The following is a 57671-nucleotide window of genomic DNA, read 5'->3' as shown; positions in this document are numbered from 1 at the left end:
GCCGGTTATCTCAACCCGCGCAAACTGGTGAACCTCGCCGTGGAAACTGGTTGCGATGCCCTGCATCCCGGCTACGGTTTCCTCTCGGAAAACGCCGAACTGGCTGATATCTGTGCCGAACGCGGGATCAAGTTCATTGGCCCGTCGGCAGAAGTCATTCGCCGCATGGGCGACAAGACCGAAGCGCGCCGCAGCATGATCAAGGCCGGCGTACCGGTCACGCCGGGCACTGAAGGCAACGTCGCCGACATCGAAGAAGCTTTGGTCGAGGGCGACCGCATCGGTTATCCGGTGATGCTCAAGGCCACCTCCGGTGGTGGCGGCCGTGGTATCCGTCGCTGCAACAGCCGTGAAGAACTCGAACAGAATTTCCCTCGGGTGATTTCCGAAGCGACCAAGGCGTTCGGTTCTGCCGAAGTGTTCCTGGAAAAATGCATCGTCAATCCCAAGCACATCGAAGCGCAGATCCTCGGCGACAGCTTCGGTAACGTCGTGCACCTGTTCGAGCGTGACTGCTCGATCCAGCGTCGCAACCAGAAGCTCATCGAAATCGCCCCGAGCCCGCAACTGACCCCGGAGCAGCGCGCCTACATCGGCGACCTGTCGGTGCGTGCGGCCAAGGCAGTGGGTTACGAGAACGCCGGCACCGTGGAGTTCCTGCTCGCCGAGGGCGAGGTGTACTTCATGGAGATGAACACCCGGGTGCAGGTGGAACACACCATCACCGAAGAAATCACCGGGATCGACATCGTCCGCGAACAGATTCGCATCGCTTCCGGCCTGCCGCTGTCGGTGAAGCAGGAAGACATTCAGCACCGTGGTTTCGCGTTGCAGTTCCGTATCAACGCCGAAGACCCGAAAAACAACTTTCTGCCGAGCTTCGGCAAGATCACCCGTTACTACGCCCCCGGTGGCCCGGGCGTGCGCACCGACACAGCGATCTACACCGGCTACACCATCCCGCCGTTCTACGACTCGATGTGCCTGAAACTGGTGGTCTGGGCACTGACCTGGGAAGAGGCGATGGATCGTGGCCTGCGTGCGCTGGACGACATGCGTCTGCAAGGCGTGAAGACCACCGCCGCGTACTACCAGGAAATCCTGCGCAACCCGGAATTCCGTAGCGGCCAGTTCAATACCAGCTTCGTTGAAAGCCACCCTGAACTGACCAACTACTCGATCAAGCGCAAACCCGAAGAGCTGGCCCTGGCCATCGCCGCCGCCATCGCCGCCCACGCAGGCCTATGAATGAAACAGCTGCGAGCTTTTAGCTGCAAGCGGCAAGTAAAAGCAGATTGGCTTTTTCTTGCAGCTTTTAGCTTGAAGCTTGCCGCTATGAGGAGATACCAATGACTAAGAAGATCTTCGTTACCGACACCATCCTGCGCGACGCTCACCAATCGCTGCTCGCCACCCGCATGCGCACCGAAGACATGCTGCCGATCTGCGACAAGCTCGACAAAGTCGGCTACTGGTCGCTGGAGTGCTGGGGCGGCGCGACGTTCGACGCCTGCGTCCGCTTTCTGAAAGAAGACCCGTGGGAGCGTCTGCGCCAACTGCGCGCGGCACTGCCTAACACGCGCCTGCAAATGCTCCTGCGCGGCCAGAACCTGTTGGGCTACCGTCACTACAGCGACGACGTGGTCAAAGCCTTCGTCGCCAAAGCTGCCGTCAATGGCATCGACGTGTTCCGCATCTTCGACGCGATGAACGACGTGCGTAACCTGCGCGTGGCCATCGAAGCGGTGAAAGCGGCCGGCAAACATGCCCAAGGCACCATCGCTTACACCACCAGCCCGGTGCACACCATCGACGCGTTCGTCACCCAGGCCAAGCAGATGGAAGCCATGGGTTGCGACTCGGTGGCGATCAAGGACATGGCCGGTCTGCTGACCCCGTACGCCACAGGCGAACTGGTTCGCGCACTGAAAGCCGAGCAGTCGCTGCCGGTGTTCATCCACTCGCACGACACGGCCGGTCTGGCGACCATGTGCCAGCTCAAGGCAATCGAAAACGGCGCCGACCACATCGACACCGCGATCTCCAGCTTCGCTTCGGGCACCAGCCACCCGGGCACCGAGTCGATGGTCGCTGCGCTCAAGGGCACCGAGTTCGACACCGGCCTGAACCTCGAACTGCTGCAAGAGATCGGTCTGTACTTCTACGCCGTGCGCAAGAAGTACCACCAGTTTGAAAGCGAATTCACCGCCGTCGACACCCGCGTGCAAGTCAACCAGGTGCCGGGCGGGATGATCTCCAACCTCGCGAACCAGTTGAAAGAGCAGGGCGCCCTCAACCGCATGGGCGAAGTCCTCGCGGAAATCCCGCGTGTGCGTGAAGACCTCGGCTTTCCGCCGCTGGTGACCCCGACCTCGCAGATCGTCGGCACCCAAGCGTTTTTCAACGTGCTGGCCGGCGAGCGCTACAAGACCATCACCAACGAAGTGAAGCTCTACTTGCAAGGCGGCTATGGCAAGGCGCCGGGCGTGGTCAACGAGAAGCTGCGTCGTCAGGCGATCGGCAGCGAAGAAGTCATCGACGTGCGTCCGGCCGATCTGCTCAAGCCGGAAATGACCAAGCTGCGTGCCGATATCGGTGCACTGGCCAAGTCGGAAGAAGACGTGCTGACCTTCGCCATGTTCCCGGACATCGGCCGCAAGTTCCTCGAAGAGCGTGCCGCCGGCACCCTGACCCCGGAAGTGCTGCTGCCGATTCCTGAAGCGGGCGGTGTGACAAAAGCGGGCGGCGAAGGCGTACCGACCGAGTTCGTCATCGACGTCCACGGCGAAACCTACCGCGTCGACATCACCGGTGTCGGTGTGAAGGCCGAAGGCAAACGTCACTTCTACCTGTCCATCGACGGCATGCCGGAAGAAGTGGTGTTCGAACCGCTCAACGAATTCGTCGGCGGTGGCAGCAGCAAGCGCAAGCAAGCTTCGGCACCGGGCCACGTCAGCACCACCATGCCGGGCAACATCGTCGATGTGCTGGTCAAGGAAGGCGACACCGTCAAGGCTGGCCAGGCTGTGCTGATCACCGAAGCGATGAAGATGGAAACCGAAGTCCAGGCAGCGATTGCCGGCAAGGTCACCGCGATTCATGTGGTCAAGGGTGATCGGGTCAATCCGGGCGAAATCCTGATCGAGATCGAAGGCTGAGATAACCGCCGCGATCCAACGCTTTAAACCTCGGGGGGGCATGTGCTCCCCTTTTTTTTGCTTTTTTTCTCTGTAGGAGCTGCCGCAGGCTGCGATCTTTTGATTTTGTTGTTTAAGGGCAAGATCAAAAGATCGCAGCCTGCGGCAGCTCCTACAGGGGATTTGTGGGTGGCGCAGAACCCTGTGGGAGGCTGCGATCTTTTGATGTTGTTTTTTAAGGGCAAGATCAAAAGATCGCAGCCTGCGGCAGCTCCTACAGGGGATTTGTGGGTGGCGCAGAACCCTGTGGGAGGCTGCGATCTTTTGATGTTGTTTTTTAAGGGCAAGATCAAAAGATCGCAGCCTGCGGCAGCTCCTACAGGGGGATTTGCGGGTGGCGCAGAACCTTGTAGGAGCAGAGCTTGCTCGCGAAAGCGGTGTGTCAGTTGCAGCAAAAACTGGCTGACATTCCCTCTTCGCTGGCAAGCCCGCCCCCACAACAGCCCATCAGGTCGTTAGAACGCCATGCGCCATTGGCCCATCAAGCCGGTGTTGCGGCTGTCGGAGGCGATGTCGCCGGTGACGCCCATGCCCAACGTGTGACTGGCTGATAGCGCCAGATCGAGGCCGGCATCCAGCGACAAACTGTTGCGATCCAGTTGCGCCCCAGCGATTTCAAAGCCGATCCCGCCGTTCAGCAACTGCTGGCGCGTGTGCATGTCGAGTTCGCCGTAGGTATGTTTCCAACCCGCACTCAGACGTGGCGTCAGTTGCATGCCGTTGTCGAGGTTGTTGGTTTTTGCCACGCGTAGACCAAAGGTGCTGCTCAGGTTTTTCTGCGACTGACCGTGAACCTTCAACGCCGCGTCGCCACCTTTTTCGCTGTAACTGTCACGCTGGTAGCGCTGGTAACCGAGATTGGCGAAGGGCTCAAGCGTGAAATCGCCTTGGCCGAAGTCGTAACCCAGTTCGGCAAAGGCTTGCTGGGTGCTCGCGTCGTAGCTGCCTTTGAGGCGATCGCTAAAACCGTTGAACGCGACCCGACGTTTGCTGCTGCCGTCGTGACTGGCATAGGTGGCGCCAAGGCGCAGTGCCAGCGGGCCGTCCTGACGCACCGCGTAGGCACCGACATGCCAGCTGTCGAGATCGCCATCGGCATGGCGCGCATCGAGTTTGGTCTGCGAGTTACCGCCGATGATCCCGACATGCCATTGCTCATCGAGACGCCAGTCAGCACCTGCGACGAGACCTTGGGTGGAGTGTTTCAGGGTGCTGTCGGTGTCGCGATCGATTTTTCCGCCATTGCCCAATGCCTGAACCCAGACTCGACCGTTGCCGTTACTGGCGCTGCTCGAAGTCGAGTCACCGTCTAATTGGCGCATGGCCGACAGCATGCTGTCGCTGACCGGTGAAACGGCGCTGAGTGTGGCTTTGGCAAGGTTGGCGTTGCTGCCGGCAGCGAGTTGATCGAGCGCCAAAGCAGCGGTGGTTCTGTTGCTGCCGAGCAGGGCGACGAGGGCTCGGTTCGCAGGTGCGATCGGTGCAGAAACACTGGCCGGGACGACGCTTGCAGTTGGTGCAGTTGGTGCAGTCGTTGCAGTCGTTGCAGTCGTTGCAGTCGCCGCAGGAACAGCTTGAGTCGCGGCCGACGCGGAAGCCAGGACAGAGGCCGCATTTTCAGCTGGCATGGTAACCGCAACGGCAACAGGTGTTTCAGCTGTCGGGGAAGTATCAACGGGATCAGCCGTTACAGCCGAAGTAACCGCCTCGGCGGAGACGACATTTCCGATTGAAGCGGCGGCCTCACCAGAAACAACCGAAACAGCAGTGTCCGCTGGCTCCGTAACCACCTCAGAAACCGTCGCTATCGCTGGAGCAGAAGACTCCGAAATCGCCGTTTCGATTACTGGCGTTTCCACCTGCGCTCCCGTCGTCTCAGCCACCACCGGCACTACTTCTGGCGGCGCGACCGGAGTGGTGGAAGCATCAAGCATCTGATCGATTTGTTTACCAATTTCGCCAGAATTTTCCGATGAGGCGGCGTTTTCAACCTTCTCTGCATTTCGGCTAAACGTCAGCCCGACCTGTTTCTCGTCGTATTTCAGCGTTGGTGTCATGAACGCCAGATCGTTTTCAATACGGCCAAATTCCCCAACGACTTTTCCCGCTGTCAGAACCGTGTGCTGACTGCTTTTCGGGTAGTCGCCCGCCGTTGTGAGTTGCAACGTCGAATTCCCCAGATCGGCCGTCCCGGCGACCACGATGGTCTTGCTAACTCCTTTCGCTTTAACCTCGTAAGCCAACGTCGCACTGGGCTTCAGGTTCAAATCGCCATTCACGGAAGGTGCGCCGAGCGCCTGATTAACCTTCAGCAGTCCATGAACATTCAATGTGCCAGTTGCGCCTTCACCGGCGAATTGACCCTTTTCATAGATGTGGACGGCGCCGCCAATGATTCCTCGGTTGTTGAGGTTACCGCCGGCCGCTACAAAAGCGCCTTCCTCGATCCCGCCTTTATTGATCAGCGTGCCTTCGACCACGGCATGTCCAGCAATCGCACCTTCATTGGTGAAGGTAGCTTCAGGGCGCACCACAACTCCTGCGGTGAAGTCCGAGGGCGTATTTTTGACTCGAGTCCAGACACCTTGTTTGACCTCAAGGCCATGGAAGTTCCGCGTGTCACCCAGCGAACCCTTGGCCGCATCAAGTTGCAGGACATTCACACCGCCGGCGCCATTCACCGGGCCTGCAAAGCTGCCTTTACCGGTGACGATGAGCAGATCACTGCGCTCACCAAAAGGCTCGGCATAACCCTTCTTGTCGATCGGTGTTTTAACGGTATCGGGGTCGTTGATGAAGGTGTCGAGTAGCGCCGTCAGCGCGCCAGCGGTTGGCACGTTTGCAGGCACTTCTTCGGCCTGTGTGAATTGAGCGCAGCTCACCGCGAGGGTGATGGCCAGCGCCAATTTTTTCGGTTGGTAAAAGTGTTGAACGGGCATCAAGTAAGGCCTCTTTTGACTGGAGACCAAACTCTAAGTTGAAGGCCTGTGGGGCCGATGTCAGCTGCTTCCCACAGGCTTGCGGCTTCCTTCAGTTTCCTCTGTGGAAAATCGCCGAGGCTGAGGAAACGGCCGGTTTTACCCAGCCATACCGACGTGTTTTCCTACAATGTTTACAGATGTAACCCGCTGGCACTCTCAGAAACTCATCTGCCATTGCCCGATCAGCCCGTGATTGCGGCTGTTGCTGCCGATCTCGCCGCTGTACCCGACACCCAGCGTATGCCGCGCCGAGATGCCGACATCCAGACCCGCTTCCAGCACCAGGCTGTCACGATCCAGCGAGCTGCCATCGACACTGAACGCGGTGCCACCGGTGACGAAAGCCTGACGCGTCGAATTGCTCACATCGCCATAGGTATGCTTCCAACCAGCCGTCATGCGCGGCGTCAGGCTCATACCGTTATCCAACGTATTCAGGTGGGCCAGACGCAAGCCGAAGGTGCTGCTGAAGTTGTCCTGGGTTTCGCTGTCGACTTGCAGCGCGGCGGCACCACCCTTTTCCTGATAGCTATCGCGGTGGTAGCGCTGGTAGCCGAGGCTGGCGAAGGGTTCGGCGTTGAGTCGACCGCTGCCCATGGCGTAGCCGAGTTCGGCGAAGGCTTGCTGACTGTCGGCGTCGTAATCGCCTTTCGGGCGATCGCTGAAACCGTTGAAGGCGACGGTGCGTTTACTGTCCCCCTGATGGCCGCTGTACGCCGCGCCGAGACGCACTGAAATCGGGCCATTCTGATGCAGCGCATAAACGCCGGCGTGCCAGCTCTCGACGTTGCCGTCGACACCGCTGGCGTCGAGATCGGTTTTCGAATAACCGCCGAGCACACCCACGCGCCACGCCGAGTTCAACGACCAGTCGGCGCCGAGCACGCTGCCCTTGGTGCGTTGTTCCAGACCGCTGCTGCCATGTTCGCCGTCGAGCTTGCCGTAGCCGCCGATGCCTTGCAGCCACAGACGGCCACGGGCGTTCGGGTCATTCAGATTGCGCGCCTCGGAAGGCACGCCGTTCGCCGCCAGCACCGGTGTATCGCGCTGATCGAGGCCAACGGCCAGGCCCGGGCTGCCGCCGATTTGTTGCATCGCCGAGAGCATGCTGTTGCCGACCTGACTGCTGGCGGCGAGGGTGGCGCTGGTCAGGTTGGCATTGCTTGAACCGGCCAGTTGTTCGATTGCGGCGCCCGCCGTGCTTTGCGAGGTATTCAGCAGCGCGTTGTACAGCGCGTTGTTGCTGCCCATCGAAGCGATGCTGTTGGCGGCGTTGCGGCCGTTGTCGGTGCTGGCGAACTCGTTGAACGCGACGTCGTTGCGGTTGTAACTCAGATCAACCTGCGTCGGCGTGTAGGCGAGGGTCGGCGTGAGGAACGCGTAGTCGCTGGTGACGCTGCCGAAGGTGCCGTTGACTTGCCCGGCCTGCAACACGGTGTACTGGCTTTGCCACGGATACGTGCCGGGGACCGGATTAACCGCCAGCGTCGCGCCGTTAAGGTTGGCGGTGCCGCCGACTTGCACCGGGGCGCTGCTGCCGTCGGCGTTAACGCCGTAGGCGAGGGTCGAGCCGCTGCCCATATTCAAATCATGCACGACGGTTGTGCGACCGAGGCTGGTGTCGGTGCGCAAGGTACCGTTGACGTCGAGGCTGCCCACCGAGCCGCCGCCGGCATACACGCCGCCCGCATCGACGGTCAGGTCGCCAGCGATGCTGCCCTGGTTGATCAACGTCGCGCCATTGCGCACCGCGCCACCGTCGCTGAAATCGCCGTTGCCGGTCAGCGTCCACGCGCCTTGTTTGACTTCCAGCCATTCGAAGTTGCGACTGTCGCCGAAGCTGCCGCCCGCGGCGTCGTCCATCACCACTTGGTCATCACCGCTGCCGCCATGGACCACGCCGCCAAAGCGGCTGCCGTTGCGCAAGGTCAGGCTGTCGTTGCCGCCACCGAGATCCAGCGCCAGGCCATTGCTGCCGCTGATGGTGCCGCCGTTGACCACGTTGTCATCGAACTCGCCGACGAATTTCACGCCGAAACCGTTGAGGCCCTGAATGGTGCCGAAGTTCTCCAGCGTGGTCGCTGCCAGCCCTGAATTGCCGCTGCCGTCGTCGACCAGAATCGCGCTGTCGGCGCCGCTGATCAGTGCGTTTTTTGCGTTGAGAATATAACCGCCACCCAGCGCAATCCCCTCGCTGCCATTGGCGAAACCACCCTTGTCCACGCCGCCCGCGCCGACGCCTTGAATGGTGCCGTAGTTTTCGATGTGGGCGATGTTGTCGATGTCCACGCCGTCGCCGTCACCGTTCGCTTGCAAACCGGAGTAGGCGCCAGTGATGGTGCCGTGGTTGATCACCGTGCCGTCACCGTCGGAACCGAACCCGGAGCCGTTGCGCCCGGTGATCTGTCCATAGTTAACCAACGTCGCGCCGAGGTCGGTGGTGATGCCGTGACGACCACCGGAAATCACTCCGTAGTTGGTCACGCTGACGCCGCTGGCCGAGTCGATATCGATGCCGTCGAACTTCTCGTCGGCGTTGTGCGAATCGCCGGTAGAAATCTCGCCGTAGTTAGTGATCGTGGCGTTGGCGCCGGTCTTCATGCCGTCGCTGGCGTCGCTGCGAATCAGCCCGCCCGCGCGATTGATGATGGTGGTTTTCACCCCGTCGCTGCGCAGCGCATCGAGATCCAGACCTTGGCCGGTGCTAGAGCGAATCACGCCACTGTTGTCGATCAACAGACTGCCGCTGACGAAGTTGCTGTCGATGCGCACAGCGTCGTTGGCACCAAGAATCTGCCCGCCGCTGCGGTTATAGATCGCGTAGTCGCGCGCCTTACTTTCGTCGCCACTGCTATCAATCGCGCGGCCACCGGTGGAAACGATTTTGCCGGCGTTATCGATCACCACACCGGTGCCGCTGGTCTTGTCTTTCAGGCTGACGGTCTTGCCGCTATTGGTGATGCTGCCCGGCGCTGAAATCGTCAACGTGTCATTCCCGCCCAAGGTTTGCGCGGCGGTGGTGGCGGTGTCGATCTGAATGGTTTTGCCGTGGGCCGCCGTGGCGGAAATCAGCAAAGTGATGGCGAGGGAGAGACGCTGCGGCGGGAGGGACATGGGTGGAAGGCCTTTTTGTTATAAGCGGGCCGTCCTGTATAGCGAAGGGTTTTTACAGAATGATGTCGGTGGGTGATCTGCATTGTTTTGCAATCTGACTCAGTTGATTGAGACAAATCTGCATTTTGTTGCAGATTTAAGCGCTCTTTATCTTCATGAAATGCACTATATTGCATCTATTGTCGAAATGATCTTTGTTGAAGTGCATTTAAATGCAGGTGGAAACGCATGTACAACCTGACATTACAGATTTTCACGGCCGGAAAATGGCAAGACGCCATGGTTTTGAGTTTCGATGACCCTGAAAAAGGCTTCGAAAGTCGCTGTAGTTTTGGCTACGAAACTCCGTACCTGGCCGACAACATTGAAGCTATAAATTCACCATTTTCCAAAGCCGTGAGTGCGCTGTACCCGTTGGATTGGGAAGGCCGGCGTTCGAAAACTCCTGCATTTGTACACGACATTGCCCCCGCAGGAGCGGCAAAGCGGTTTCTGCTTGCACGTCTTGGACAAGACAAGCCAGCGGACATCAGTGCCGATTTATATCTGCTGGGTCGGAGTACGCCTGCCCCCATCGGTAACATGCGGATAAAAGAGTCGGCCGAGGCTGTCGATGAGCGTCAGCCAATCGGATTCAAGCGTGAGGATGTCATCCACCGTGACAGCCGTTTTCTTGAGTACGCCTACGAACTTGGCGCGGCGATTGGTGGCGCTACCGGGGCGGGTGGTGAAGCACCGAAGCTATTGTTGACCGAGAACAGGGAAGGGCTCTTGTTCCCCGACGCAGTGTTGGCCGACGAAGATGCCAAGCAGCATTGGTTCGTGAAATTTGCCAGAAACAGAGGCGGTCAAACCGATCAAGACATCCTTCGAAGTGAATTCCATTACTACAAGGCGCTTCAGACACTCGGCATCGATACGGTCGCGGCAGAAGGCTTGGCATTGGAAGAAGCTAATAAGCCAAGTTTGTGGATGCATCGCTTTGATCGCGAAGTATCGAACGGTGAGGTAAGGCGTTTTGCTGTCGAGTCGATTTACTCGCTGGCCGAGGTGACAACGCCGGGAAGTGCGATGAACCATCTGGACGTGATCCGCATGCTTGCCGGGCTTTGGCGCAAAGCGGGGCAGGCCACCCAGATCCCGGCGCTTGTGTCGGACTACTTACGTCGGGATCTGATCAACAAAATCCTTGGCAACTCGGATAACCATGGTCGCAACACCGCGATCATCCGGCAGGAAAACTCGTTTCGTCTGGCGCCGATCTATGACTTGGCCCCCATGGTTATGGATGACGAGGGTGTGACCCGGACAACCAAATGGCCGAAAGATCTGGAGAGGGCGGGAGATGTCGATTGGCGGGGCGTTTGCCGCGCATTGGCTGATATCGCTGATCCGAATGACCCTTTGGCAGGGTTATCGGATGCTTTGGCTCCTTTCGAACGCTTGCGCGAAGATGCACAACGCCTTGCCGCGCTCCCCGACATTTTGACAGCCAGCGGTTTACCGGACAGAACGATGAACCATCCTGGCATCCACCTGAAAAATCTGGAGCAACGCTTGAAAGAGTGGGATTTGAAATGAGCATGACGGTTGCGGAGCGCACGGTGCTCATCGAAAGCATTCAAGAGGCAATGGCCCAAGGGACAATGGAAATCAGCGAAGCCGTTCGCCGTTTGCGCGTGGAAGTGACCGGTCTGCATCAAGCCCAGTTTGCGAAGATGTGCAAAATCTCGGTTCGTACGTTGGTGCATATCGAGCACGGCGAGGGCAATCAGACATTGAAGTCGTTGAATGCTGTGTTTCGTCCGTTTGGTTTGAAAATGGGCGTGGTGCGCATCCGTAGGGACGTGGTTTAAAGATCAAAAGATCGCAGCCTGCGGCAGCTCCTACACGGATCAATGTAGGAGCTGCCGCAGGCTGCGATCTTTTGCTTTGTGCCTCAGCTACGGCACTCAACCAAGCCTTTCAGCTGTCCATCCGGCGTCTGGTTTTCATCGCTCAACCAACGCTCGAACCCGGCGCCAATCGCCGGCCATTCCGAATCCACAATCGAGTACCACGCGGTGTCGCGGTTCTGGCCTTTGACCACCATGTGCTGGCGGAACACGCCCTCGAAGCTGAAGCCCAGGCGTTCGGCGGCGTATTTGGAGCGGGCGTTGCCGTTGTTGCATTTCCATTCGAGGCGGCGGTAGCCGAGGTCGAAGGAATGTTTGGCCAGCAGGTATACCGCCTCGGTGCTTTTCGGCGAGCGCTGCATTGGCGCGCCGAAGGTGACGTGGCCGATCTCGATGCGGCCCTGCGCCGGGACGATCGACATCAGGCTGAGGATGCCTTGCACCTGGTTGTTCGCACGGTCGATGACCGCGAAGAAATACGGGTCGCTGGCGGCGGCATGGTTGTTCAGCCAGGCGTCGAAAACGCTGCGTTCCGGGAACGGGCCGTAGGGCAAATAATCCCAGAGTTTCGGGTCGGCGCCGGGGCCTTCGAGGGCGGCGAACAGTTGTTCGCCATGGCGCGCCGGGTCGAGGCGTTCGAGGCGAATAAAACGCCCTTCAAGCAATGTGGCGGTAGGGGCGGGGACGCCTTTCCAGTCAGCCGGTGAAATGATCATGGGTGCCTCTCCTTAAATGGCTTTGCGAAACTGGATGAAGCCCGGGCGCTCGGCGATGCGCTCGTAGAGCTGGATCGCGGTGGCGTTGGATTCGTGGGTCAGCCAGTGCACTTTGCAGCAACCGTCAGCCTTGGCGGTGGCGTAAACGTGTTCGATCAGCAGGCGGCCGACGCCGGTGCCGCGTGTTTCCTCGGTCACCAGCAAATCCTGCAGGTAGCAGGAATTTTCGATGCTCCAGTTCGAGCGATGATAGATGTAATGCACCATGCCCACCGCTTTGCCATCGGCCCAGGCCAACGCTGCGTGGGTCGGTTCGCTCGGATCGAGGAAACGCTGCCATGTGCTGTCGGTGACGGCGTCCGGCAGTTCGGTGTTGTAGAAGCGCAGGTAGGCCTGCCACAACGGCAGCCACGCGGCGCGGTCGGCGGCGCTGACCTGGCGAATGTCGATCTGACTCATGGTGATTTCCTTAGCGCATCAATTGGGCGAGGGTTTGATCGTTGACTTCGGGGCTGGCGGCCAGGCCTGCGCGCACGCCGGCAATGTCTTCGGCGCTGCGGTTCTGACTGAGCTTGCGCTTGCCCTCGAGACGGTCGATGGGAATGGCAAAACCGACAATCGCCTTGAGCATGCCGTCGATGTAGTCAGCGGGCGCATCGGCGACGGACCATGGCTGGGCGCGGCCGGCTTCATGACGGTCGGTGAGGGTGCTGACGATGTCGAGCAGGCGTCCGCCATCGCTGAAGGTTTCGGCGTGGCCATAGGCGTGCACGGCGATGTAGTTCCAGGTCGGCACGACTTTGCCGTGCTCGGCCTTGCTTGGGTAAAAGCCCGGGCTGACGTAGGCGTCGGGGCCGGCAAAAATCAGCATGGCTTCGGCGCCGTCGCGCAGGTCTTTCCATTGTGGATTGGCGCGGGCCAGGTGCCCGTACAGCGTGCCGTACTCGCCTTGTTCACAATGCAGCAGTACCGGCACATGGCTGGCTTGCAGGCCGTTTTCGCCATGAGTCACCAGAATGGCGAGGCGGGTGGCGAGGATCAGTTCGTGCAGTTGGGACAGTTCTTCGATGGCAAAGGCGCGCGGCGTGTACATGGACAGATTTTCCTTGGCGAATGCCTGCATCCTAGGCAGGCTATTGGTCCGTTGTAAGAGCCATTGATGACCAATTTCATAGGTCCATTACCATGCCTGATTCGTTAACGCTGTCCATGCCCTTCAATCCCGCCGGTATCGAGCTTGATCGCCGGCAGGGCCTGAGCCGCCAGCTCTATCAGGCATTGCGTCTGCGCGTACTCGATGGCCGCTTGGCCAGTGGCACGCGGCTGCCGGCCAGTCGCGATCTGGCGGCGGCGTTGGCGATTTCGCGTAACAGCGTGGTGCGCGCCTACGATCAGTTGTATGCCGAAGGGTTTATCGAAGGGCGGGTCGGAGACGGCACTTACGTCGCGCAATTGTCGGCACCACCGCCCTCAGCGAAAAAACTATCCACAAAAGTATCCACAGGGTTTTCAACAGGCTTATCCACAGACTTATCCACAAATTGGCTGGATTTACCTGTGATTCCATCCAGTAAAGTTATCCACAGCGATAGTTTTTCACGCATCGAAAACAACCATTTGGCCAAGCCGCCGAGTGGTCCACCGCGTGCTTTTCGCGTCGGTGTGCCGGCCTTCGATCTGTTCCCTTTTGAGGTCTGGGCCAAGCTGAACGCGGCTTTCTGGCGCAAGCCGGATTTGCAGCAGCTGTGTTACGGCGACCCGGCCGGTGATGCGCGTTTGCGCGCGATGATCGCCGCCTATCTGCGCAGTTCGCGCGGCATGCAGTGCAGCGCTGAGCAAATTGTGATCACCAGTGGCGCGCAGCAGGGCATTAGCCTTTGTGCACAGTTGCTGGTGGAGCCGGGCGATGGGGTTGGAATTGAAAATCCGGGGTATCGCGCCGCTGGTCACGCGTTCGCCGTTGCGGGTGCGCGATTGCGCGGTATTGCGGTGGACGAGGAGGGCATTGATTGCGCGGCGTTGGCAGCGGCAACGGATTGTCGCGTCGCCTACGTGACGCCGTCTCATCAATACCCGACCGGCGTGGTGATGAGTCTGGCGCGACGTCTGGAATTGCTGGCGTGGGCCGAGCGCACGCAAGGCTGGATCGTCGAGGACGATTACGACGGCGAGTACCGTTACACCGGCGCACCGCTGGCGCCATTGGCGGCGCTCGATCGGCAGGGCCGCGTGTTGTACGTCGGCACCTTCGGCAAAGTCGCATTCCCGGCGCTGCGCCTGGGTTATCTGGTGTTGCCGCCAGCGCTGGTGGACGCCTTTTCCCAGCGCCGCGCGGTGGACGTGCGCCACTCGGAAGTGAGCACCCAAGCGGTGATGGCCGAGTTCATGGCGGCCGGGCATTTTCAGCGACACATTCGGCGGATGCGCCGTGCAGCATTGAGCCGGCGCAACACCTTGTTGGCCGGTTGGCCGAGTGATATTCCCGGCGTCGGCAGCCTGCCGAGTGTGGCGGCCGGTCTGCATTTGACCATTCCCGTGGACACACTGGCCCGCGAGCAACAGTTGATCGGTCTGGCCGCCAGCGCCGATGTCGAGATCAACGGTTTAAGCAGTTATTGGCTGCCGGATTCAACCTTGCCGGCGGATCAACGCGCCGGCCTGGTGCTGGGTTTTGCCGCCGTGCCCGAGGCAGCGATCAGCGCTGCGCTCGGGCGATTGAAGAAAGCCTGGCGCGACTGAAATCAGTTTTTCCCGGAAGCACCGGCCACTGGTTTCTCCGGTATGGGCAGATCAAGAAACAATTTGCGCAGGTCTGGATCGCTCAACTTGCGCAACACGCCATTGATCGGCTCGAAAGCGTTCAAGGTTTTTTGCTGATCCGGTGTAAGGGTCGCAAGGTAACTGTCGGCGACTTTCAGGTGGGCGGTGGTCGGTTGATCCGCCGGGGTTTTCAGGGTTTTGTAGTGAAAGTGCGCGACCCACAGGGGTTGGTCGTTGTTTGCCTTGTCGAGAATCCGGAACTCCTGAAAATAATCGCCGAACTGTTTCGTCGGGATACGTCCACGCTCGTCGCGAGCGAGGCTGAGTTGAGCATTCTCGTGCATCCATTTGAAGTTGGTTTGAGTCGGTTTGCGCAGTTTGTACATGCTCGCGCGGATGTCCACGCCTTCGCGCCTGACCCGCGTGGCCGCTTCACGCATTTCGGTACTCAGACTGGCAATAGGGGGAAAGCTTTTTTTTGCCGCACGCAAGTTGCTCAAGGCTTGTTCGACGTCTGTTGCGCTTTGCTCCAGTTTCCGCGCGTACTGTTCGTGGATCTCTTGCATATCGGCGGGGATCCGTGAAGGACGTTGAGCGTCTTTGCGGGAATTTTTGAGGAAGTTGGAGCAATCGAGATTGAGTTCCAGTGCGTCGCTGATGATATCGATATCGCTGCGAGCCGGGCTCAATGCCGGGCGTGAGTCGGGCACGATCTTGTTAATCGGATCTGCAGTGCTTTTCTCTGGCTTGTCGGGCGCTGATTCGCGCGGGCGGGTTTTGTAAACTTTCACCATTGCGCGTGAAGGGCCGGGTTGTTCAGACGTGGCCGCTTCCTGTTGCCTCAGCGTGGGATCATTCAGCAACAGGGAATCGATCCTGGCCTGGGCCAGTTGGCGAAACTCTTCGATCAGTGTCCGCAGGTGCATCACTCGGGGGCGTTTGACGTGTTGCGGGTAATTTTCGACTACCTCCTGCAAACGCTGGTCGGCATTGTTGAAGGTATCGACGAATCGGCTTATTTGTTCCAGCGTGTCCGCCGTTTCGAGCGTCGCTGTTTTCGTCTTGATCAGCGCTGTCAGATCATGAGCGGCATCAGCCGCGTCAGTAATAATGCGGCCCACTTGGTAACGCGCCTGATTCATTGAGGGCTCGTTGGTTTCTACCATGCAGGGCTCATGAGACATGCCAATCTCGTTGGCTTTGAAATCCAGAACGGTGGACTGAGGCAGCATGGCTCGCAGTTTCGCCGCATTGGTAACGCCTGCTTTGCCGAGGGGTTTCAGGTGCTCCAGCGAAGTCTCGGCAAGGCTCAGTTTATCCCCCAACTGCTGCCCGAGTTCGATGGCCTGAGTGATGGTCGCAACATAATCCCGGTGCAGTGTCGGAGGATCCTGGGGGCGGCCGTTTCGCAGCGGCTCAGTGATCCTGATGTAGGCGTGCACCTTCATGAGGTACCACTGATCAATATTTTTATGCAGTTCGGTGGTCAGGCGTACCGTGTCGTAGACGTAACCGACCGAGCCTCCTTTGGTACGCCAATCGCGAATATGTTCCAAAGCTTTCTGGTATTCACCAATCGCTTCTTCGAGTTTTAACGCGTATGCATAAGAAGTGGCTTCGCGAGTTTTCTCGGTGGCCTTGAACTTCTCATCGAATGCAGTCATCAGTTCGGTCTTGAGGGTTTTTTCGCGCTCCTTGAACGCTCGCAATTCGCTTTCCAGTTCCTGTTTGCGAAGTTCGTTGGCATGCCTGAACTGCTGAATCCGGCTTTTGCGTCCGCCACCACGCAAGCGCAGGCGCGTGTCGATGTACCACAGACCTTTCAGACCCGTTAGCAGCGGGCCGCTACGGGTTGAGTCGTGAGGGTCGCAGATCGTGACTTGTCCGTTGATATCCAGGCGAACCTCGAACCAGCGTTCGCGAACTTGCGCGTAACTCTTGTCCGCCAGTTGATAGAGGTAGGGAGGGTGTTCATTGAGGCGGGTCAAGTCCTCATGGCTCAGGTCGGGCGCCTTGACCTTGAGCCCGTCCAGATAACGCCCCAACTCCGGCGGATTTCGTCGAGGAACCGATCCGCCAATCTCGACCGAGGAACAATGCTGGCTTGGTAGTTCATCGAGTAAGGGCTGCTTCTCAAAGCGCGAGCCAACCGGAACGATTTCGGTTTTAGGCAGATATTCAGCCATGTGCTTTTGAGGCTTCAACTCCCCCGCAACCCGTTGGCGGTGCCGAGTAGCGTGATGGGTAAGGATTATCCCCAGCGTCAGCAAAATATCGCCCAGTGAACTCCACTCACCGAGCCGATCCCCGCGCTCATGGGCGTCGAGTGCTTGCTGAATTTCCTCGATGCTTTGCCACACCCATACGGCGGCGCCGAGTGCGCCACTGAGGAAGTTCGAAGTGACATTGAACAGTGTCCAGCTGCATTCCCGCAGCAGTAACCAGCGCTGTTCAGCGTTGGACATGGATTGACGATCCGCCAGTTCCACGAGGGCTTGGGCGTTGCTCTCGAACAGTGTCTGGAAGAGGTCGCCTTTGACCTCATCAATGCCAAAATCGACATGGCCAAGCCCGTTCATGTGCAGGGTCGGGTCGGACAATTGCTGAATAACCAGCCAAGGCGAAGGTAAACCCACCGGGAACACGTATTGAGCATATTCGAAACTCAAATTGCGATCCGCCAGCCATGCCAGCACAGAATCCCTGAGCTCTCCCGGTTGATGCAGGGCATACAGCAGATTCTGCCGTGAAGGGAACTGCAGCAAAGCAGGCTCGAACAGCGGTCGATACAGGATGCAAGGCCCGCTATCGGGATCACGTGCTCCGATGATGAACATATTGGTGACTGTGTCCGTACTGCTGAGCAGACGATGCTGCGGGATCAGCGTGAGCGGACAGATCGAAATCTGGTGCGAAGAGGCAAAGCGTTCGCCCGCGACTTGGCGAATGTAGCCGTAACCGGTTTCATCGAGGCCGTTCTGCGACCGGACTTTGCTTTCGAGTGCCGCCAATGGCAGCAACAAACGTAATTGTTGACGATACAGCGTGGCGTGGCGCTTCGATTCCTGCGAATCGTCAAGCAGTCTGCGCTTGATCAATTGCGGATAAACGCTACCGATATCGACTTTTTGGGCCAGGCTTGTCAGTAGCTCCACCGTCAACCAGGCCGGGACGATTTCACCGGTTTTGAATCGCAGGCTGGCCCTGTAGGGTGGTGTGTTTTCCAAAGCATATTCGCCCAGGGTTCGCGTATAGGTATCAAGCAAATCAGGCAGTGTCAGATCGCCGGCGGTAAAGCTGTTGGTGATGGTAATTTCCAACTCATCCAGCGGCAGGATTGCAGCACCTTCGGCGTGTTTGTCATGGATGAGCGCTTCGCACATCAGCCGTTGGGCAAAGCGATCGATGGGCTCAATCAAATCCTTGCTTTGCTTGAACGCCGGGTCGCGGTAGAGCTTGCCCAGCTCGGTGATGTATTTGCTGTAGGCGGCCAAATCGTCGGCCGAGGCGTTGTGCAGCCAGTCAGGGATCGACGATTCAAGTTTGTCGAGCTGCACCTGCTCCTCCGCAGGCACCACCGGCGCGGTTAAAGTGGCCGGAGCTGACTGGCTCGAGCTGTCTCCTATCGCGGCAATGGAGTCGAGTTGCGAGGCAATCAGCGCCCAGGCCATATGGTCAAAAATATTCCCTTCAGGCTCGAATAGCCGCCACTGCATCGGGCGCCCATCCAGTTGTTCCGAAATACGTGAAGGCAGCGAGGCTCCGAGTTCGTCCATCGACGCGAAAGATTCGTAGCCACTCTCAATGGTGTACATCAACACCAGTTCGCGTTGCTCAAGCTGCGCACATATGACCAAAGCACCACCGAGCAGCAAGTGAGTCTCTTTGGTGTTTTCCAGCGTATCGATATCGATCAGGCCGGCCTGAATCCTGCTGAACCCGCCTTGTTGCATTGGCCGGGCATTCTTGTCCGCAGAGGTGAAGATCAGTCTGGCCAAGGCACACTCTTGAACGCTCCAGCCCTGTACCTCGTTGACATCCAGGGCTTTGCGCAAGGTATCCGCGAGCTCTTGCCAGCGCGGCAGACTGCGGTTCTCGCTGTTCCAGAAATTCAATTGGCGTTCCTGATACTCGACGAACAATAACGGTGAGTAGTCGTTGAGCAGGCGGCCGATCTCCTCAATGTCGACAGCCAGATGCCGCGGATTGAGGGCATCCGGTTCCAGGGTGAGGAAATGTTCAGCGGTAATGAAGTTGGCCGAGGCGTTGTATAGATTCAGGCGAACCAGCGTGTGGCTCAGTGATTCGAATCGAGTGAGGCCAGCGACAACCAGATCGTTTTCCTCGTGCCATTGCGGCGTGCCGATCATGCATGCATCCGGATCGAGAGCCAGATCGGGGTATAGCGAGCGCAATGCTTCACTGAGCATTTGCGCGGCGACATCGCCCAGCGTGGGGCCGTGACTGGTCAGGTTCACCAGTCTGCTTTTGTCGAGCAGAGGGGTAGAGTTTTCGAAGGACAGCGTGACCGGGGGGCTCATGTTCAATACTCCAAGAGTCGAGGAAGCTGTGTTGCCTCCTGCGTAAACCCCGAAAGTAGTGAATAGCCGCCGGGTGTTGGCGGTATATAAATATTGTTCGGTAAAAAAACTGTGGCGAGCGAGCAAACTCGCCTGCCACAGTCACAGCATCAAAAACCTTTGACGTTCAGGTCACCGACGCCGTGGGTGGCGTGATCGGAAAAAACAGCGTTTTCGCCAGTGGCACGCCGATTTCACTGCGGTAAATCGCGATGACTTCCTGTGTGCTTGACGCGTTTTCCAGGGAGTAGCCGCTGCCGAGTAATCTTTGCTCTTTGGTTTTCAAGTGGGCGGCGCTGAACAATTCATCGACGGTGTCGGCTCGCAAATAATGAAAGTGTGCGTACCACAATACCGCTTTGGTTTTGCGGTCACGAATTTCGTATTCCTGCAGGAAGTCTTTCTTCGATCCCTTGAGTTGGCGGCGACCGGGGATCCTGTCGATCATCAATTCTTGCTGAGCGAACAGCCACGCCACGCGCGGCGCGGTGGGCAGTTGGCGCTTGGTCATGTTGACCCGTAACGTATGGCCAACGTTCTTGAGCTGAATGACGGCGGTTTCGATGTTCTGTTTGAGCAGCGCTGCTGCAGTCGCTTGCGCATGGGACGAGGGGCCAGACGTCAGCGCCTGGTCAATGGCATTGGCAGCGTCGTTCAGTTGCGTGGCATGCCGGGTCAGAGCCTCTTCGATTTCTACGGGCAGTCGATTCGGTTCGCGAGCATTGTTCTTCTGCTGCTGAATGAGACCTTGCACAGCATCGAGCAGTGTCTGCCCCGAACTTATCGTTTTGCTCAAACTTTTGGCTGGCAGGGTTTGCGCCGGTTTGCTGCGCACACGCTGTAACCATAGATCGGGTTCCTTCTCGTGAAAGGTCGCCAATACATTGCCGGTCAGGCTGGCTTTGACATCCGCCAGCGGCGTATGACCCTGGGCCTCTTTGCGCGGCTCTACAAGTTGCATGCCTTTGAAGCGCGTTTTGATGACTCGCTTTGCCGGTGCTCGCGATGGGCCGGGCTGCGGAAGCCGGGGGCCGCGTTCAAGCAACATTTGCGACAGTTGCCGGCTGCTCTGCTGACCAAACTCATCAATATTCAGCTGCAGTTGTGCGAGCTGATCCGTCAACATCTGTTCGGCAAACTGCTGAGGCAGATCCTGCAGGCGGGAGTTGATACTGGCGTATTGTTCGACCAGGGTGTTGAGCGCTTCGATGCGTTGCGGGTCGCTGAACTCATGGCCTTCGCGCTGCAGGTCGAGCGAATTCTGGATCGCCAGATTGGCCTCGTTGACCAGACGTATGACCTGCTCCCGAGCGTCCTCCCATGCGGCGCCATTGCCTTCCCTGACGCAAAAAGCGCGCGCCAGAGAAATCCGGAATGCTTTCAAATCCTGCACGTCATATACCGGGAGCTTCTCTCTGAAATGGCTGGCCATTTGCGCAGCTTCTTTTCCGAGAACGCCGAGTTCGGAAAAACTCGCCTGAGCCATTTCGATGCGCTGAACCATCAGCGTGGCCAGCCTGTGCATCTCTTGGTAGGGCGCGTTATCGGCAGGCCTGACTCCGCCGTCTTCTTCCGCCAGCAGAGTGTTAGTCAGATCCATTGACGATTTGAACGCGGGTTTGATCTGGTCGATCCACGACTGGTTGAAAAAAAGCAGGGAGCTGAGCATTTCGATCATCGAAGCCCGATACCCCGGCATCGCTTCAATCCGATTCAATTCCTTGAGGTGGCCAACGGTCGCTTCGTAGGTGCGGATTTGCGCTTCGAGCTTTTCCAGGAATACCGATTCGTGCGCTTTGTACGTCTCAGCCGTTGCCGATAGCAGTGCTTTGCGTGCGCCGACCAATGCAGTTTTGCTGGCGCCGAGATTATCGTTGAAGTCCCTGAGGTGCTGGTGCAGTTCGTCGATTCGTTGTGCGTTTTTGCGTAGCAGTTCGGCCTTTCGGCTTTTGAGGCCTCCGCCGCGCAAACGCAGGCGCGTGTCGATGAACCAACGACCCTGACGGTTATGAATCAGCAATGGCCCGGAGCGTGGCGGTTGTTGACGGGAGTCGATGATTTGCACGTCTTGCTGTTCATTGAGATGCACTTCGAACCAGCGCGCACCTACTTTGGCATAGCGCTTTCCAGCTATGGCGTAAAGGTGCTGTTGTGCGCCCTCACCGATAGGCTGGCCGAGCCCTGTCGGTGGGTCGATAGCGAATCGCTCAAGCGTCTGGCCAAGGCTTGTCGCTTCGCGATTGAGCGCGCCGAGGCTGTGGATGGCCGACTGATGGTTGCCTGGCAGTTCGGTGAGCGTGGTGTCCGCAAGCTGTTTCAACTGGACAGGATCGGGTCGCGTCGGGTTTTCGATGAATTGGGTCTTGGTCGTTGCGGGTAATTCATTTGAACGTCGTGCCGGTTTGCCGCGGGTCGCCGCGCGGTGGGCAAGCACCATGGCCAGTGACAGAAGCAAATCGGTGAGCGCGCTGGTGGCCAGCTCGCTGTTGCCATCGTGTGTCGCTTCGAGGGTTTGTTGCAGGTCATTGAAAAGCTGCCAAATCCACACCGCCGCGCCTACGGTCGGATCGAGAAACGGCAGGACGGCGTTGAACAGTTTCCACGCGCCTTCCTTGAGCGTCGCCCAATGGCTTTCGGCATTCGATACCGATTCACGGTCGGCGAGCTCGATCAGCGCAGCAGTATTGGCGGCGAACAAACTGCGCAGGTAATCACCTTCGAGCACTTTGCTGCCCAGCCGCACGGGGGTGTTGAGGTTAATGTTCAGCAGGGGATTGGTCAGCAATTCGGCGAGTACTGCGAGGTCGGGCAAGTCTCCGTGGAAAATGAAGTTCGAATAGTTGGCGCGAACGCTGTCCGGTAGCCAGGCGAGCACTGATTCACGGATCTTTTTCGAGTGTTTGATCGCGTAGATCAGGCTCGACGGTGTCGGGTACTGAGTCAGCGGGTTTTCCAGCAGCGGACGGTATAGCAAGCACGGCCCTTTGCTTTGATCACGCGGGCCGATCACGAACATGTTGGTGACGATGTCGGCGCTGTCGTCGGTCTGTTGATCGAGCACAAACGATAACGGACGGATGACGATTTCCTGATCATCGACCCGCCGCGCTTCACCCGCCGCACTCATCACGGCCACGATGTAGCGGTAGCCCTGCTCATCGATAGCACCTTCTTTGCGGATCTTGCATTGCAGGGCCAGCAACGGCAGCTGTACCTGCAAGTGCGCGCGGTACAGCCTCGACAACTCTAAAGATTTGATCGGGTCATCAACCAGTCGCTCCTTGATCAGTGCCGGGTAGGTTTTGCCGATATTGACCGTGGTTACCAACCCTTCGACGTAAGTCGGGGTCAGCCATTCCGGCACCGCTTCGCCGGTGGTGAACCAGAGCACTTTATCGCCCAGCGGAACCGCAATCAGGTTTTCCAGGGCCAGCTCTGCCAGGCTCAGCGTGAGGGTTTCGCTGGTGCCCGTGGCCTGAGTGCCCCAGACCACCGGACGGGTGATGCTGATGCGCAGGTTCTTCAGTTTCAGCTGTCTGGCCTGTGGGTGTTTCTTTTCCATCTGCAGCCTGAGGCTGTTCAGAGCAAAGCGCTCGATGGGTGGGATTGCGTCTTCGAAAGACGTGGCGCTGCTCTGCCGCACGGCGGCCAGATCCATCAGATGTCGGCCGAAAGCACTGAGGTCATTGGGGTGCGCGCGGGTCAGCCAGTCTGGCAGCAGCGGATCGATGCGATTGAAGCGCGCATCGTTCTTGTGAACGTGGTGGGCGTTGGCTTGGGTGACAGTTGCAGGCGTCGGGTTACTGAAGTCGAGCTCGCCCAGCGCCTGCGCTTGCAGAGCAATCAGCGTGCAGGCCTGGGTATCGAAAAAATCGCCCTCGGGTTCAACCAGCCGCCACTCAAGCTGGCTGTCGGCGGATAAGCTCCCGGTGAATGTTCGAAGGTAGTGACCAAGTGCTTCGAACGAAGGATGAGCGCGGAAACCCATGATGATCGAGTGCGTGAGTATCAAGGTGCGCTCACCCAGTACGCCAGTAATTACGGCGATATCAAGCATGTTCAGGTGCGTGGGCGTTTCGCCGCCGCTGTCCAGATCGATCAGGCAGGCGCGCGTCTGATAGGGGTCGTGAGGTTTGCGCGTGGCACGGTCAGGGTAGTTGAATACCAGATGCGCGAGGGCAAGCTGATCAGCATCCCAGTGTTTGGCCTGCTTGAGGTTCCAGCGCACGCGCAAGGCCAGAGAAAGCTCCTGCCAGCGAGGCGCATTAAGGGTCACCGGTTGATTCCAGTAGTCGAGTTGCTGTTCCTGATAGGCAGTAAACAGCATTGACGCGAGGAGGTTGAGCAGGCGCCCGACCGCGTCGATGTTGACCGGCAACTGGATGGAAGGGCTGGCGCTCGGCTGCCCGGTCAGGAAGTGTTCACCGTCGATAAACATGACCGGTTGGCGCGCGATTGCATGACGCAACAGCGAGTCGGTCAAGGATTCGAATCGAGTGTCGCCGGCAACGATCTGTCCATCCCGTTTGATCCAGGAAGGCGTGCCGACCATGACCAGATCGGGGTTGAGTTCGAGTGCCGGATACAGCGCGTTCAGTTCTGCGCGCAGCACCGTGGTGGCGACTTCTCGCAGCGACGGGCCGGTGACCAGTTGCGTCAGCAGATCGGTGGCCGGAACAGACAAGATTGGCGAGTCGGGTTCTAAGGGGGGCATGTGCAGATCCTTCTGACGTTGAGTCGGGAAAGCACATGACGGTAGCGAGGCATTTGCGGGGCGTGGTGGTATCTATATATCGCATGTGAAAAAAATGACCCGCACAGTGGCGGGTCAGAATGGAGTTTTCATGGTGACTCGGTTTACTGCTCGAAACCTTCCAGTACGTTCACTGCGTTGATGCCGATTTCTTCGACCGCGTAACCGCCTTCCATGACGAACAGCGTCGGCTTGCCGAGGGCGGCGATGCGCTTGCCCATCGCCAGGTAATCCGGGCTGTCGAGTTTGAATTGCGAGATCGGATCATCCTTGAACGTATCGACACCGAGCGACACGACAATGACGTCGGCGCCGTAGCTTTCGATCTCGTCGCAGCACTGCTCCAGCGCCGCGCTCCAAACGTCGTAGGCGGAACCGGCGGGCAGCGGATAGTTGAAGTTAAAGCCTTCACCGGCGCCTTCACCGCGCTCGTCGTCATAGCCAAGGAAGAACGGAAATTCCGCTTCCGGGTGGCCGTGGATCGAAGTGAACAGCACGTCGCTGCGCTCGTAGAAAATCGACTGCGTGCCGTTGCCGTGGTGGTAGTCGACGTCGAGGATCGCGACTTTCTTGTGGCCTGCATCGAGGAAGGCTTGCGCGGCGATGGCGGCGTTGTTGAGGTAGCAATAACCGCCCATCAAATCGCTGGCAGCGTGGTGTCCCGGTGGGCGGCACAAAGCGAAAGCAGCGCGTGCGCCACGCTGGATTTCTGCTTGTGCGGTGAGGGCAACCTGCGCCGCGCTGTAGGCCGCTTGCCAGGTACCGGCGGTGATCGGGGCACCGCCGTCGAAGCTGTAATAACCGAGTTGGCCGTGCAGGCTGGTCGGTTTTATCGCACGCAGGGTGCGCGCCGGCCAGGTATAGGGCAGCAAGTCGCCGTCGGTGTTGAATTCAGTCCAGCGATCCCACGCACCTTTGAAGAAATCGAGGTAGTCGCGGCTGTGGATGCGGGCGATCGGTTCGAGGCCGAAATCTTTTGGTGCTTCGACCGGGCCGAGGTTCTGGTTTTGTACGCGTTGCAACACATGGTCGGCGCGCGAGGGCATTTCGAAGCACGGCTTGAGCTGGCCATCGATCAGTTCGCAGCGGCCATGGTGCAGGTGGTGATCGTCTGAGTAGATCGTCAGCATTTGTTGTTCTCCGCAAGGCTGGTTCGGTTGCGTCCAGTGTTGCGGCGCGAGACGAATCGGAGAACGGCAGGAAAGGCCAAAAGGGGATTGATCTGGCCAAAACCTCTGACCGCAATTCGCCCCCTGAGGATCAAAAGATCGCAGCCTGCGGCAGCTCCTACACCTATCCCTGTAGGAGCTGCCGAAGGCTGCGATCTTTAGATTCTCAAGCCCTGAATTGGCTGGGGGCCACGCCGCTCCAGCGCACGAAGGCGTGGCGGAAGCTGGCGGTCTCGCTGAAACCGAGGGATTCGGCAATGCGATAGATCGGCAACTGATCCTCACACAACATCTGCTTGGCCCGCTCGAAACGCAGTTCATCGAGCAGTTCCTGATAGCTGCTGCCCATGTCCTTCAGATGGCGGCGCAAGGTGCGTGGTGAGCACTTCATCTGCTGCGCCAATCCTTCCAGCCCCGGCGCGGCATTCAATTGCGCACTGAGCAACTGGCGAATCCGCCCCAGCCACGCCTGACGCCCGGTGAATTCGAGGTTCTGCTTGCGGCAACGCTCGGCCATGGCTTGATGCGTAATGGCATCCGCCAAGGGCAACGGTTGATCGAGCCAGTGGCGGTCGAAGGCGAACGCGTTGTCCTTGGTGGCGAAGTGCAGCGGCGAGTTGAAGTGTTCGGCATAGCTGTCGCGGTAATCCGGCGCGGCGTGTTCGAACCGCGTGGCGAGCAAGGGCAGAGGATGCCCCAGCAGGTCATCGCAAATCACCTTCAGCGAGACCAGGCAGAACTCGGCATTAAACACTGCCATCGCCGGGCTTTCGCGATAGTCCGCCGCAACGAACCAGACGCGCTCGCCATCGTCTTCCAGGCTCAGTTCGAAAAGTGTTCCCAACAGCGCCGGATAACGGATCGCCAAACGCAAAGCGTCACCGAAGGTGGCACAGGTCAGCAGCGCATAACCGAGGATACCGTAGCAGGAAACGTGCATGCGCCGGCCCAGTTCCAGACCGATATCGTGCTTGAGCGCGACCGCGTTGGCGCAGACCTGCATCTCTTGGTTGGTGGTGATGCGTGTGTCGGCACGGTTTAAATCCGCCGCACTGATGCCGCTGCCGTTGAGCAGCGCCTCGCTCGACAGGCCTTCGGCTTTGAAGGTGTTGAGGATCAGCGAGACCGCGTTGAGGGTGGTGAGGTGGGAGTGGAGCATGGGATCTTCCAGCCTTGAGATAGCTGGAATGCAGCAAGTTGCATGCCGTACGCGATCCTTGTAGGAGCAAGGCTTGCGCGCGAAGAACGATGACACGGTGTATCTGTGTCATCGAGGTGGGCCATTCGCGGGCAAGCCTTGCTCCTACAAGGGCGGGGTGGTGTCAGAGGAGTTCGCCGCAGAGGTCGAGTTCGATCAGTCGGCGCACTTCTTGAGTTTCAAGCCCAGCACCGAGCAACCCGTGCAACTTGCCAAACGCCGCCTCACGGGTCATGCCGCCACCGGACGTCACGCCAACCCCGCGCAAGCGGCTGCCCGCTTCATACACATCCAGCTCAACCCCACCTTCATGGCATTGCGTCACGGCAACGACTACCACGCCGTTGTCCCGCGCGCGGCCGAGGCTCGCCAGAAACTCCGGGTTGTCGCTCGGCCCGGTGCCGCTGCCGTAGCATTCCAGCACCAGACCCTGAATGCCGCTGTCGAGCAGGCCATCAAGAACTCCAGCGCTAATGCCGGGGAACAATGGCAGCACGGCAACTTTGGCCAGTTGCTTCGGATGGTTATAGCTCAACGACGCCGGAATCGAAGGCGCTTTCACACCGCCGCCCTGACGCTCCAGACGCTTGAACGGATGACGGCCAAAGCTGCGCACTTTTGCGCAACGGGTCGGCGCCAGCAGTTCGCCGTGGAAGTACAGGTGCACGCCCGGCGCCAGGCCTTGGCCGAGTGCGACCAGTGCGCCGCCAAGGTTTTCCCAGGCATCGCTGTCGGTCACGCCCTCCGGCAGCATCGAACCGGTGAAGCACACGCGCGCATGCAGGCCGAGCAACTGGAAGCTCATCGCCGCCGCGCTGTACGCCAGCGTGTCGGTGCCGTGCAGGATCAGCACGCTGTCGCAGCCTTGCACGTCCACGGCATCGACCACCGCTTCACGCAGTTGCTGCCAATAGGTCGGGGTCATGTTGGCGCTGTCGATCAGCGGCGACATCTCGCGAAAGCGCCACTGCGGCACGACGAGTTCAGGCTGGCTGTGCAGGTAATCGCGCATCCGCGCTTCAAAACCGGACGCCGGGGCCAGGCCGTTGGCACTGGCTTGCATGCCGATGGTGCCACCGGTGTAGAGCACCATGACGTGTTGAGCGGCGGGATAAGTCGACGAATTCATAGGATTCTCCGAAACGATGAATACCTTGTGGGAGCGAGCTTGCTCGCGAAGGCGTCGTGTCAGTCGACATCTACTCAATTGACACACCGCCTTCGCGAGCAAGCTCGCTCCCACAGGTCATGCATTGCACTTTAACTGACGGGCGCAGGGGATGCGCCCGTCATTCACCTGTCAGCGTTGCGCTGCAGGTACGCCTTGCGGCTCGGCTTCGGTCTTGCCCGCTGTTGCCGGCGGGTTGGTTGGCCAGGCTTTCAGGTCCAGATCCAGGTCAGTGAATTTGCTGGAATCGAACACCGGCTGTTTGACGCCGGCGCGACGCTGCTCGTCGTAGTCGCGCATTACGCGCATGCCGACCTTGAACAGCATGGCCAAAGCCACCAGGTTGACGAAGGCCAGGCAGGTCATGGTGATGTCGGCGAAGGCGAACACGGTCGACAGATCCTGCATCGAACCCCAGACCACCAGCGCCAGCACCAGGCCACGGAAAATCATCAGCGCAGCGCGGTTGCGGGTGAGGAACTGCAAGCTGTTCTCGCCCAGGTAGTAGTTGTAGAGGATGCAGGTGAAGACGAACAGCGACAGCGCAACGCTGACGAACATGCGGCCCCAGTCACCGACTACGGCGGCCAGCGAGTTCTGGGTCAGGACGATGCCGTCACCTTCAAAGCCCGGCGTGTAGAAGCCCGACAGCAGGATCAGCAGCGCGGTGCAGGTGCAGATCACGAAGGTGTCGAGGAACACGCTGAAAGCCTGAACCACGCCTTGCGCGCCCGGGTGTTTCACCGCAGCCACGGCGGCGACGTTCGGCGCACTGCCCAGACCCGCTTCGTTGGCGAACACGCCACGCTTCACGCCCATGACGATGGCGCTGCCGAGCAGACCACCAAAGGCCGGGTCGAGACCGAAGGCGCTCTTGATGATGGTTTCCAGCATGGCGGGCACGTGTTCGATCTGGGTGCCGATCACGTACAGGGTCACGCCGATATAGGCCAGGGTCTTGATCGGTACCAACAGGTCGGACACCGAAGCGATGCGCTTGATGCCGCCGAGGAAGGTGATGGCCAGCAGCACCGCCAGGACGATACCGGTGTGGCGCGGGTCGAATTCAAAGGCGTTCTGCAGCGAGTGGGTCACGGTGTAGGACTGCAGGCCGATGAAGGCGAAGCCGTAGGTGACCAGCAGCAGAACGGAGAACACCACTGCCATGCCTTTGAGCTTCAGGCCGTGCTGAATGTAGTAGGCCGGGCCGCCACGGTAAAGACCGTCACCATCGGCGCGTTTGTAGACTTGGGCCAGAGTACATTCGAAGAAGCTGCTGGACATGCCGACCAGTGCGGTCACCCACATCCAGAACACCGCACCCGGACCGCCGAGGGTCACGGCAATGCCGACACCGGCGATGTTGCCTGCACCCACTCGGCCGGCAAGGCTGAGCATCAGGGCCTGGAACGAGCTGAGTTGGCCGGCGCTGCCTTTGAGGCTGTCGCGGAACACCGCGAACATGTGGAAGAAGTGCCGCAGTTGAACGAAACGCGAGCGAATCGTGAAGTAGCTACCGAGCCCGACAATGAGCACGATCAGTACTTTGCCTGAGAGGAAGTCGTTAATGACTTCGAGCATGGATTTTTCCTCGCTGTTTTTTGTGTAAGCAAATGCTGGATCGGAGAAACATCGTGTTACACCGGTTTGCGCGCGGCACAACAGGTGAGGCGAAGGTTTCGTCCCGGTTCCAAATCGCGGGTTTGTTATTAGTTCGGGTTTCACATGGGTGATGGCCTCGTTACCGACGACCGCTCATGCGAAGAGGGGCGGCACTATACCGATCAGTGCGGCGCCCGTCTGCACAGTCGTGGTGCAAGCGACGAAACGAGGATGCTGCAAGATCAAAAGATCGCAGCCTTCGGCAGCTCCTACAGGTGTACATCCATCATGTAGGAGCTGCCGAAGGCTGCGATCTTGGCGGTATCAAATACACAAAACATTTAACGTCCTGCCCGCAAAGAAGTTAAAAAAAAGGGCCTGGGGACTAAATCCCCAAGCCCTCAAAAGGTGAGAGGTGTCTAGTCCCTCGACCTGGTGAGCGGTGCTACAAGTAACGCGTCGATTCAGCCTTTGAGCGGAACCAGGCGCGGAGCAATCATGTTTTCCGGGCGCAGGATGTCGGCGAGCATGGCTTCGTCGAGCAGACCTTCTTCGCGCACCAGTTCCAGCACGCCGCGGCCGCTTTCAAGGGCGAGGCCGGCGATGCGGGTGGCGTTTTTGTAGCCGATGTACGGGTTCAGTGCGGTGACCAGACCGATCGAGTGCTCGACCAGTTCACGGCAGCGCGCTTCGTTGGCGGTGATGCCGACGATGCAGTGCTCGCGCAGCATGTCCATGGCGCGTTGCAGCAGGCGGATCGAGTCGAAGATCTTGAACGCGATCAGCGGCTCCATCACGTTCAGCTGCAGTTGGCCGCCTTCGGCTGCCATCGTCAGCGCCAGGTCGTTACCGATGACCTGGAAAGCAACTTGGTTAACGGCTTCCGGGATTACCGGGTTGACCTTGCCAGGCATGATCGAGCTGCCTGGCTGACGCGCTGGCAGGTTGATTTCGTTGATGCCGGTGCGTGGGCCGCTGGACAGCAGACGCAAGTCGTTGCAGATCTTCGACAGCTTGACCGCGGTGCGCTTGAGCATGCCGGAGAACAGTACAAAGGCGCCCATGTCGGAAGTCGCTTCGATCAGGTCGGCCGCCGGAACCAGCGGTTGACCGCTGATCAGGGCCAGACGCTGAACCGCCAGCGCTTGATAACGCGGGTCAGCGTTGATGCCGGTGCCGATCGCGGTGCCGCCCAGGTTCACTTCAGTCAGCAGTTCCGGGGCCAGCGTCTTCAGACGGGCCAGGTCTTCGCCCATGGTGGTGGCGAAAGCACGGAATTCCTGGCCGAGGGTCATCGGCACGGCGTCTTGCAATTGAGTACGGCCCATTTTCAGGACGTGATCGAATTCTTTGCCCTTGGCCGCGAACGCCTGAATCAGGCTGTCGAGGCTGGCCAGCAGGGTGTCGTGACCGAGCAGCAGGCCCAGGCGGATTGCCGTCGGGTAAGCGTCGTTGGTCGACTGCGCCATGTTGACGTCGTCGTTCGGGTGCAGGTACTGGTACTCGCCTTTCTGGTGACCCATTGCTTCGAGGGCAATGTTGGCGATCACTTCGTTGGCGTTCATGTTGGTGGACGTACCGGCGCCACCTTGAATCATGTCGACCACGAACTCTTCGTGATAATCACCGCGGATCAATCGGGCACAGGCTTCGCTGATGGCAGCGTGCTTGGCTTCGCTCAGGTGACCCAACTCGCGGTTGGCGTCAGCAGCGGCCTGTTTGACCATTGCCAGACCGACAACCAGTTTCGGGTAATGCGAAATCGGAACGCCGGAGAGACGGAAGTTGTTCACCGCTCGCAGGGTCTGGATGCCGTAATACGCTTGAGCCGGTACTTCGAGGGCGCCAAGCAGGTCGTTTTCTGTGCGGAAAGATGCAGCGGAGGACATGATAGAAATCATCTCGATATGGACCCGGTCTGTGCCGGAACGCTGCGAATGCTAGGCTTGTGGGGAATTTTGGGCCAATGCTGTTAAGCACTGCCCTATGCACATTCGGCATAATGCCCATGTGACGCCGCGTGCGCGGCAGACGTGTGACCTGTTTTGGTGCGTGTCCGGGAGGACGTGATGAATCTGGAAAGCAAATGGCTCGAGGACTTCAGTGCTCTGGCCGCCACCCGCAGCTTCTCGCAAGCGGCCGAACGACGCTTCGTGACGCAGCCGGCATTCAGTCGGCGGATCCGCAGCCTTGAAGCGGCGCTGGGGCTGACCCTGGTCAATCGCTCGCGCACGCCGATCGAACTGACGGCGGCGGGGCAGTTGTTTCTGGTGACCGCGCGCACGGTGGTCGAACAACTCGGTGAAGTGCTGCGCCATCTGCATCATCTGGAGGGCGGGCAGGGCGAAGTGATGCAAGTCGCTGCCGCTCACTCGCTGGCACTGGGTTTCTTTCCGCGCTGGATCGCGCAACTGCGCAATGAAGGTTTGAACATTGCCACGCGACTGGTCGCGACCAACGTCGGCGACGCGGTGCATGCGCTGCGTGAAGGTGGCTGCGATCTGATGCTGGCGTTCTACGACCCGGACGCGGCGATGCAGATGGACCCGGAAATTTTCCCCTCGCTGCATTTGGGCCAGACCGAGATGCTGCCGGTGTGCGCGGCGGATGCTGACGGCAAACCGCTGTTCGATCTGGAAGGGGAAGCGAGTGTGCCGCTGCTCGCGTATAGCGCCGGGGCATTTCTCGGGCGCTCGGTGAATGGCTTGCTGCGTCAGCGCCAAGTGCGCTTTACCACTATTTATGAAACCGCGATGGCGGACAGTTTGAAGAGCATGGCGCTGGAAGGGTTGGGCATTGCCTGGGTGCCGCAACTCAGCGTGCGTGCGGAATTGGCGCGTGGCGAACTGGTGGTCTGCGGCGGCCCGCAATGGCATGTGCCGCTGGAGATTCGTCTCTACCGCTGCGCCTTGGTGCGCAAAGCCAACGTCCGCCTGCTGTGGCGCAAGCTCGAAGGCGGCGCTGCCCAAGCTTCCTGAAAAGATCGCAGCCTTCGGCAGCTCCTACATTGCAATGCATGTCCCTGTAGGAGCTGCCGAAGGCTGCGATCTTTTGATCTTTTTGGCTGACCTTCAAGTCAATAAAACCGGGCATTTGCGGCAGATGACAGATGGTCGCGCAGGGGGCTGTTTATTGCTTTCTTTGCGGTATACTGCGCGGCCTTCGGCCGGCACGACCGGCCATTTTTCGTACAATCAAGCCACGCAACCTGCGTGGCTTGTTGTTTTATGACGCGCCTGCGGGCGCTCCAGAGAGAAGAGGCGCGACGATGAGTGCACTGGTTGGCGTGATCATGGGCTCCAAGTCCGATTGGTCCACCCTTAGCCACACCGCCGATATGCTGGAAAAGCTCGGCATCCCGTACGAGGTCAAAGTGGTCTCTGCCCACCGTACCCCGGATCTGCTGTTCCAGTACGCCGAAGAGGCTGAAAGCCGCGGCATCGAGGTGATTATCGCCGGTGCCGGTGGCGCAGCCCACTTGCCAGGCATGTGTGCGGCCAAGACCCACCTGCCGGTGCTCGGTGTGCCGGTGCAGTCGGCCATGCTCTCGGGCGTCGACTCGCTGCTGTCCATCGTGCAGATGCCAGCGGGCATTCCGGTCGCCACTCTGGCTATCGGCAAGGCCGGCGCGATCAACGCCGCGCTGCTCTCGGCGAGCATCCTCGGCGCCAAGCATCCGCAGTTCCACGCGGTACTGAAAACCTTCCGTGCCGAGCAGACAGACAGCGTCCTGGACAATCCAGACCCACGTATTGCCTGAGGTTGTTGAGATGAAGATCGGTGTAATCGGTGGCGGCCAGTTGGGTCGCATGTTGGCCCTGGCGGGCACTCCGCTGGGCATGAACTTCGCTTTCCTCGACCCTGCGCCGGACGCTTGCGCCGCGGCGCTGGGCGAACACCTGCGGGCCGATTACGGCGATCAGGATCATCTGCGCCAACTGGCCGATGAAGTCGATCTGGTGACCTTCGAGTTCGAAAGTGTTCCAGCGGAAACCGTGGCCTTCCTGTCGCAATTCGTTCCGGTTTATCCGAGCGCCGACGCGCTGCGCATCGCTCGTGATCGCTGGTTCGAAAAGAGCATGTTCAAGGAGCTGGGCATCCCGACTCCGGCCTTCGCCGACATTCAATCGCAAGCCGATCTGGATGCCGCCGTGGCTTCGATCGGTCTGCCAGCCGTGCTGAAAACCCGCACTCTGGGTTATGACGGCAAGGGCCAGAAAGTCCTGCGCAAGCCGGAAGACGTGGTCGACACCTTCGCCGAACTGGGCAGCGTCTCCTGCCTGCTGGAAGGCTTTGTGCCGTTCACCGGTGAAGTCTCGTTGATCGCCGTGCGCGCTCGTGATGGCGAAACCAAGTTCTATCCGCTGGTACACAACACCCACGACAGCGGCATCCTCAAGCTGTCCGTTGCCAGCACCGATCACCCGTTGCAGGCGTTGGCCGAGGACTACTCGAGCCGTGTGCTCAAGCAGCTCGACTACGTCGGCGTGATGGCGTTCGAGTTCTTTGAAGTCGACGGTGGCTTGAAAGCCAACGAAATCGCCCCTCGCGTGCACAACTCCGGGCACTGGACCACCGAAGGCGCCGAGTGCAGCCAGTTCGAAAACCATCTGCGCGCCGTTGCCGGCCTGCCGTTGGGTTCGACGGCCAAGGTCGGCGAGAGCGCAATGCTCAACTTCATCGGCGTTGTGCCGCCGGTTGAGAAGGTCATCGCCATCGAAGATTGTCATCTGCATCACTACGGCAAAGCCTTCAAGGCCGGGCGCAAGGTCGGTCACGCCAACCTGCGCTGCGCCGACATGGCCACGCTGCAGGCGCAGATCGTCAAGGTCGAAGCGCTGATCGCCGAGTAATTCAGTTTCATGTGTCTGCGGCGGAACCATTCAGGGGCCGCCGTTCTCTCATGGCAGGATGCCAAAGTCTGACTAGGCTTCGCATATCTACTACTGAGAGGGAATTGCCATGGGAATTATCGGAACCATCTTTATCGGCTTGATCGTCGGCCTGCTGGCTCGGTTCCTGAAACCGGGCGATGACAGCATGGGCTGGATCATGACCATCCTGCTCGGTATCGGCGGTTCGCTGGCGGCCACTTATGGCGGCCAGGCTCTGGGCATTTATCAGGCGGGCGAGGGCGCAGGCTTCCTCGGCGCACTGGTCGGTGCAGTCGTGTTGCTGGTGATCTACGGCCTGATCAAAAAGAACTGATCCAAAGCGACAAAGTCCTCTCTGCCAACGCGGCAGGGAGGGCTAGAATGCTCGGCGATTCAACGTTCCTTCCTTTTTATACCGAGCACCTTCATGCGCCGTCTTCTGTTGACTCTCCTTTTCCTGGGCAGCGGTTTGGCCCACGCCGGCGAACTGCCGGAAACCGACTGGCTCGAACTGATGCCAAAGTCGGATCAAAAGGCCCTTGAGGCCATGCCTGAAATCGACCACAACTCCCCGGAAGCCACCGGCACCTTCACCGAGAAGGGCGGGATGAAGCAGGCCAAAGGTCTGCCGGCAGTGATGTATTCGACCAAAACCGTGGCGTCGATGAACGACAAACACATCCGCATCGGTGGTTACCCGGTGCCGCTGGAGTCTGACGCCAAGGGCCGCAGCACGTTGTTCTTCCTCGTGCCGTATCCGGGCGCCTGCATCCACGTGCCGCCACCGCCACCGAATCAACTGGTGCTGGTGCGTTATCCGAAGGGGTTGAAGCTGGACGATATCTACACGCCGCTGTGGGTGACCGGCACGCTGAAAGTCGAGAAGGTCAGCAATGACCTGGCTGACGCAGCGTATGCGCTGGAAGCGGACAAAGTGCGGGTGGTGCAGGAATCTGATCTCTAAAGCAAAAGATCGCAGCCTCCGGCAGCTCCTACAGGGATATGCATTCCAATGCAGGAGCTGCCGAAGGCTGCGATCTTTTGATCTTAAAGCGGTTTGCTGGCGACACTGACGCCCATGGTATGGCTCGCACCCGGCGCGAGCGTGACGATGTCATCCATCACATTCGCCGTCTCGATGCATAGCATGCGCTGCCAGCCATCGTTATCCATATCCGCCAACGCCGCCGCGCGATCGATCCACGGGTTCCAGATCACTGCCGTGCGCGAGCCGGTGGCGGTCAGGACAATGCGTCGTTCCCAGGCCGCGTCGACGATGCTCAGCTGCGGTGGAGCGTCGAGGTAGATGCGGTCGGTTTCTCCGGCAAACTGCAGGTCACCTTGCTGGCTGTTGGTTTTCCAGTCATCCAGCGTCTCGATGTACTTCAAGCCATCGACGCCGTCGACGTGCACATTGCGCACATCACTGACCGCGAAATAGGTGTGCAGCGCCTGGCTCAGGCTGACGGTGTCACTGCCACGGTTGTGGCTGGTCAGGCTGAAACTCAGTTGCTCGGACAAGTGCAGAGTCAGGGTCAGATCGACCTGATGCGGCCAGTCCGGCAGGCCGCCTTCGGGGTAGGGCAGTTTGAACTCGACCTTGACGCCGTCAGCCTCTGATTCGATGCCACCCAACTCCCAATCCATCGCCCGCACCAGACCGTGTGCGGGTGCCGGTTGCTCACCGGTGTACATGGCCTGCACGCTCTGCGGGTTGCGTTCGAACTTGCCGAACCACGGCCAGCACACCGGCACGCCGGCGCGGATGCTCTTACCGGTCTTGAACACTGCCTTGTCGTTGAGCCAGATGATCGGCGGCTGGCCATCGATCTGATAACTGAGGATGTGCGCGCCTTGCTGGGCCACCAGCACTTCAGCCTGACCGTGGCGGATGCGCCAGCAGTTCAGTTCATCCAGTTTCACGGCTTCAACGTTGGGCGTGTTCATCGGACAGCTCTCAATCAGTAACAAGGACAACTATCGACCGTAAAACGGCCGCGAGGTTTAGCGCGCGCGTGGCGGCACCGAGCGGGTGCGACCGCTGCCGTCGATGGCGACGAAGACGAAAACCGCTTCGGTCACTTTACGCCACTCGCTGGACAGCGGGTCGTCGCTCCACACTTCGACCATCATCTGGATCGAGCTGCGGCCGATTTCCAGGGTCTGGGTATAAAAGGACAATTGCGCGCCGACAGCGACGGGCACGAGGAACGCCATGCGGTCGATGGCAACGGTAGCGACGCGGCCACCGGCAACACGGCTGGCCATCGCGGTGCCGGCCAAATCCATCTGCGCCACCAGCCAGCCGCCGAAAATATCGCCAAAGCCGTTGGTTTCGCGCGGGAGTGCGGTGATTTGCAAGGCCAGGTCGCCTTGCGGGATCGGATCTTCTTGTTCGAGCTCTATCATGCCGAGGGTGCCTCTGACCCGTGACTCATCGTTGGTATTGCTGGTGGTAGCCGTCTTCGGGAAAAACGATTCAGCACCGAACATACTACGTTCGTCACGTTTTCCATCAGGCGCCTAAGGAGAAACTCTGCGAAACCGGCTAATCCCGAGCAAAGGCCGGGCCAACGACGTTTTCGCACAGCAACCCCCTACAAACCGGAGCAGGTTGCGAGTATATCGGTCGGTAGACTCCACGACGACCATCCGGTTCTCATTTCGACCGTCAAATACGCGCCTCTATGTGCTTTTTCGAACAATTTGCTATGGTGCCGAACCTGCCCAAGCCACCGCCAGCGTTGTTGTGGCGGCAGATCCGACTATAAGAGAAGCCCTTGCCATGACCACAGCGCCTTCGAGCCTCGCGCAGCCCGAGCAACCCGCACGACCGTTGACCCGCAATGACTACAAGACTCTGTCGCTGTCCGCCCTTGGTGGCGCGCTGGAGTTCTACGATTTCATCATCTTCGTCTTCTTCGCCACCGTGGTCGGCAAGCTGTTCTTCCCCGCCGACATGCCCGAGTGGCTACGTCTGATGCAGACCTTCGGCATCTTCGCCGCCGGCTACCTCGCGCGGCCGTTGGGCGGCATCGTCATGGCGCACTTCGGCGACCTGCTGGGGCGCAAGAAGATGTTCACCCTGAGCATTTTCATGATGGCCGTGCCGACCCTGATCATGGGTCTGCTGCCTACATACGCACAGATCGGCATGTGGGCGCCGATCCTGCTGCTTGTGATGCGCGTGATTCAGGGCGCGGCGATTGGTGGGGAAGTGCCGGGCGCGTGGGTCTTCGTTTCCGAACACGTCCCGCAAAAGCACATGGGCTATGCCTGCGGCACCCTCACCAGCGGCCTGACCGCTGGCATCCTGCTCGGCTCGCTGGTCGCCACCGCGATCAACAGCATTTATACGCCGGCCGAAGTGTCCGATTACGCCTGGCGGATCCCGTTCCTGCTCGGCGGTGTGTTCGGCCTGTTCTCGGTGTACCTGCGCCGCTGGCTGCACGAAACCCCGGTGTTCGCCGAACTGCAACAACGTAAAGCCTTGGCTGAGGAAGTGCCGCTGCGTGCAGTGCTGCGCGACCATCGCGGCGCGATTGCGATCTCGATGCTGCTGACCTGGTTGCTCTCCGCTGGCATCGTCGTGGTCATTCTGATGACCCCGACCGTGCTGCAAACGGTCTATCACTTCACCCCGACGGAGTCGCTGCAATCGAACAGTCTGGCGATCGTGTTCCTGAGCATCGGCTGCATCATTTCCGGCGCATTGGCGGATCGCTTTGGTGCCGGCCGCGTGTTTGTGTTCGGTTGCCTGGGCCTGCTGATCAGCTCGTGGACGTTCTATCACAGCCTCGCCGATCACCCGAACTGGCTGTTCCCGCTGTACGCGCTGACCGGTTTCCTGGTCGGCACCATTGGTGCGGTGCCGTATGTGATGGTGAAAGCGTTTCCGCCGGTGGTGCGCTTCAGCGGCTTGTCGTTCTCGTACAACGTGGCTTACGCGATTTTTGGCGGTTTGACGCCGATGGTGGTGAGTTTGCTGCTGAAGGAAAGCGCGATGGGGCCTGCTTATTATGTGGCGGTGCTGTGCGCGATGGGGATGCTGGTGGGGGCGTGGCTCTGGAAGAAGGGGCGCTGATTTCCCCTGCCGCCTGATCGTTCCCACGCTCCGCGTGGGAATGCATCCTGTGACGCTCCGCGTCACCTCTCAAATGCGGACGCAGAGCGTCCATGGCGGCGTTCCCACGCAGAGCGTGGGAACGATCGGTTGCGACATGCTGGCCTTTCATCCAATTGTCATATTTCAGCCATAGAGTGTTCACACGGCCTGCTGATACTTGGCCCCGACTTAACACACCCTATCTGCTAGGAGTAAGGCATGAAACTGAAGCGTTTGATGGCGGCAATGACTTTTGTCGCTGCTGGCGTTGCGACTGCCAACGCGTTCGCCGCTGTTGACCCTGCTATCCCGAGCTACACCAAAACCACTGGTGTGTCGGGCAACCTGTCCAGCGTCGGCTCCGATACCCTGGCCAACCTCATGACCCTCTGGGCTGAGAACTACAAAAAAGAATACCCGAACGTAAACATCCAGATTCAGGCCGCTGGCTCTGCCACTGCGCCACCTGCGCTGACTGAAGGCACCTCCAACCTGGGCCCGATGAGCCGCAAGATGAAGGACACCGAACTGGCTGCTTTCGAGCAGAAGTACGGCTACAAGCCAACCGCTATCCCGGTGGCTGTGGATGCCCTGGCTGTGTTCGTGCACAAGGACAACCCGATCCAGCACCTGACCATGGAACAGGTTGATGCGATCTTCTCGTCGACCCGTCTGTGCGGCGCCAAAGCCGACGTGAAAACCTGGGGCGACCTGGGCGTGACCGGCGACCTGGCCAACAAGCCAGTGCAGCTGTTCGGTCGTAACTCGGTATCCGGCACCTACGGCTACTTCAAAGAAGAAGCCCTGTGCAAGGGCGACTACAAACCAAACGTAAACGAACAACCAGGTTCGGCGTCGGTGGTGCAGTCGATCAGCTCTTCGCTGAACGGCATCGGTTACTCGGGCATCGGTTACAAAACCGCCAGCGTGAAAACCGTTGCTCTGTCGAAGAAGGGCAGCACTGACTTCATCGAAGACACCGAAGAAAACGCCCTGAACGGCAAGTACCCGCTGTCGCGTTTCCTCTACGTGTACGTCAACAAAGCCCCGAACAAGCCTCTGGCTCCGCTGGAAGCTGAGTTCGTGAAACTGGTGCTGTCGAAACAGGGCCAGGAAGTTGTGGTGAAAGACGGCTACATTCCGCTGCCAGCCAAGGTTGCTGCAAAAGCACTGGCTGACCTCGGTCTGCAAGAAGGCGGCGCTGAAGTCGCAAAGAAGTAACCCCGTAGATCCGGGCTAAACCCGGATCTGCAGGAACCCCTGTAGGAGCTGTCGAGGGAACCGAGGCTGCGATCTTTTGATCTGGCCTCTGACTGCAAGATCAAAAGATCGCAGCCTCGGTTCCCTCGTCAGCTCCTACACAGGTTTCAAACGTTTCCGTTACAGCAGGTTTCAGGCGGGCCCCACAGGACACCGCGAACCTTCGAATTCTTCGATCCTCCTCCAGTACCCGCTGGCGGTGGATTTGGTGCGTCACTGCATTGTCATCTTTCTGTCATACAGGATCGCTAGGGTGTGCGCATGAATGATCTGGCCAATTCCCCAATGACTACGACTTCCCCTCCCAAGCGCATTGATTTCAATACGCCTGAGCTGCAACGCAAGCGCCGTATTCGTGCGCTCAAGGATCGCTTCACCCGTTGGTACGTCCTCGTTGGCGGCCTGGCGGTGCTGGCAGCCATCACCCTGATCTTCTTCTTCCTCGCCTACGTGGTTGCGCCGCTGTTCAAGGGTGCCGACCTGACCGCGAAAGATGCGATCACCCCCGCCTGGATGCAGGACGCCGGCAAGCCGCTGATGATTTCGCTCGAAGAGCAGAATCAGGTGGCCATGCGCGTGTCCGACAAGGGTCAGGCGCTGTTCTTTGATATCGACAGTGGCGCTGAATTGAATCGCGTCGATCTGCCGGTTCCGGCCGGCACCACCGTGACCTCGCTGGGTGAAGATCAGCCGGGTCATCCGCTGGTGGCCGTGGGCCTGTCCAACGGTCAGGCGCTGGTGTTCCGTCACACCTATAAAGTCAGCTACCCCGATGGCAAGAAAACCATCACCCCGGCCATCGAGTATCCGTACGGCGAGACGCCGATCGCGCTGAACGAAAGCGGCGGTGCGCTGGAGCACGTCAGCCTTAACGCCACCGACACCACGCTGATGCTGGTGGGCTCAACCGGTTCGCAACTCAACGTGTTGTCGCTGACCAGCGAAGAAAACATGATGACCGGCGAAGTCACCAACGAGCAGAAGCGTATCGATCTGCCGCAGATGACCGAGTCGGTGAAAAACATCTTCGTCGACCCGCGCCAGCAATGGCTGTACGTGGTCAACGGGCGTGCTCAGGCTGACGTGTTCAGCCTGCGCGACAAGAGTCTCAACGGTCGCTACAAACTGCTCGAAGACGGCGACGCTGAAGTCACCGCTTCCACTCAGTTGGTCGGTGGTATCTCGCTGATCATTGGCGACTCCAAGGGCGGTCTGGCCCAGTGGTTCATGGCGCGTGACCCGGATGGCGAGCAGCGTCTGAAGCAGATTCGCACCTTCCAGATGGGCACCACGCCGATCGTTGAAATCACCGCCGAAGAGCGTCGCAAAGGCTTCCTCGCTTTGGATGCCAGCGGCAAGCTCGGCGTGTTCCACAGCACCGCGCACCGCACGCTGTTGGTCGATCAAGTCGTAGAAGGTCAGGGCCTGTTCGGTCTGTCGCCACGCGCCAACCGCGTGATCGTCGAAGCCGGCGGCAAGCTGCAACCGCTGCTGCTCGACAACCCGCACCCGGAAGTGTCGTGGAGCGCACTGTGGAGCAAGGTCTGGTACGAGAACTACGACGAGCCTAAATACGTCTGGCAATCGACCGCGGCCAACACCGATTTCGAACCGAAACTGAGCCTCTCGCCACTGACCTTCGGCACCCTGAAAGCCGCGTTCTACGCGATGCTGCTGGCCGCGCCGCTGGCTGTTGCTGCTGCGATCTACACCGCTTACTTCATGGCCCCGGGCATGCGCCGCAAGGTCAAACCGGTGATCGAGCTGATGGAAGCGATGCCGACGGTGATCCTCGGTTTCTTCGCCGGTCTGTTCCTCGCGCCGTATGTAGAAGGGCATTTGCCGGGCATTTTCAGCCTGCTGATGTTGTTGCCGATCGGCATTCTGGTCGCCGGTTTCACCTTCAGCCGCCTGCCTGAATCGATCCGCTTGAAAGTCCCGGACGGTTGGGAAAGTGCGCTGCTGATCCCGGTGATTCTGTTCGTCGGCTGGCTGTCGCTGTACATGAGTCCGTTCATGGAGAACTGGTTCTTCGGCGGTGACATGCGCATGTGGATCTCCCACGACCTCGGCATCACTTACGACCAGCGCAACGCTTTGGTGGTCGGTCTGGCCATGGGTTTTGCGGTCATCCCGAACATCTACTCGATTGCTGAAGACGCCGTGTTCAGCGTGCCGCGCGGTCTGACCCTTGGCTCGTTGGCCCTGGGTGCCACACCGTGGCAGACCATGACTCGCGTGGTGATCCTGACTGCCAGCCCGGGGATCTTCTCGGCGCTGATGATCGGCATGGGCCGTGCGGTCGGCGAAACCATGATCGTGTTGATGGCCACCGGTAACACCCCGGTCATGGAAATGAACCTGTTCGAAGGCCTGCGCACCCTGGCCGCCAACGTCGCGGTGGAAATGCCCGAGTCGGAAGTCGGCGGCAGCCACTACCGCGTGCTGTTCCTCTCGGCGCTGGTGCTGCTGTTGTTCACCTTCGTCATGAACACCCTGGCAGAACTGATTCGTCAGCGTCTGCGCAAGAAATACTCGTCGCTTTAAGCAAAGGTAGAAGTCTGTGAAACAGAACTCCCTGAAAGGATGGTTCAAGAGCGGCGCCCCGGGCGTCTGGATCAGCGGTGGCGCGGTGTCCATCGCGGTCATCATGACCATTGGCCTGTTGGCAGTGATTGCCGTGCGCGGTCTGGGTCACTTCTGGCCGGCGGATCTGGTGCATGCCAGCTACGACGTGCCGGGTCAGGCCAATCACCTGGTCGTCGGCGAAGTGGTACAGAAAGAAGAAGTGCCACGTGCTCGTCTTAAGAGCGCCGGTTTGCCGGTGCCGGACGTTGGCCCGGAATTCATGACCCGCGAGCTGATCAAGGTCGGCAACCGTGACTTGAACGGCAACGACTTCACCTGGATCGTCGGCGAGTGGCTGACCAACCAGACCACGCCGCCGGAGTTGATGGCGATCGAACGTCGCGAGTGGGGCAACTTCTACGGCTACCTGGTCAACGTCAAACAGGATGGCAAGGTTATCGCCGAGGGCGAGGCTGCCTGGCCTGAGCTGCAAGCGCGGATCAACCGTGTAAACGGTCTGGCGGCACAACTGAAATCGCTGGAAAAAACCGACATCGGTGCGATCAACGCAGGGCTGGAACGCATCCGTCTGCACGGTCGCAAACTGGAACTGGAAGGCAAGCTCGACGCCACCGCACAGGCGGACATGGAGTCCGAGCGTGCCGAACTGAACGCGCGTTATCAGGACATCGAAGCGCGTCTGGCCGACCTGCATGCGCAGTTCAATCGCGACGCGTTGACCGCTCGCGACGCCAACGGCAAAGAGATCGAAATCGGTCTGGGCAAAGTGGTTCACGCTTACCAGCCGAACGCGATGAGCACCTTCACCAAGGTCGGTTTCTACTTCAGCAAGATCTGGGAATTCCTTTCGGATGACCCGCGTGAAGCGAACACCGAAGGCGGGATTTTCCCGGCGATCTTCGGCACCGTGATGATGACGTTGATCATGGCGATGATCGTCACCCCGTTCGGCGTGCTGGCGGCGGTGTACCTGCGCGAATACGCCAAGCAGAACACCCTGACGCGGATCATCCGTATCGCGGTGAACAACCTTGCCGGCGTTCCGGCGATCGTTTACGGCGTGTTCGGTCTGGGCTTCTTCGTTTACGTGCTCGGTGGTTCGGTCGACCGTTTGTTCTTCCCGGAAGCACTGCCGGCACCGACCTTCGGTACACCGGGTTTGCTCTGGGCCTCGTTGACCCTGGCGCTGCTGGCGGTGCCGGTGGTGATCGTCGCGACTGAAGAAGGTCTGGCGCGTATTCCGCGTACCGTGCGTGAAGGCTCGTTGGCCCTCGGCGCGACCAAGGCTGAGACCTTGTGGAAAATTGTGATCCCGATGGCCAGCCCGGCAATGATGACCGGCATGATCCTCGCCGTGGCCCGTGCTGCTGGTGAAGTGGCGCCGCTGATGCTGGTGGGTGTGGTGAAACTGGCGCCGTCGCTGCCGGTGGACGGCAACTACCCGTACCTGCACCTCGACCAGAAGATCATGCACTTGGGCTTCCACATTTATGACGTCGGCTTCCAGAGCCCGAACGTCGAAGCGGCCCGCCCGCTGGTGTACGCCACGGCGCTGTTGCTGGTGCTGGTGATCGCGACGTTGAACCTGTCGGCGGTGTATATCCGCAACCACCTGCGCGAAAAATACAAAGCACTGGATAGCTGATTAACGCCTCTCTCTGTAGGAGCAAGGCTTGCCCGCGATGGCGTCATCAAAATCGCCTTCGCCAGCAAGCTGTGCTCCTACAGAGAGCGGTATCACCGCTGACCCATGTTGTGAGGTCAGCGGCCAACCGAACCAAATTTGTTAGCACAGGGAGCCTCCCATGCAGCACGAAGCACATACCCACGGCATCAACATGTCTGCCCTGGGCCGCGACAAGCAGAGCCTCAACCTCGAACAGGAAACCGTGGCCATCGAAGTACCGGGCCTGAGCCTGTACTACGGCGACAAACAAGCGCTGTTCGACGTCAGCATGAACATTCCGAAACAGCGCGTGACTGCCTTCATCGGCCCGTCCGGCTGCGGTAAATCCACGCTGCTGCGCACCTTCAACCGCATGAACGATCTGGTTGACGGCTGCCGCGTAGAAGGCGCGATCAACCTGTACGGCAACAACATCTATCGCAAGGGCGAAGACGTTGCCGAACTGCGTCGTCGCGTCGGCATGGTGTTCCAGAAGCCCAACCCGTTCCCGAAAACCATCTACGAAAACGTCGTGTACGGCCTGCGCATTCAAGGCATCAACAAGAAGCGCATCCTCGACGAAGCGGTCGAGTGGGCATTGAAAGGCGCGGCGCTGTGGGACGAAGTCAAAGACCGTCTGCACGAGTCGGCACTTGGCCTTTCCGGTGGTCAGCAACAACGTCTGGTGATCGCCCGTACCATCGCGGTTGAGCCGGAAGTGCTGCTGCTCGACGAACCGTGCTCGGCCCTCGACCCGATCTCGACGCTGAAAGTCGAAGAGCTGATCTACGAGCTGAAATCCAAGTTCACCATCGTCATCGTCACGCACAACATGCAACAGGCCGCGCGGGTTTCGGACTACACGGCGTTCATGTACATGGGCAAACTGGTGGAGTTCGGCGACACCGACACCCTGTTCACCAATCCGGCGAAGAAGCAGACCGAAGACTACATCACCGGTCGATACGGCTGATTGAAGCAGCTGCGAGCGGCAAGCTTCAAGCGGCAAGTTAGAAGCGAAGCGGCATGGATCACCACATAACAGCTTGCAGCTTGTAGCTTGCAGCTCTTGGTTAAACGCTTTTTCGGAGCGAACAATGATTTCCAAAGAAGGCCTCACTCATCACATCTCTGCGCAGTTCAACGCTGAGCTTGAGGAAGTGCGCAGCCACCTCCTGGCCATGGGCGGGCTGGTCGAGAAGCAGGTCAACGACGCGGTGACCGCGCTGATCGAGGCCGACTCCGGTCTGGCTCAGCAGGTGCGCGAGATCGACGACCAGATCAACCAGATGGAACGCAACATCGACGAAGAATGCCTGCGCATTCTTGCCCGTCGTCAGCCGGCGGCGTCCGACTTGCGTTTGATCATCAGCATCTCCAAGTCGGTGATAGACCTGGAGCGCATCGGTGACGAAGCGACCAAGATCGCCCGCCGCGCGATTCAGCTGTGCGAAGAAGGTGAAGCGCCGCGTGGTTACGTCGAGGTTCGCCACATCGGCGACCAGGTGCGCAACATGGTGCGCGATGCGCTGGACGCGTTCGCCCGTTTCGACGCCGATTTGGCGTTGTCGGTGGCGCAGTACGACAAGATTATCGACCGCGAATACAAAACCGCCCTGCGTGAGCTGGCGACTTACATGATGGAAGATCCGCGCTCTATCTCGCGCGTGTTGAGCATCATCTGGGTGCTGCGTTCGCTGGAGCGCATCGGCGACCATGCGCGCAACATCTCCGAACTGGTGATTTACCTGGTGCGCGGCACCGACGTGCGCCACATGGGCCTCAAGCGCATGAAGGAAGAAGTTCAAGGCACAAGCGGCGAAACCGCTAATGTTCCGGACGTTGCTGACGATAAGTAAGATTGCCTGAGTAAAGCGCCCGGCCCTTTGGCCGGGCGTTTTCGTTTACAGCTTTCGATAAAAAAGCAGCACCCGCGAACGAAAAGTCCCGGCGTGACTGAAGAGTTTTGGCAATGTGCCATCAGCCAGCGTTATGCTTGCCGGGATTTTAATAGGGGTGTTGGATGAGCAAGATCAGTGTGTTGGTCGTGGACGACGCGTCGTTCATTCGTGACCTGGTGAAAAAGTGCCTGCGCAATTACTTCCCGGGGATCCGCACCGAGGACGCCATCAACGGCAAAAAGGCTCAAGCCATGCTGACCAAGGAAGCGTTCGACCTGGTGCTGTGCGACTGGGAAATGCCGGAAATGTCCGGCCTCGAACTGCTGACCTGGTGCCGCGAGCAAGACAACCTGAAAACCATGCCCTTCATCATGGTCACCAGCCGTGGCGATAAAGAGAACGTGGTGCAGGCGATTCAGGCCGGCGTTTCCGGTTACGTCAGCAAACCGTTCACCAACGAGCAACTGCTGACCAAGGTCAAACAGGCCCTGAACAAGATCGGCAAGCTCGACGCCCTGATGAACAGCGCCCCGACCAAGATGAATTTGGCATTCGGCAACGATTCCCTGAGCGCATTGACCGGCGGTAAAGCGCCCGTGGTTGCAGCACCTGCCCCGGCAGCTGCACCGGCGCGCGGTTTGCTCAACAGCCCGCCCGTCAAAGCACCTGCCGCTTCGGCAGCGCCAAGCGGTGGTCGTGGGCATGGCCAGTTGCGGCTGCCGAGCGGCACGCAGCAATGCGTGATCAAAGCGTTGAGCCTCAAGGAAGCGCTGCTGGTGGTGAAGCGCAGCGAGAACCTGCCGCAGATCCTCGACAGCGCGGTGCTCGATCTGGAGCAGGGCGACAATGCCGAGATCGCCCGTCTCAATGGCTATCTGCATGCCGTGGTCGCGCATGAGCAAAAGCCCGACAGCGAATGGCTGCAACTGACCTTCCGCTTCGTCGATCAGGACGCACAGAAGCTCGACTACATCTCCCGCCTGATCGCGCGTGGCACGGCGCAGAAGCACTTCATCCCCGGCGCGTGATCACAAGTTTCAGCCTGATCGTTCCCACGCTCTGCGTGGGAACGCCTCAACCGGACGCTCCGCGTCCTCGCTGCATGGGACGCGGAGCGTCCCTGGCGGCATCCCTACGCAGAGCGTGGGGACGATCAGCAATTACAGGGGATCGCATTCCAATGTAGGAGCTGCCGAAGGCTGCGATCTTTTGTTTTGCCTTTAGCCAAATTGAAACATCTGTCGACTCCCCCGGTCTGTTTCACCTGCTAGGCTCTTTTCAGGCCTTCCTTCGACAGACTCTTGCCCATGTTCGCGCGCCTGCTGTTTCTCTGCGGTTTTCTCTTGGCCTCTACCTCGGCTGTGGCCGTCACTGTCTACAAATCCACCGATGCCAACGGTGTGGTCTCGTACAGCGATCGCCCGAGCAAAGGCGCGAAGGAGTTCGTGTTTCAGGATCGCATGGTCGAGCACCTGGAGCGTCAGGTGTACCTCGACATCAAGAAGCAGAAGGGCGGCGACGTGGTGTTCGTGCGCAACGACCTGTACGCGCCGGTCGAGATCGCGCTGGCGTTTATCAGCCTGAGCAACGTGCGCGGTGCGCCGGCAAAAGCCATCCGTCGGGTGCTGCCGGCGCGCAGCAAAACCCGGATGGCAATGTTGACGCCGATAACCGCTGGCCAACCGCTGCAATACTCACCGCAGTTTCAATATTCCCTCGGCAACCCCGTTGGCGTCGCGCAGAGCTATCGCTATCCGCTACCGTGGCGCGGCGGGCCGTTTCGCTTGAGTCAGGGTGCTGAGGGGCAGTACAGCCACTTCGGGCCGAAGAATCGTTACGCGATGGACATCGCCATGCCGGTCGGCACGCCAATCATCGCGGCGCGCGCGGGCGTTGTGGTGAAGGTCGAAAACTCACAGAGCGGTCGCGGCACCGACCCGTCCGGCAACTTCGTGCGGGTTTTGCACAATGACGGGACGATGGGTGTGTACCTGCATTTGAAGCAAGGTTCGGTGAGCGTCAGGGAAGGGCAGCAAGTGACGGTCGGCAGTCCGCTGGCGCTGTCCGGCAACACCGGCAACAGCAGCGGCCCGCATTTGCACTTTGTGGTGCAGCGCAACACGGGGCAGGGGCTGGTATCGATTCCGTATCAGTTCAACCAGCCACTGGGCGCGTTGCCCAACTTTGCGTTGGGCAAACAGTGATGCGGTGAAGATCAACTGTGGCGAGGGGATTTATCCCCGATGGGCTGCGAAGCAGCCCCAAATCCTACAACCTCGCCATACCTGACAGATCGCGTTTGCTGGCTTTGGGAGGGCTGCGCCCTCCATCGGGGATAAATCCCCTCGCCACAAAAGCCGCCCGCCATCCTGATCAATCCAGCATCAACACCTTCGCCAGCACAATCTTCGGGCCTTTCATCTTTTTGATAATGATCCGCAGGCCTTCGACTTCCAGCACTTCTTCCTCTTCCGGCACGCGGTTGAGGGTTTCATAGACCAGGCCGGCGAGGGTCTCCGCTTCGATGTGATCGAGGTCGATGCCGAGCAGACGCTCCACCTTGAACAACGGCGTGTCGCCACGCACCAGCAGCTTGCCCGGCTGATAGGCGAGGATGCCGCGTTCAGCCTTGCGGTGTTCGTCCTGAATGTCGCCGACCAGCACTTCCAGCACGTCTTCCATGGTCAGGTAGCCGATGATGTTGCCGTCAGCCTCCTCGACCACGGCGAAGTGCGAGCCGCCCTTGCGGAACTGCTCCAGCAACTGCGACAGCGGCATATGGCGCGACACGCGCTCCAGCGGACGGGTCAGTTCAGCCAGGTTGAACGACTCGGGAATGTGATCCAGCGCCGCCAGTTCCAGCAGCAGATCCTTGATGTGTAGCAGGCCGACGAACTCCTGACGCTCGCTGTCGTACACCGGATAACGGCTGAACTTGTGGCGACGGAACATCGCCAGAATTTCCTTCAGCGGCGCGTTGAATTCCAGCGAGATCAGGTCTTCGCGGGAGTTGGCCCAGTCGACCACTTCCAGCTCGCCCATTTCCACCGCCGAGGCCAGCACACGCATGCCCTGGTCGCTGGGGTTCTGGCCTCGGCTGGAGTGCAGAATCAGTTTCAGTTCTTCGCGGCTGTAATGGTGTTCGTGGTGCGGGCCGGGTTCGCCCTGGCCGGCGATGCGCAGAATCGCGTTGGCGCTGGCGTTGAGCAGGTAAATGGCCGGGTACATCGCCCAGTAGAACAGGTACAGCGGCACCGCCGTCCACAGCGACAGCAGCTCCGGTTTGCGGATCGCCCACGACTTGGGGGCCAGCTCGCCGACGACGATGTGCAGGTACGAAATGATGAAGAACGCGGTGAAGAACGAGACGCCTTTGACGACCTCGGCCGATTGCACACCGACCGCGCTCAGCAGCGGCTCAAGAATGTGCGCGAACGCCGGCTCACCGACCCAGCCCAGGCCCAGGGAGGCGAGGGTGATACCGAGCTGACACGCCGAGAGGTACGCATCGAGCTGACTGTGTACGGTGCGCAGGATATGCCCGCGCCAGCCGTTCTGTTCAGCGATGGCCTCGACGCGGGTCGAGCGCAGTTTGACCATGGCGAATTCCGCCGCAACGAAAAAGCCGTTGAGCAAAACCAGGATCAGAGCAAAAAGGATCATGCCGAAATCGGCAAATATTGTTGCGAGGGACAAGCCAGGGGAAGGGTCCATGATGGAGTTTTGCGGGTTCCGTATGATTCAAAAAAAGGTAAAAGCCGCGCCTGAAAGGCAGGCACAAGTCAGCCAATGTAGCGGCTGACCGGGCGATTGCCTAGTGGCGCGTGCCGGGCGGCATCATTCGCTGGCGCTGATCGCCCGTGCATGTGCCACCTGAGCCGGGGCGAAATGGCAGGTGAACGTGCTGCCGTGGCCGGGCACGCTGCTGATCTCCATCCGTGCGCGATGGCGCAGCAACACGTGTTTGACGATGGCCAGGCCTAGCCCGGTGCCGCCGGTGTTGGAGTTGCGGCTGGAGTCGACGCGGTAGAAACGTTCGGTCAGGCGCGGCAGGTGTTTGCTGTCGATGCCGATCCCGGAATCCTGCACGCTCAGGTGCGCGCCTTGATCGTCGCCCGACCAGCGAATGCGGATATTGCCCTCGGCCGGGGTGTACTTCACCGCGTTGAACACCAGATTGGAAAACGCGCTGCGCAACTCCGCCTCGCTGCCCTTGAGCAGAATGCTCGCATCGGCTTCGAGGGTGATGTGCTGGTTTTTTGCGCCGGACAATTGCTGCGCATCGCTTTTGATCGATTGCAGCAACGTGTCGATCTGTACTGGCTGGTTGTCCGACGGGTAATCAGTGGCTTCCAGTTTCGCCAGCAGCAACAGGTCGTTGAGCAGCGTCTGCATGCGTCCGCCCTGTTGTTGCATCTGCTGCAGGGCTCGGCTCCAGCGCGGGTTCCCCTCTTCGACGTTGTCGAGCAGGGTTTCCAGATAGCCGCAGATCACCGTCAGCGGTGTGCGCAGTTCGTGGGAAACGTTGGCGATGAAGTCTTTGCGCATCTGTTCCAGCTGATGGATGCGCGTGACGTCGCGCACCAGCATCAAGTGTTCATTGTTGCCGTAGCGGGTGATGTACAGCTGAATGCGCAGGCGATCATTGGTCGGCGAGGGGATTTCCAGCGGCTCGGCGTAGCTGTCTTGCTCGAAGTACTCCTTGAAGCGCGGATGGCGCACCAGGTTGGTCACCGGTTGGCCGCTGTCCTGCGGGGTCTTCAGACCCAGGAGGGTTTCCGCCGCGCGGTTCCACCATTCCAGATTGCCGTCGCTGTCGAGCATGATCACCGCGTCTTTCAGCGCGGCGGTGGATTCCTGAACCCGGTCGATCACCGCTTGCAGACGTCCGCGTACGCGTTGGTCGCGGCGTTGCAGGTGATAGATGCTGTCGAACACCTCACCCCACAGGCCATAGCCATCGGGCGGTGCTTCATCGGGTTCGTGGAGGCGCAGCCATTCATGCAACCGCAGCAACTGCTTGAGCGTCCAGGCCAGGTAAATACCCAGACCTGCAGCAAGGCTCCAGCCGTAATAGCCGGTGATCAGGCCGATCACCAGGCAGGCGGTGACCAGCAATAGCATGTGGCGAATCAGGGTGCCATGCCAGTTTTGATTCACGGAGCGTCCTTAACGCAGCTTCGAGTTTCAAGCCACAAGCTTCAAGCTAAAGCGGATCGGCTTCAACTTGCCGCTTGTAGCTAGACGCTTGCAGCTGCTGTTTTATGCCTTGGTGGAAAACCGATAGCCAGTGCCGCGCACGGTTTGTACCAGATTTTCGTAGGCGTCGCCGAGTGCCTTGCGCAGGCGGCGGATGTGCACGTCAACGGTGCGCTCTTCAACATAGACGTTGCCGCCCCAGACCTGATCCAGCAACTGGCCACGGGTGTAGGCGCGTTCCTGGTGGGTCATGAAGAATTGCAGCAGACGGTATTCGGTCGGGCCCATCTCGGCCGGTTTGCCGTCGATGGTCACGCGGTGGCTGATCGGGTCGAGCAGCAAGCCACCGACTTCAATCGGCGCTTCGCCATCAGTCGGGCCGGCGCGGCGCAACACGGCTTTGAGGCGGGCGACCAGTTCACGCGGGGAAAATGGTTTGGTGATGTAGTCGTCGGCACCGACTTCCAGACCCTGGATCTTGTTGTCCTCTTCGCCCTTGGCGGTGAGCATGATGATCGGGATATCCCCGGTCAGCTCGTCACGCTTGAGGCGGCGGGCCAGCTCGATGCCGGACGTGCCTGGCAGCATCCAGTCGAGCAGGATCAGATCCGGCTTGCGGTCGACAATGATGGCGTGCGCCTGCTGCGAGTTCTCTGCCTCGAGGCAGTCATAGCCGGCCATTTCCAACGCAACGGCGATCATTTCGCGAATGGGCGCTTCGTCGTCGACGATCAGAATGCTCCTGCCAACCATGCCTTAATCCTCTTGTCATTTAACTGTCTTGCGCCGCATTAGATAACGGAATTATTGCAGTCGTGTGACAGTATTTTAGTCGCCCGGCGATTGGCGCGATCCTGAACTAAGCTTTAAGTCCGAATCCTGACAACCACAAAAGAAGGTTTCCATGACTCAAATGACTGTTTCTTTCAAAGCGCTGATGCTTGCCGCTGCCCTGGCATTGCCATCGATGGCATTCGCCGCCGACCCGGCGATGGAAAAGGACGGCATGTACACCGATCACAAGGGCATGACCCTGTACACCTTCGCCAAGGACTCTGCGGGCAAGTCGATGTGCAATGACAAGTGCGCGACGAACTGGCCGCCATTGATGGCTGCGGCGGGCGATAAGTCGATGGGTGACTGGACTGTCATCAAGCGTGACGACGGCAAAATGCAGTGGGCCTACCAAGGCATGCCGCTGTACACCTTCGTGATGGACAAAAAGGCCGGTGACATGACCGGTGACGGCAAAATGGACGGCGCCTGGAAAGTCGCCAAAGCCAAGTAACCGCATTGCCTTTGTAGGTGCTGAGCTTGCTCGCGAAAGCGGTGTGTCAGTTAACGCATGTGCTGACTGATACGACGTCTTCGCGAGCAAGCTTTGCTCCTACAAGGTTCTATGTTTAGCGCAGTGCGTAATCCAGCACGATCCCGACGAATATCGCCAACCCGGCCCAATGGTTGTGCAAGAACGCCTTGAAACAGCGCAACCGGTCGCGATCCCGCGTGTACCAGAACTCCCACGCGTAGCAACCGGCAGCGACCAGCAAACCAAGGTGAAACCACGTCCCCAACTCAAACTTCGACCCTGCCAGCAACAGGCAGCCCAACGACAACGCCTGCAAACTCAGGATGATCACCCGATCCGCTTCGCCAAACAGAATCGCCGTCGACTTCACGCCGATCTTCAAATCGTCATCGCGGTCGGTCATCGCGTAATAGGTGTCGTAACCCACCGTCCACAGCAGGTTGGCGATCCACAGCAGCCACGCCGCCGCCGGCAGCTCTCCCGTCTCCGCAGTGAACGCCATCGGCATGCCCCACGAGAACGCCGCGCCCAGCACCACCTGTGGGTAATAGGTGTAGCGCTTCATGAACGGGTAAGTGAACGCCAGCGCCAGACCGCCCAGCGACAACCAGATGGTCGGCGCGTTGGTGCACAGCACCAGCAGAAAACTCACGCCCATCAACAGCGCAAAAAACACCAGCGCTTCTTTCGAACTGATCCTGCCGGCCGCCAATGGCCGTTGCGCGGTGCGTTTGACGTGGCCGTCGACCTTGCGATCGGCCCAGTCGTTGATCACGCAGCCGCCGGCGCGGGTGAGGATTACGCCGAGGACAAAAATCACCACGTTGGCCAGCGATGGCGAGCCTTTGCCGGCAATCCACAGCGCCCACAGGGTCGGCCACAGCAGCAGGTAAATGCCGATCGGCTTGTCCATCCGGGTCAGCTGAATGAAATCCCAGGCGCGCGGGTTCAAACGGTTCAGGGACTTGAGCAGGCTCTGATACATCAGCAGTTCTCCGGATGGGCGCGGGCGGTGCGCCACAGGCTCGGCAGGAAGATTTCCGCGACCAGCACGCTCAGCGCGCCACGGTCGAAACGCGAACGACGGCCCCACAGTGCGGGCGCCTTGGCGGCGGGCGGCAGCCATTCTTCAGGGTAGTGGCAGACTTCGAGTGCGCGGCGCTGGAACGCCTGATCGCAAAACAGCAACTCGCCCAACGAGCGGCTGCCGAGTTCGTCCATGTGCAAACCGTCGCCCTGCAACGCGGCGCGCGAAGCGACGCTGCGGGCGAACACCCAAGCCTCGCCATGGCCGCGCAAATACACCTCGCGCACCCAGCCTTCGCTGCCTGCGGCCAGATCCAGCGCCGCGCATTCGTCGGCGCGCAGGGTGTCCCAGCCTTCGAACAAGGGCGTCACGCTGAAGCCGTCGTTAGACAAACGGGTGAGTCGGCGGGTCAGGGAGCCTTCGTCGAACAGCCAGTCGAGGGTCAACGAATCGGGGAGGGGCGTCAGTCGGCTTTGAGTCAGCCAGAGCGGGGCCGGAGAGGAATTTGTCTGTTGCACAATGAGTCATTATTGGCCGCAAATGAGGCGGCGAGCTTACCATGGCGAGCTGCGATATTGAGCGATCCGGGTCGCCGTTGCGCCGAACAGGCTTGCATCTGCGCGGCTCCATCAGTACAAAACGCGCTGAGCCGGACGGCAGCGCAACACCCATCGACCGTCCGCGCCGGCAAAAGCCTGAACCCCTGAGGAAGTACCTGAATGAAAAAGTGGCAATGTGTGGTCTGCGGCCTGATCTACAACGAAGCCGACGGCTGGCCGGATGACGGCATCGCGCCGGGCACTCTGTGGCAGGACGTGCCGGAAGACTGGCTGTGCCCGGACTGCGGCGTCGGCAAAATGGACTTCGAAATGATCGAAATCAACTAAGTAAATCCAAAGGAGTAAGGCATGAGCGCACCAGTCGTCATCATCGGCACCGGCCTGGCGGGCTATAACCTGGCCCGGGAATTTCGCAAGCTCGACAGCGAAACTCCGCTGCTGTTGATTACCGCCGATGACGGCCGCTCTTACTCCAAGCCGATGCTCTCCACCGGTTTCGGCAAAAACAAAGACGCCGATGGCCTGAGCATGGCCGAGCCGGGCGTCATGGCCGAGCAATTGAAAGCCGAAGTGCGCACCCACACGCGCATCAGCGGAATCGATGCCGGCCACAAGCGTCTGTGGATCGGCGAAGAAGCTGTCAGCTATCGCGATCTGATCCTCGCTTGGGGCGCGGAAACCGTGCGCGTGCCGGTCGAAGGCGATGGTGCCGAACTGGTGTTCCCGATCAATGATCTCGAAGACTACGCGCGATTCCGTGCCGCAGCCGCCGGCAGGCGCCGCGTGCTGCTGCTCGGCGCCGGTCTGATTGGCTGCGAATTCGCTAATGACCTGATCCTTGGTGGCTACGAAGTGCAATTGGTCGCGCCGTGCGAGCAGGTTATGCCGACGCTGTTGCACCCGGCCGCTGCCGCCGCTGTGCAGGCCGGACTGGAAAGCCTCGGCGCCAAATTCCACCTCGGCCCGGTGCTGACCCGTTTGCAGAAAGTTGCTGAGGGTCTGGAAGCGCACCTCTCCGACGGTCAGGTCATCGCCTGCGATGTGGTGGTCTCGGCCATCGGTCTGCGCCCGCGCATCGATCTGGCGGCGGCTGCCGGCGTGCAGGTCAATCGCGGTGTCGTGGTTGATCGCCATTTGAAGACGTCCCACGCCAATATCTACGCCTTGGGCGATTGCGCCGAGGTCGATGGGCTGAATCTGTTGTACGTAATGCCCCTCATGAGCTGTGCGCGTGCGCTGGCACAAACCCTGGCGGGAAACCCTACAGCGGTGACCTACGGCCCTATGCCCATCACCGTGAAAACCCCGGTGTGCCCGTTGGTTGTTTCGCCGCCGCCACGCGGTAGCGAAGGCGTCTGGACGGTCGAAGGGCAGGGCGCCGACGTCAAAGCGTTGTGCCATAACGCAGACGGTCAGTTGCTCGGTTATGCGCTGACGGGCGCGGCGGTGATGGAAAAACTCGCCCTGAACAAACAGCTTCCAGCCTTGCTGGCGTAAATACCGGTCGTTCTGTCGGAATCACCCCGCTTTTGCCCCCACAAAGATCCGGGTGAGACTGGCGCAGGCTTTAACCGCGTGCCATCCTCACTCCCGTCTGCCGCAGAGTAGAGCACCTGCGGCGCCTTGGGCGCTGTTCCAACGAGGACAGCACGGACATAACAACAAAAAACCGTCAAAGGGGCTTCACTAATGCGTAAACCAGAACTCGCCGCTGCAATCGCTGAAAAAGCAGATCTGACCAAAGAACAGGCCAACCGCGTTCTCAACGCCGTTCTCGAAGAAATCACCGGCGCTCTGCACCGCAAGGACAGCGTCACGCTGGTGGGCTTCGGCACCTTCCTGCAACGCCACCGCGGCGCCCGTACCGGCAAAAACCCGCAAACCGGCGAGCCGGTGAAAATCAAGGCCAGCAACACCGTTGCGTTCAAGCCAGGCAAATCGTTGAAAGACAGCGTCAATCCATAATTGCAACGAACTCCCTAAATAATGGGGAGAACGGTTGCGGAAAAGTGGGCATACCGATTGAATCGGATGCCCATTTTTTATGCCTGATGGTTTCTACATATCGTTGTATGGCGATCGCCATTAATACTCTTGCAACAATATGCACATTGTATGCAATCCACTCGGCCGATAATCCCTCCTATATAAAAGCCATCATTGTGATGGCACTTTTTTAATTGTCTGTTGTCACGCGGCGTTTAATTGAAACAGCAATGAAGTCTTTCAGAATTTTCCTACATCGGGATTTTTCAAAACTTGTCATGCTCCGCTCTGCTTCCGGCGACTCGTCCGGCTCCTGTTCTCAAGGGCGCTGGCGACTGCTCTGGATCGAGGCTTTGCGGCCGGTTCGACCAGAGCGATGCTATTAAAATGGCATCGGGGATTCCCTGACGGAATATAGGGAAACCTCCTACGTGATTTAAAGAACACTTCGTCTTGTTGTTTAATCAGATGCTTGCTAGTGGCCATCATAGTGATTACGATGCGCGCACTTGAAAGAGCACAAACTCAATTGGATGAGTCCCGTACCCGCTCTTCGATACTGTCCCGCGCCGATGCAATTCCAATAGGCGCATGACCGTAATCCTTAATAAAGGCCATGGATGTCCTACTCAAGCAAACTTTCCGCTCATTACCTCGAACTCGCAAAAGTCTCTGTTTCCAAAGAGAATTTCGCGGGCGAAGACGTTCGTTTTTCGAGCGAATTCGAGGCATTGGAAAGCGAGCTGAGCAAAGCCTCGTCGATGCACGAAAGCGGGCAGATCGACTGGCTGAAAATCCGTGAGAACAGCGAAAACCTGCTGCGTACCCAATCCAAGGATTTGCGTGTCGGCGCCTGGCTGACCTGGTCGTTGTACCAGCGTGAATCCTTCCCCGGGCTGCTGGCCGGCCTCGGTTTGCTGCACCATCTGTCGGAAAACAACTGGGCCGACGTCCACCCGCTCAAACCCCGCACCCGTGCCGCCGCCATCGGCTGGCTGGTGCCGCGTCTTGAGCAGGTCATCACCGAAAACATTGCGATCAAAGAGCAGTTGCCGATGTTTCGGCAGCTCTCCGATCACCTCACCGGTCTTGAAGCCGCTTGCGCTGAGCACTTGGGCGATGAGTCGCCGTTGCTGCTGCCGATCTCCCGTCGCCTGAAAACCATGATCCAGCGCGCTGCCGACAATCAGCCGGCCCCCGGTGTGGTGGGCGCAGCGGTGGCGCAAGTCAAGCAGGCCGCGACCCAGTTGCTCACCCCTGGCGCGCCGATCGACAACGAAAAAGACGCGCACAAAGCATTGCGCGCCCAGCAAGACAGCGCTCGCCCGTTGTGTGCCTGGTGGCTCAAGCAGAAAGCCACTGACCTGCGCGCCTTGCGCCTCAACCGCACGCTGTTGTGGATGACCATCGACGCGGTGCCTGAGCGCAACGCCGAGCAGATCACCATGCTGCGCGGCCTGCCGGTCGATAAGCTCAAGCTCTATCAGGATCGTTTCGATCAGGGCAAATACGCGGATTTGCTGGTGGAACTGGAGGCGAGCCTGGCGAAGGCGCCGTTCTGGTTCGATGGCCAGAGGATGGTCTGGGAATGTCTCCAGAACCTCAACGCCGAGCTGGCCATGCGCGAAGTGGAAATCCACTTCGCGCTTTTGGTTCAACGGCTGCCCGGCATTATCGAACTGCGTTTCCATGACGGCGCACCGTTCGCCGATCCCGCTACTCGGGCGTGGATCGCCGCTAACGTCATCCCGCATCTGCAAAGCGCCAGCGCGCCGCGCAAGGTCGAAAGCGACAACGTCGAAACCCAGCCTGCCTGGGAAAAAGCCCTCGAAGAGGTGCTGCCGATTCTGCGCAAGGAAGGCCTCAAGCCTGCCGTGCAGATTCTCAAGCAAGGACTGCAAGCCGCTCAGGGTGGGCGCGTGCGTTTCTTCTGGCAGTTCGCCCTCGCACGGTTGTGCTTCATGGCCAAGAAATACGAACTGGCCAAGAACCAGCTGGAAACCCTCGATCAGACATTACAGGACTCAGGCCTGCACGCCTGGGAGCCCGATCTTGCATTGGA

At 59.5% G+C, this 57671-nt stretch carries 42 protein-coding genes (2 of these 42 cut by a window edge); 23 read left to right on the top strand and 19 right to left on the bottom strand.

Annotated elements, in window-relative coordinates; genetic code table 11:
- Together AD669_RS27020 and oadA are read left to right on the top strand one after the other, a co-directional pair.
- Window positions 1-1248, top strand: the 3' portion of a protein-coding gene (locus AD669_RS27020; RefSeq protein WP_053125176.1) for an acetyl-CoA carboxylase biotin carboxylase subunit. Its footprint begins 168 nt before the window's first position; only the last 1248 of its 1416 coding nucleotides appear in the window; its start codon lies beyond the left edge, outside the window; its stop codon occupies window positions 1246-1248.
- A gap of 101 nt (window positions 1249-1349) precedes the next feature.
- Entirely contained in the window at window positions 1350-3158 is a 1809-nt protein-coding gene (gene oadA / locus AD669_RS27015; RefSeq protein ID WP_053125174.1) for a sodium-extruding oxaloacetate decarboxylase subunit alpha, read from the top strand.
- Window positions 3159-3652: 494 nt separating this feature from the next.
- On the opposite strand, the gene AD669_RS28640 is transcribed toward oadA, so the two are convergent.
- The gene (locus AD669_RS28640) at window positions 3653-6136 is read right to left on the bottom strand and encodes an autotransporter outer membrane beta-barrel domain-containing protein (RefSeq protein ID WP_172680172.1); all 2484 of its coding nucleotides are present in this window, start codon (window positions 6134-6136) and stop codon (window positions 3653-3655) included.
- Window positions 6137-6334: 198 nt separating this feature from the next.
- Window positions 6335-9292, bottom strand: a complete 2958-nt coding sequence (locus AD669_RS27005; protein ID WP_053125172.1) for an autotransporter domain-containing protein — start codon at window positions 9290-9292, stop codon at window positions 6335-6337.
- A gap of 228 nt (window positions 9293-9520) precedes the next feature.
- Here AD669_RS27005 and AD669_RS27000 point away from each other — a divergent pair, with 228 nt between their 5' ends.
- Complete coding sequence (locus tag AD669_RS27000; RefSeq protein WP_053125170.1) at window positions 9521-10873, top strand: type II toxin-antitoxin system HipA family toxin; 1353 nt, start codon at window positions 9521-9523, stop codon at window positions 10871-10873.
- Window positions 10870-11148 (top strand): helix-turn-helix domain-containing protein, encoded by a 279-nt coding sequence (locus AD669_RS26995; protein WP_053125169.1) that lies wholly within the window; start codon window positions 10870-10872, stop codon window positions 11146-11148. The genes AD669_RS27000 and AD669_RS26995 overlap by 4 nt, the downstream gene beginning before the upstream one ends.
- Before the next feature lie 83 nt (window positions 11149-11231).
- Here AD669_RS26995 and AD669_RS26990 read toward each other — a convergent pair whose 3' ends face one another.
- Genes AD669_RS26990 through AD669_RS26980 form a run of 3 tightly spaced genes read right to left on the bottom strand, consistent with a single transcriptional unit; the run spans window position 11232 to window position 12996 of the window.
- Window positions 11232-11903 carry a GNAT family N-acetyltransferase gene (locus AD669_RS26990; protein WP_053125167.1) on the bottom strand — a complete coding sequence of 224 codons (672 nt, stop codon included), beginning with the start codon at window positions 11901-11903 and terminating at the stop codon, window positions 11232-11234.
- A 12-nt stretch (window positions 11904-11915) separates the two neighbouring features.
- Complete coding sequence (locus AD669_RS26985) at window positions 11916-12362, bottom strand: GNAT family N-acetyltransferase (RefSeq protein ID WP_008078822.1); 447 nt, start codon at window positions 12360-12362, stop codon at window positions 11916-11918.
- Window positions 12363-12372: 10 nt separating this feature from the next.
- Window positions 12373-12996 carry an FMN-binding negative transcriptional regulator gene (locus tag AD669_RS26980; RefSeq protein ID WP_053125165.1) on the bottom strand — a complete coding sequence of 208 codons (624 nt, stop codon included), beginning with the start codon at window positions 12994-12996 and terminating at the stop codon, window positions 12373-12375.
- 92 nt (window positions 12997-13088) lie between these two features.
- On the opposite strand from AD669_RS26980, the gene AD669_RS26975 reads away from it, so the two are divergent.
- On the top strand, window positions 13089-14642 hold the full coding sequence (locus AD669_RS26975; RefSeq protein WP_053125163.1) for a PLP-dependent aminotransferase family protein: 1554 nt from the start codon (window positions 13089-13091) through the stop codon (window positions 14640-14642).
- Window positions 14643-14644: 2 nt separating this feature from the next.
- On the opposite strand, the gene AD669_RS26970 is transcribed toward AD669_RS26975, so the two are convergent.
- The 7 genes from AD669_RS26970 to aspA all read right to left on the bottom strand — a co-directional run bounded on the left by AD669_RS26970 (window position 14645) and on the right by aspA (window position 31022).
- Window positions 14645-19204, bottom strand: coding sequence for a dermonecrotic toxin domain-containing protein (locus AD669_RS26970; RefSeq protein WP_053125161.1), 4560 nt, complete (start codon window positions 19202-19204; stop codon window positions 14645-14647).
- A 166-nt stretch (window positions 19205-19370) separates the two neighbouring features.
- Window positions 19371-23957: a hypothetical protein gene (locus AD669_RS26965; RefSeq protein WP_053125159.1), complete on the bottom strand. Its 4587-nt coding sequence runs from the start codon at window positions 23955-23957 to the stop codon at window positions 19371-19373.
- 143 nt (window positions 23958-24100) lie between these two features.
- On the bottom strand, window positions 24101-25126 hold the full coding sequence (locus tag AD669_RS26960) for a histone deacetylase family protein (RefSeq protein ID WP_053125157.1): 1026 nt from the start codon (window positions 25124-25126) through the stop codon (window positions 24101-24103).
- Window positions 25127-25331: 205 nt separating this feature from the next.
- Entirely contained in the window at window positions 25332-26324 is a 993-nt protein-coding gene (locus AD669_RS26955) for an AraC family transcriptional regulator (RefSeq protein ID WP_053125155.1), read from the bottom strand.
- 163 nt (window positions 26325-26487) lie between these two features.
- Window positions 26488-27492: an asparaginase gene (locus tag AD669_RS26950; RefSeq protein ID WP_053125153.1), complete on the bottom strand. Its 1005-nt coding sequence runs from the start codon at window positions 27490-27492 to the stop codon at window positions 26488-26490.
- A gap of 171 nt (window positions 27493-27663) precedes the next feature.
- Window positions 27664-29112 (bottom strand): sodium:alanine symporter family protein, encoded by a 1449-nt coding sequence (locus AD669_RS26945; protein ID WP_053125151.1) that lies wholly within the window; start codon window positions 29110-29112, stop codon window positions 27664-27666.
- Window positions 29113-29597: 485 nt separating this feature from the next.
- Window positions 29598-31022, bottom strand: a complete 1425-nt coding sequence (gene aspA, locus AD669_RS26940; protein ID WP_053125149.1) for an aspartate ammonia-lyase — start codon at window positions 31020-31022, stop codon at window positions 29598-29600.
- Window positions 31023-31202: 180 nt separating this feature from the next.
- On the opposite strand from aspA, the gene AD669_RS26935 reads away from it, so the two are divergent.
- The 5 genes from AD669_RS26935 (at window position 31203) to AD669_RS26915 (ending at window position 34971) form a co-directional block, all read left to right on the top strand.
- Window positions 31203-32111, top strand: a complete 909-nt coding sequence (locus tag AD669_RS26935; RefSeq protein ID WP_053125147.1) for a LysR substrate-binding domain-containing protein — start codon at window positions 31203-31205, stop codon at window positions 32109-32111.
- Window positions 32112-32401: 290 nt separating this feature from the next.
- Complete coding sequence (gene purE / locus AD669_RS26930; protein WP_007920220.1) at window positions 32402-32893, top strand: 5-(carboxyamino)imidazole ribonucleotide mutase; 492 nt, start codon at window positions 32402-32404, stop codon at window positions 32891-32893.
- A gap of 10 nt (window positions 32894-32903) precedes the next feature.
- Window positions 32904-33986, top strand: a complete 1083-nt coding sequence (locus AD669_RS26925; RefSeq protein WP_053125145.1) for a 5-(carboxyamino)imidazole ribonucleotide synthase — start codon at window positions 32904-32906, stop codon at window positions 33984-33986.
- Between the two features lie 109 nt (window positions 33987-34095).
- A complete protein-coding gene (locus tag AD669_RS26920) occupies window positions 34096-34341 on the top strand; it encodes a GlsB/YeaQ/YmgE family stress response membrane protein (RefSeq protein WP_016772475.1) in 246 nt (81 codons plus the stop codon).
- Window positions 34342-34434: 93 nt separating this feature from the next.
- Window positions 34435-34971, top strand: coding sequence for a DUF3299 domain-containing protein (locus AD669_RS26915; protein WP_007920225.1), 537 nt, complete (start codon window positions 34435-34437; stop codon window positions 34969-34971).
- Window positions 34972-35054: 83 nt separating this feature from the next.
- Here AD669_RS26915 and AD669_RS26910 read toward each other — a convergent pair whose 3' ends face one another.
- Together AD669_RS26910 and AD669_RS26905 are read right to left on the bottom strand one after the other, a co-directional pair.
- The gene (locus AD669_RS26910; protein ID WP_053125143.1) at window positions 35055-35954 is read right to left on the bottom strand and encodes a D-hexose-6-phosphate mutarotase; all 900 of its coding nucleotides are present in this window, start codon (window positions 35952-35954) and stop codon (window positions 35055-35057) included.
- A gap of 57 nt (window positions 35955-36011) precedes the next feature.
- Window positions 36012-36416 (bottom strand): acyl-CoA thioesterase, encoded by a 405-nt coding sequence (locus AD669_RS26905; RefSeq protein WP_003229628.1) that lies wholly within the window; start codon window positions 36414-36416, stop codon window positions 36012-36014.
- A 376-nt stretch (window positions 36417-36792) separates the two neighbouring features.
- Between AD669_RS26905 and AD669_RS26900 the strand changes: the two genes are divergently transcribed.
- From AD669_RS26900 to AD669_RS26865, 8 genes are all read left to right on the top strand, one after another.
- A complete protein-coding gene (locus AD669_RS26900; RefSeq protein WP_053125141.1) occupies window positions 36793-38091 on the top strand; it encodes an MFS transporter in 1299 nt (432 codons plus the stop codon).
- 240 nt (window positions 38092-38331) lie between these two features.
- On the top strand, window positions 38332-39333 hold the full coding sequence (locus AD669_RS26895) for a phosphate ABC transporter substrate-binding protein PstS (protein WP_034152107.1): 1002 nt from the start codon (window positions 38332-38334) through the stop codon (window positions 39331-39333).
- Between the two features lie 300 nt (window positions 39334-39633).
- Window positions 39634-41919 carry an ABC transporter permease subunit gene (locus tag AD669_RS26890; RefSeq protein WP_053125139.1) on the top strand — a complete coding sequence of 762 codons (2286 nt, stop codon included), beginning with the start codon at window positions 39634-39636 and terminating at the stop codon, window positions 41917-41919.
- A gap of 16 nt (window positions 41920-41935) precedes the next feature.
- Complete coding sequence (pstA, locus tag AD669_RS26885) at window positions 41936-43606, top strand: phosphate ABC transporter permease PstA (RefSeq protein ID WP_053125137.1); 1671 nt, start codon at window positions 41936-41938, stop codon at window positions 43604-43606.
- 160 nt (window positions 43607-43766) lie between these two features.
- A complete protein-coding gene (gene pstB / locus AD669_RS26880; protein ID WP_008078766.1) occupies window positions 43767-44600 on the top strand; it encodes a phosphate ABC transporter ATP-binding protein PstB in 834 nt (277 codons plus the stop codon).
- Window positions 44601-44724: 124 nt separating this feature from the next.
- A complete protein-coding gene (gene phoU / locus AD669_RS26875; protein ID WP_053125136.1) occupies window positions 44725-45486 on the top strand; it encodes a phosphate signaling complex protein PhoU in 762 nt (253 codons plus the stop codon).
- Window positions 45487-45650: 164 nt separating this feature from the next.
- The gene (locus AD669_RS26870) at window positions 45651-46556 is read left to right on the top strand and encodes a response regulator (protein WP_053125133.1); all 906 of its coding nucleotides are present in this window, start codon (window positions 45651-45653) and stop codon (window positions 46554-46556) included.
- Between the two features lie 279 nt (window positions 46557-46835).
- The gene (locus tag AD669_RS26865) at window positions 46836-47732 is read left to right on the top strand and encodes a peptidoglycan DD-metalloendopeptidase family protein (protein ID WP_053125131.1); all 897 of its coding nucleotides are present in this window, start codon (window positions 46836-46838) and stop codon (window positions 47730-47732) included.
- A 169-nt stretch (window positions 47733-47901) separates the two neighbouring features.
- On the opposite strand, the gene AD669_RS26860 is transcribed toward AD669_RS26865, so the two are convergent.
- The 3 genes from AD669_RS26860 to phoB form a co-directional block, all read right to left on the bottom strand.
- Window positions 47902-49242, bottom strand: a complete 1341-nt coding sequence (locus tag AD669_RS26860; protein ID WP_053125129.1) for a hemolysin family protein — start codon at window positions 49240-49242, stop codon at window positions 47902-47904.
- 123 nt (window positions 49243-49365) lie between these two features.
- Window positions 49366-50652 carry a phosphate regulon sensor histidine kinase PhoR gene (gene phoR / locus AD669_RS26855; RefSeq protein ID WP_256218981.1) on the bottom strand — a complete coding sequence of 429 codons (1287 nt, stop codon included), beginning with the start codon at window positions 50650-50652 and terminating at the stop codon, window positions 49366-49368.
- Between the two features lie 138 nt (window positions 50653-50790).
- Window positions 50791-51480 carry a phosphate regulon transcriptional regulator PhoB gene (gene phoB, locus AD669_RS26850; RefSeq protein WP_007896474.1) on the bottom strand — a complete coding sequence of 230 codons (690 nt, stop codon included), beginning with the start codon at window positions 51478-51480 and terminating at the stop codon, window positions 50791-50793.
- A gap of 151 nt (window positions 51481-51631) precedes the next feature.
- Here phoB and AD669_RS26845 point away from each other — a divergent pair, with 151 nt between their 5' ends.
- Complete coding sequence (locus tag AD669_RS26845) at window positions 51632-52015, top strand: hypothetical protein (protein WP_053125125.1); 384 nt, start codon at window positions 51632-51634, stop codon at window positions 52013-52015.
- 115 nt (window positions 52016-52130) lie between these two features.
- Here AD669_RS26845 and ubiA read toward each other — a convergent pair whose 3' ends face one another.
- Window positions 52131-53021, bottom strand: coding sequence for a 4-hydroxybenzoate octaprenyltransferase (ubiA, locus tag AD669_RS26840; protein WP_053125123.1), 891 nt, complete (start codon window positions 53019-53021; stop codon window positions 52131-52133).
- Entirely contained in the window at window positions 53021-53581 is a 561-nt protein-coding gene (locus AD669_RS26835) for a chorismate lyase (protein ID WP_053125121.1), read from the bottom strand. Before AD669_RS26835 ends, ubiA begins: the two co-directional genes overlap by 1 nt.
- A gap of 201 nt (window positions 53582-53782) precedes the next feature.
- Between AD669_RS26835 and AD669_RS26830 the strand changes: the two genes are divergently transcribed.
- From AD669_RS26830 to tssA, 4 genes are all read left to right on the top strand, one after another.
- Window positions 53783-53950, top strand: a complete 168-nt coding sequence (locus tag AD669_RS26830; protein WP_007954349.1) for a rubredoxin — start codon at window positions 53783-53785, stop codon at window positions 53948-53950.
- 21 nt (window positions 53951-53971) lie between these two features.
- Entirely contained in the window at window positions 53972-55120 is a 1149-nt protein-coding gene (locus AD669_RS26825) for an FAD-dependent oxidoreductase (protein ID WP_053125119.1), read from the top strand.
- A gap of 192 nt (window positions 55121-55312) precedes the next feature.
- Entirely contained in the window at window positions 55313-55588 is a 276-nt protein-coding gene (locus AD669_RS26820; protein ID WP_003213368.1) for an HU family DNA-binding protein, read from the top strand.
- Between the two features lie 641 nt (window positions 55589-56229).
- On the top strand, window positions 56230-57671 hold the 5' portion of the coding sequence (gene tssA, locus AD669_RS26815; RefSeq protein ID WP_053125117.1) for a type VI secretion system protein TssA. The gene runs 121 nt beyond the window's last position; the window shows 1442 of its 1563 coding nt (coding positions 1-1442); its start codon is at window positions 56230-56232; its stop codon lies beyond the right edge, outside the window.

The sequence above is a fragment of the Pseudomonas sp. P1.31 genome (assembly GCF_001269815.1).
Taxonomy (GTDB): domain Bacteria; phylum Pseudomonadota; class Gammaproteobacteria; order Pseudomonadales; family Pseudomonadaceae; genus Aquipseudomonas; species Aquipseudomonas rustica.
This window is presented reverse-complemented; position numbering and strand designations above follow the sequence as displayed.

What these genes read in the sequence shown, in the direction of transcription:
- AD669_RS26845 (WP_053125125.1), top strand. Translation starts at nt 51,632, where the DNA reads ATGACTCAAATGACTGTTTCTTTCAAAGCGCTGATGCTTGCCGCTGCC.
- AD669_RS26945 (WP_053125151.1), bottom strand. Translation starts at nt 29,112, where the DNA reads ATGCTCGAAGTCATTAACGACTTCCTCTCAGGCAAAGTACTGATCGTG.
- AD669_RS26980 (WP_053125165.1), bottom strand. Translation starts at nt 12,996, where the DNA reads ATGTACACGCCGCGCGCCTTTGCCATCGAAGAACTGTCCCAACTGCAC.
- AD669_RS26895 (WP_034152107.1), top strand. Translation starts at nt 38,332, where the DNA reads ATGAAACTGAAGCGTTTGATGGCGGCAATGACTTTTGTCGCTGCTGGC.
- AD669_RS28640 (WP_172680172.1), bottom strand. Translation starts at nt 6,136, where the DNA reads ATGCCCGTTCAACACTTTTACCAACCGAAAAAATTGGCGCTGGCCATC.
- AD669_RS26870 (WP_053125133.1), top strand. Translation starts at nt 45,651, where the DNA reads ATGAGCAAGATCAGTGTGTTGGTCGTGGACGACGCGTCGTTCATTCGT.
- AD669_RS26935 (WP_053125147.1), top strand. Translation starts at nt 31,203, where the DNA reads ATGAATCTGGAAAGCAAATGGCTCGAGGACTTCAGTGCTCTGGCCGCC.
- AD669_RS26915 (WP_007920225.1), top strand. Translation starts at nt 34,435, where the DNA reads ATGCGCCGTCTTCTGTTGACTCTCCTTTTCCTGGGCAGCGGTTTGGCC.
- AD669_RS27000 (WP_053125170.1), top strand. Translation starts at nt 9,521, where the DNA reads ATGTACAACCTGACATTACAGATTTTCACGGCCGGAAAATGGCAAGAC.
- AD669_RS26820 (WP_003213368.1), top strand. Translation starts at nt 55,313, where the DNA reads ATGCGTAAACCAGAACTCGCCGCTGCAATCGCTGAAAAAGCAGATCTG.
- ubiA (WP_053125123.1), bottom strand. Translation starts at nt 53,021, where the DNA reads ATGTATCAGAGCCTGCTCAAGTCCCTGAACCGTTTGAACCCGCGCGCC.
- AD669_RS26985 (WP_008078822.1), bottom strand. Translation starts at nt 12,362, where the DNA reads ATGAGTCAGATCGACATTCGCCAGGTCAGCGCCGCCGACCGCGCCGCG.
- oadA (WP_053125174.1), top strand. Translation starts at nt 1,350, where the DNA reads ATGACTAAGAAGATCTTCGTTACCGACACCATCCTGCGCGACGCTCAC.
- AD669_RS26920 (WP_016772475.1), top strand. Translation starts at nt 34,096, where the DNA reads ATGGGAATTATCGGAACCATCTTTATCGGCTTGATCGTCGGCCTGCTG.
- AD669_RS26900 (WP_053125141.1), top strand. Translation starts at nt 36,793, where the DNA reads ATGACCACAGCGCCTTCGAGCCTCGCGCAGCCCGAGCAACCCGCACGA.
- phoU (WP_053125136.1), top strand. Translation starts at nt 44,725, where the DNA reads ATGATTTCCAAAGAAGGCCTCACTCATCACATCTCTGCGCAGTTCAAC.
- AD669_RS26905 (WP_003229628.1), bottom strand. Translation starts at nt 36,416, where the DNA reads ATGATAGAGCTCGAACAAGAAGATCCGATCCCGCAAGGCGACCTGGCC.
- purE (WP_007920220.1), top strand. Translation starts at nt 32,402, where the DNA reads ATGAGTGCACTGGTTGGCGTGATCATGGGCTCCAAGTCCGATTGGTCC.
- AD669_RS26890 (WP_053125139.1), top strand. Translation starts at nt 39,634, where the DNA reads ATGAATGATCTGGCCAATTCCCCAATGACTACGACTTCCCCTCCCAAG.
- AD669_RS26955 (WP_053125155.1), bottom strand. Translation starts at nt 26,324, where the DNA reads ATGCTCCACTCCCACCTCACCACCCTCAACGCGGTCTCGCTGATCCTC.
- AD669_RS26975 (WP_053125163.1), top strand. Translation starts at nt 13,089, where the DNA reads ATGCCTGATTCGTTAACGCTGTCCATGCCCTTCAATCCCGCCGGTATC.
- AD669_RS26910 (WP_053125143.1), bottom strand. Translation starts at nt 35,954, where the DNA reads ATGAACACGCCCAACGTTGAAGCCGTGAAACTGGATGAACTGAACTGC.
- aspA (WP_053125149.1), bottom strand. Translation starts at nt 31,022, where the DNA reads ATGTCCTCCGCTGCATCTTTCCGCACAGAAAACGACCTGCTTGGCGCC.
- phoB (WP_007896474.1), bottom strand. Translation starts at nt 51,480, where the DNA reads ATGGTTGGCAGGAGCATTCTGATCGTCGACGACGAAGCGCCCATTCGC.
- AD669_RS27005 (WP_053125172.1), bottom strand. Translation starts at nt 9,292, where the DNA reads ATGTCCCTCCCGCCGCAGCGTCTCTCCCTCGCCATCACTTTGCTGATT.
- pstB (WP_008078766.1), top strand. Translation starts at nt 43,767, where the DNA reads ATGCAGCACGAAGCACATACCCACGGCATCAACATGTCTGCCCTGGGC.
- phoR (WP_256218981.1), bottom strand. Translation starts at nt 50,652, where the DNA reads ATGCTATTGCTGGTCACCGCCTGCCTGGTGATCGGCCTGATCACCGGC.
- AD669_RS26865 (WP_053125131.1), top strand. Translation starts at nt 46,836, where the DNA reads ATGTTCGCGCGCCTGCTGTTTCTCTGCGGTTTTCTCTTGGCCTCTACC.
- AD669_RS26925 (WP_053125145.1), top strand. Translation starts at nt 32,904, where the DNA reads ATGAAGATCGGTGTAATCGGTGGCGGCCAGTTGGGTCGCATGTTGGCC.
- AD669_RS26995 (WP_053125169.1), top strand. Translation starts at nt 10,870, where the DNA reads ATGAGCATGACGGTTGCGGAGCGCACGGTGCTCATCGAAAGCATTCAA.
- AD669_RS26950 (WP_053125153.1), bottom strand. Translation starts at nt 27,492, where the DNA reads ATGAATTCGTCGACTTATCCCGCCGCTCAACACGTCATGGTGCTCTAC.
- AD669_RS26990 (WP_053125167.1), bottom strand. Translation starts at nt 11,903, where the DNA reads ATGATCATTTCACCGGCTGACTGGAAAGGCGTCCCCGCCCCTACCGCC.
- AD669_RS26830 (WP_007954349.1), top strand. Translation starts at nt 53,783, where the DNA reads ATGAAAAAGTGGCAATGTGTGGTCTGCGGCCTGATCTACAACGAAGCC.
- AD669_RS26960 (WP_053125157.1), bottom strand. Translation starts at nt 25,126, where the DNA reads ATGCTGACGATCTACTCAGACGATCACCACCTGCACCATGGCCGCTGC.
- AD669_RS26825 (WP_053125119.1), top strand. Translation starts at nt 53,972, where the DNA reads ATGAGCGCACCAGTCGTCATCATCGGCACCGGCCTGGCGGGCTATAAC.
- AD669_RS26965 (WP_053125159.1), bottom strand. Translation starts at nt 23,957, where the DNA reads ATGCCCCCCTTAGAACCCGACTCGCCAATCTTGTCTGTTCCGGCCACC.
- AD669_RS26970 (WP_053125161.1), bottom strand. Translation starts at nt 19,204, where the DNA reads ATGAGCCCCCCGGTCACGCTGTCCTTCGAAAACTCTACCCCTCTGCTC.
- AD669_RS26860 (WP_053125129.1), bottom strand. Translation starts at nt 49,242, where the DNA reads ATGGACCCTTCCCCTGGCTTGTCCCTCGCAACAATATTTGCCGATTTC.